General features: G+C 71.2%; 51 protein-coding genes and 2 pseudogenes (1 of these 53 cut by a window edge). 25 read left to right on the forward strand and 28 right to left on the reverse strand.

From position 1 onward, the window contains the following. Positions 1–42: 42 nt before the first annotated feature. The 8 genes from ACFWFI_RS00005 to ACFWFI_RS00040 form a co-directional block, all read right to left on the reverse strand. Entirely contained in the window at positions 43–1,335 is a 1,293-nt protein-coding gene (locus ACFWFI_RS00005) for an MFS transporter (RefSeq protein ID WP_387383654.1), read from the reverse strand. 55 nt (positions 1,336–1,390) lie between these two features. Further along, positions 1,391–3,709 carry a beta-glucosidase family protein gene (locus ACFWFI_RS00010; RefSeq protein ID WP_387383656.1) on the reverse strand — a complete coding sequence of 773 codons (2,319 nt, stop codon included), beginning with the start codon at positions 3,707–3,709 and terminating at the stop codon, positions 1,391–1,393. 267 nt (positions 3,710–3,976) lie between these two features. Further along, positions 3,977–4,657, reverse strand: a complete 681-nt coding sequence (locus ACFWFI_RS00015; protein WP_387383658.1) for a GntR family transcriptional regulator — start codon at positions 4,655–4,657, stop codon at positions 3,977–3,979. 88 nt (positions 4,658–4,745) lie between these two features. Then, positions 4,746–5,669, reverse strand: a complete 924-nt coding sequence (locus tag ACFWFI_RS00020; protein ID WP_387383660.1) for an NAD(P)-dependent oxidoreductase — start codon at positions 5,667–5,669, stop codon at positions 4,746–4,748. 114 nt (positions 5,670–5,783) lie between these two features. Beyond that, the gene (locus tag ACFWFI_RS00025) at positions 5,784–7,208 is read right to left on the reverse strand and encodes a GntT/GntP/DsdX family permease (protein ID WP_387383662.1); all 1,425 of its coding nucleotides are present in this window, start codon (positions 7,206–7,208) and stop codon (positions 5,784–5,786) included. Between the two features lie 81 nt (positions 7,209–7,289). Then, positions 7,290–7,805, reverse strand: coding sequence for a ribose-5-phosphate isomerase (locus ACFWFI_RS00030; protein ID WP_387383663.1), 516 nt, complete (start codon positions 7,803–7,805; stop codon positions 7,290–7,292). Positions 7,806–7,868: 63 nt separating this feature from the next. Beyond that, entirely contained in the window at positions 7,869–9,581 is a 1,713-nt protein-coding gene (locus tag ACFWFI_RS00035) for a dihydroxyacetone kinase family protein (RefSeq protein ID WP_387383665.1), read from the reverse strand. A 171-nt stretch (positions 9,582–9,752) separates the two neighbouring features. After that, complete coding sequence (locus ACFWFI_RS00040; protein WP_387383667.1) at positions 9,753–10,688, reverse strand: sugar phosphate isomerase/epimerase family protein; 936 nt, start codon at positions 10,686–10,688, stop codon at positions 9,753–9,755. A 194-nt stretch (positions 10,689–10,882) separates the two neighbouring features. Here ACFWFI_RS00040 and ACFWFI_RS00045 point away from each other — a divergent pair, with 194 nt between their 5' ends. Continuing rightward, positions 10,883–13,018, forward strand: a complete 2,136-nt coding sequence (locus ACFWFI_RS00045) for a SpoIIE family protein phosphatase (protein ID WP_387383669.1) — start codon at positions 10,883–10,885, stop codon at positions 13,016–13,018. A gap of 139 nt (positions 13,019–13,157) precedes the next feature. Here ACFWFI_RS00045 and ACFWFI_RS00050 read toward each other — a convergent pair whose 3' ends face one another. After that, positions 13,158–14,516, reverse strand: coding sequence for a glycoside hydrolase family 5 protein (locus ACFWFI_RS00050; protein WP_387383671.1), 1,359 nt, complete (start codon positions 14,514–14,516; stop codon positions 13,158–13,160). A gap of 283 nt (positions 14,517–14,799) precedes the next feature. Between ACFWFI_RS00050 and ACFWFI_RS00055 the strand changes: the two genes are divergently transcribed. After that, entirely contained in the window at positions 14,800–17,157 is a 2,358-nt protein-coding gene (locus tag ACFWFI_RS00055; protein WP_387383673.1) for a galactose-binding domain-containing protein, read from the forward strand. A 70-nt stretch (positions 17,158–17,227) separates the two neighbouring features. Here ACFWFI_RS00055 and ACFWFI_RS00060 read toward each other — a convergent pair whose 3' ends face one another. The 5 genes from ACFWFI_RS00060 to ACFWFI_RS00080 are packed head-to-tail and all read right to left on the reverse strand — an operon-like array spanning position 17,228 to position 22,058. Further along, a complete protein-coding gene (locus ACFWFI_RS00060; protein WP_387383675.1) occupies positions 17,228–18,481 on the reverse strand; it encodes an ABC transporter substrate-binding protein in 1,254 nt (417 codons plus the stop codon). Further along, positions 18,478–19,608 carry a branched-chain amino acid ABC transporter permease gene (locus ACFWFI_RS00065; protein ID WP_387383677.1) on the reverse strand — a complete coding sequence of 377 codons (1,131 nt, stop codon included), beginning with the start codon at positions 19,606–19,608 and terminating at the stop codon, positions 18,478–18,480. Before ACFWFI_RS00065 ends, ACFWFI_RS00060 begins: the two co-directional genes overlap by 4 nt. Further along, positions 19,601–20,491, reverse strand: a complete 891-nt coding sequence (locus ACFWFI_RS00070; protein WP_387383679.1) for a branched-chain amino acid ABC transporter permease — start codon at positions 20,489–20,491, stop codon at positions 19,601–19,603. Before ACFWFI_RS00070 ends, ACFWFI_RS00065 begins: the two co-directional genes overlap by 8 nt. Continuing rightward, positions 20,488–21,264 carry an ABC transporter ATP-binding protein gene (locus tag ACFWFI_RS00075; protein WP_387383681.1) on the reverse strand — a complete coding sequence of 259 codons (777 nt, stop codon included), beginning with the start codon at positions 21,262–21,264 and terminating at the stop codon, positions 20,488–20,490. Before ACFWFI_RS00075 ends, ACFWFI_RS00070 begins: the two co-directional genes overlap by 4 nt. After that, positions 21,261–22,058: an ABC transporter ATP-binding protein gene (locus ACFWFI_RS00080; protein ID WP_387383683.1), complete on the reverse strand. Its 798-nt coding sequence runs from the start codon at positions 22,056–22,058 to the stop codon at positions 21,261–21,263. Before ACFWFI_RS00080 ends, ACFWFI_RS00075 begins: the two co-directional genes overlap by 4 nt. A 216-nt stretch (positions 22,059–22,274) precedes the next feature. On the opposite strand from ACFWFI_RS00080, the gene ACFWFI_RS00085 reads away from it, so the two are divergent. Next, entirely contained in the window at positions 22,275–22,997 is a 723-nt protein-coding gene (locus ACFWFI_RS00085) for a helix-turn-helix domain-containing protein (protein ID WP_387383685.1), read from the forward strand. Between the two features lie 116 nt (positions 22,998–23,113). Here the strand turns inward: ACFWFI_RS00085 and ACFWFI_RS00090 are convergent, their stop codons facing one another. Beyond that, complete coding sequence (locus ACFWFI_RS00090) at positions 23,114–24,229, reverse strand: glycerate kinase (protein WP_387383687.1); 1,116 nt, start codon at positions 24,227–24,229, stop codon at positions 23,114–23,116. A 130-nt stretch (positions 24,230–24,359) separates the two neighbouring features. Here ACFWFI_RS00090 and ACFWFI_RS00095 point away from each other — a divergent pair, with 130 nt between their 5' ends. Further along, positions 24,360–24,854: an NUDIX domain-containing protein gene (locus ACFWFI_RS00095; RefSeq protein ID WP_387383689.1), complete on the forward strand. Its 495-nt coding sequence runs from the start codon at positions 24,360–24,362 to the stop codon at positions 24,852–24,854. Positions 24,855–24,858: 4 nt separating this feature from the next. Here ACFWFI_RS00095 and ACFWFI_RS00100 read toward each other — a convergent pair. Continuing rightward, positions 24,859–25,058 (reverse strand): annotated as a pseudogene (locus ACFWFI_RS00100) (DUF2191 domain-containing protein). 70 nt (positions 25,059–25,128) lie between these two features. On the opposite strand from ACFWFI_RS00100, the gene ACFWFI_RS00105 reads away from it, so the two are divergent. After that, positions 25,129–25,854 (forward strand): SIR2 family NAD-dependent protein deacylase, encoded by a 726-nt coding sequence (locus ACFWFI_RS00105; RefSeq protein ID WP_387383691.1) that lies wholly within the window; start codon positions 25,129–25,131, stop codon positions 25,852–25,854. Between the two features lie 10 nt (positions 25,855–25,864). Then, a complete protein-coding gene (locus ACFWFI_RS00110) occupies positions 25,865–25,996 on the forward strand; it encodes a hypothetical protein (RefSeq protein WP_387383692.1) in 132 nt (43 codons plus the stop codon). A 114-nt stretch (positions 25,997–26,110) separates the two neighbouring features. On the opposite strand, the pseudogene ACFWFI_RS00115 reads toward ACFWFI_RS00110, so the two are convergent. After that, a pseudogene (locus ACFWFI_RS00115) lies at positions 26,111–26,263 on the reverse strand (transposase); the annotation flags it as partial. Between the two features lie 173 nt (positions 26,264–26,436). Here ACFWFI_RS00115 and ACFWFI_RS00120 point away from each other — a divergent pair. After that, positions 26,437–27,936: an MFS transporter gene (locus tag ACFWFI_RS00120; RefSeq protein WP_387383694.1), complete on the forward strand. Its 1,500-nt coding sequence runs from the start codon at positions 26,437–26,439 to the stop codon at positions 27,934–27,936. 21 nt (positions 27,937–27,957) lie between these two features. Next, a complete protein-coding gene (locus tag ACFWFI_RS00125; RefSeq protein ID WP_387383696.1) occupies positions 27,958–28,506 on the forward strand; it encodes a TetR/AcrR family transcriptional regulator in 549 nt (182 codons plus the stop codon). Positions 28,507–28,575: 69 nt separating this feature from the next. Here ACFWFI_RS00125 and ACFWFI_RS00130 read toward each other — a convergent pair whose 3' ends face one another. Further along, positions 28,576–28,986, reverse strand: coding sequence for an NADH-quinone oxidoreductase subunit NuoE family protein (locus tag ACFWFI_RS00130; protein ID WP_387383698.1), 411 nt, complete (start codon positions 28,984–28,986; stop codon positions 28,576–28,578). A 317-nt stretch (positions 28,987–29,303) separates the two neighbouring features. On the opposite strand from ACFWFI_RS00130, the gene ACFWFI_RS00135 reads away from it, so the two are divergent. After that, positions 29,304–29,888, forward strand: a complete 585-nt coding sequence (locus ACFWFI_RS00135; protein ID WP_387383700.1) for a TMEM165/GDT1 family protein — start codon at positions 29,304–29,306, stop codon at positions 29,886–29,888. Positions 29,889–29,930: 42 nt separating this feature from the next. On the opposite strand, the gene ACFWFI_RS00140 is transcribed toward ACFWFI_RS00135, so the two are convergent. Continuing rightward, positions 29,931–30,449: a methylated-DNA--[protein]-cysteine S-methyltransferase gene (locus ACFWFI_RS00140; RefSeq protein ID WP_387383702.1), complete on the reverse strand. Its 519-nt coding sequence runs from the start codon at positions 30,447–30,449 to the stop codon at positions 29,931–29,933. A 17-nt stretch (positions 30,450–30,466) separates the two neighbouring features. Further along, positions 30,467–31,939 (reverse strand): AlkA N-terminal domain-containing protein, encoded by a 1,473-nt coding sequence (locus tag ACFWFI_RS00145; RefSeq protein ID WP_387383704.1) that lies wholly within the window; start codon positions 31,937–31,939, stop codon positions 30,467–30,469. 441 nt (positions 31,940–32,380) lie between these two features. Between ACFWFI_RS00145 and ACFWFI_RS00150 the strand changes: the two genes are divergently transcribed. The 3 genes from ACFWFI_RS00150 to ACFWFI_RS00160 all read left to right on the forward strand — a co-directional run bounded on the left by ACFWFI_RS00150 (position 32,381) and on the right by ACFWFI_RS00160 (position 35,501). Then, a complete protein-coding gene (locus tag ACFWFI_RS00150; RefSeq protein WP_387383706.1) occupies positions 32,381–33,601 on the forward strand; it encodes a right-handed parallel beta-helix repeat-containing protein in 1,221 nt (406 codons plus the stop codon). Positions 33,602–33,843: 242 nt separating this feature from the next. Then, positions 33,844–35,166, forward strand: a complete 1,323-nt coding sequence (locus tag ACFWFI_RS00155; RefSeq protein WP_387383708.1) for an ammonium transporter — start codon at positions 33,844–33,846, stop codon at positions 35,164–35,166. Next, the gene (locus ACFWFI_RS00160; protein WP_387383710.1) at positions 35,163–35,501 is read left to right on the forward strand and encodes a P-II family nitrogen regulator; all 339 of its coding nucleotides are present in this window, start codon (positions 35,163–35,165) and stop codon (positions 35,499–35,501) included. Before ACFWFI_RS00155 ends, ACFWFI_RS00160 begins: the two co-directional genes overlap by 4 nt. 183 nt (positions 35,502–35,684) lie before the next feature. Here ACFWFI_RS00160 and ACFWFI_RS00165 read toward each other — a convergent pair whose 3' ends face one another. Continuing rightward, entirely contained in the window at positions 35,685–36,038 is a 354-nt protein-coding gene (locus ACFWFI_RS00165; protein WP_387383712.1) for an antibiotic biosynthesis monooxygenase family protein, read from the reverse strand. Positions 36,039–36,223: 185 nt separating this feature from the next. Here ACFWFI_RS00165 and ACFWFI_RS00170 point away from each other — a divergent pair, with 185 nt between their 5' ends. Then, the gene (locus ACFWFI_RS00170) at positions 36,224–37,042 is read left to right on the forward strand and encodes a helix-turn-helix domain-containing protein (protein WP_387383830.1); all 819 of its coding nucleotides are present in this window, start codon (positions 36,224–36,226) and stop codon (positions 37,040–37,042) included. Between the two features lie 9 nt (positions 37,043–37,051). On the opposite strand, the gene ACFWFI_RS00175 is transcribed toward ACFWFI_RS00170, so the two are convergent. Beyond that, a complete protein-coding gene (locus tag ACFWFI_RS00175) occupies positions 37,052–37,420 on the reverse strand; it encodes a nuclear transport factor 2 family protein (RefSeq protein ID WP_387383713.1) in 369 nt (122 codons plus the stop codon). 296 nt (positions 37,421–37,716) lie between these two features. On the opposite strand from ACFWFI_RS00175, the gene ACFWFI_RS00180 reads away from it, so the two are divergent. Further along, on the forward strand, positions 37,717–38,496 hold the full coding sequence (locus tag ACFWFI_RS00180; protein ID WP_387383714.1) for a Type 1 glutamine amidotransferase-like domain-containing protein: 780 nt from the start codon (positions 37,717–37,719) through the stop codon (positions 38,494–38,496). A 16-nt stretch (positions 38,497–38,512) separates the two neighbouring features. Here ACFWFI_RS00180 and ACFWFI_RS00185 read toward each other — a convergent pair whose 3' ends face one another. Then, a complete protein-coding gene (locus ACFWFI_RS00185) occupies positions 38,513–39,022 on the reverse strand; it encodes a cupin domain-containing protein (RefSeq protein ID WP_387383716.1) in 510 nt (169 codons plus the stop codon). Between the two features lie 153 nt (positions 39,023–39,175). On the opposite strand from ACFWFI_RS00185, the gene ACFWFI_RS00190 reads away from it, so the two are divergent. The 10 genes from ACFWFI_RS00190 to ssuE all read left to right on the forward strand — a co-directional run bounded on the left by ACFWFI_RS00190 (position 39,176) and on the right by ssuE (position 49,164). Next, positions 39,176–39,610: an RrF2 family transcriptional regulator gene (locus tag ACFWFI_RS00190; protein WP_387383718.1), complete on the forward strand. Its 435-nt coding sequence runs from the start codon at positions 39,176–39,178 to the stop codon at positions 39,608–39,610. Positions 39,611–39,660: 50 nt separating this feature from the next. After that, complete coding sequence (locus ACFWFI_RS00195; protein WP_387383832.1) at positions 39,661–40,524, forward strand: DsbA family oxidoreductase; 864 nt, start codon at positions 39,661–39,663, stop codon at positions 40,522–40,524. Positions 40,525–41,001: 477 nt separating this feature from the next. Next, complete coding sequence (locus tag ACFWFI_RS00200) at positions 41,002–42,570, forward strand: ABC transporter substrate-binding protein (RefSeq protein WP_387383720.1); 1,569 nt, start codon at positions 41,002–41,004, stop codon at positions 42,568–42,570. A gap of 32 nt (positions 42,571–42,602) precedes the next feature. Continuing rightward, complete coding sequence (locus ACFWFI_RS00205) at positions 42,603–43,628, forward strand: ABC transporter permease (RefSeq protein WP_387383722.1); 1,026 nt, start codon at positions 42,603–42,605, stop codon at positions 43,626–43,628. Positions 43,629–43,630: 2 nt separating this feature from the next. After that, a complete protein-coding gene (locus tag ACFWFI_RS00210; protein WP_387383724.1) occupies positions 43,631–44,518 on the forward strand; it encodes an ABC transporter permease in 888 nt (295 codons plus the stop codon). Beyond that, complete coding sequence (locus ACFWFI_RS00215; RefSeq protein ID WP_387383726.1) at positions 44,515–45,450, forward strand: ABC transporter ATP-binding protein; 936 nt, start codon at positions 44,515–44,517, stop codon at positions 45,448–45,450. Before ACFWFI_RS00210 ends, ACFWFI_RS00215 begins: the two co-directional genes overlap by 4 nt. After that, a complete protein-coding gene (locus ACFWFI_RS00220) occupies positions 45,447–46,319 on the forward strand; it encodes an ABC transporter ATP-binding protein (RefSeq protein WP_387383728.1) in 873 nt (290 codons plus the stop codon). Before ACFWFI_RS00215 ends, ACFWFI_RS00220 begins: the two co-directional genes overlap by 4 nt. 55 nt (positions 46,320–46,374) lie before the next feature. Then, positions 46,375–47,715: an NtaA/DmoA family FMN-dependent monooxygenase gene (locus ACFWFI_RS00225; protein ID WP_387383730.1), complete on the forward strand. Its 1,341-nt coding sequence runs from the start codon at positions 46,375–46,377 to the stop codon at positions 47,713–47,715. A gap of 54 nt (positions 47,716–47,769) precedes the next feature. After that, on the forward strand, positions 47,770–48,540 hold the full coding sequence (locus ACFWFI_RS00230; protein ID WP_387383731.1) for an alpha/beta hydrolase: 771 nt from the start codon (positions 47,770–47,772) through the stop codon (positions 48,538–48,540). Between the two features lie 66 nt (positions 48,541–48,606). Then, positions 48,607–49,164: an NADPH-dependent FMN reductase gene (ssuE, locus tag ACFWFI_RS00235; protein ID WP_387383733.1), complete on the forward strand. Its 558-nt coding sequence runs from the start codon at positions 48,607–48,609 to the stop codon at positions 49,162–49,164. A 4-nt stretch (positions 49,165–49,168) separates the two neighbouring features. Here the strand turns inward: ssuE and ACFWFI_RS00240 are convergent, their stop codons facing one another. Next, entirely contained in the window at positions 49,169–50,584 is a 1,416-nt protein-coding gene (locus ACFWFI_RS00240; RefSeq protein ID WP_387383735.1) for a phytoene desaturase family protein, read from the reverse strand. Between the two features lie 86 nt (positions 50,585–50,670). Here ACFWFI_RS00240 and ACFWFI_RS00245 point away from each other — a divergent pair, with 86 nt between their 5' ends. Further along, complete coding sequence (locus ACFWFI_RS00245; RefSeq protein ID WP_387383737.1) at positions 50,671–51,507, forward strand: nucleotidyltransferase domain-containing protein; 837 nt, start codon at positions 50,671–50,673, stop codon at positions 51,505–51,507. A gap of 121 nt (positions 51,508–51,628) precedes the next feature. Here ACFWFI_RS00245 and ACFWFI_RS00250 read toward each other — a convergent pair whose 3' ends face one another. The 4 genes from ACFWFI_RS00250 to ACFWFI_RS00265 form a co-directional block, all read right to left on the reverse strand. Continuing rightward, entirely contained in the window at positions 51,629–52,483 is an 855-nt protein-coding gene (locus tag ACFWFI_RS00250; RefSeq protein ID WP_387383740.1) for an alpha/beta fold hydrolase, read from the reverse strand. Positions 52,484–52,753: 270 nt separating this feature from the next. Next, positions 52,754–53,605 carry an inositol monophosphatase family protein gene (locus ACFWFI_RS00255; protein WP_387383742.1) on the reverse strand — a complete coding sequence of 284 codons (852 nt, stop codon included), beginning with the start codon at positions 53,603–53,605 and terminating at the stop codon, positions 52,754–52,756. 45 nt (positions 53,606–53,650) lie between these two features. Beyond that, on the reverse strand, positions 53,651–55,456 hold the full coding sequence (locus ACFWFI_RS00260; RefSeq protein WP_387383744.1) for a gamma-glutamyltransferase family protein: 1,806 nt from the start codon (positions 55,454–55,456) through the stop codon (positions 53,651–53,653). Between the two features lie 83 nt (positions 55,457–55,539). After that, a protein-coding gene (locus ACFWFI_RS00265) for an ABC transporter ATP-binding protein (protein WP_387383834.1) crosses the window boundary here: on the reverse strand, positions 55,540–56,467 show its 3' portion. The gene runs 38 nt beyond the window's last position; 928 of the gene's 966 nt are visible here — the last part of the coding sequence; its start codon lies off the right edge, out of view — the gene reads right to left on this strand; the stop codon is at positions 55,540–55,542.

A 56,467-nucleotide genomic window follows, 5' to 3' on the forward strand; every position in this document is an offset into this window, starting at 1 on the left:
CTCCCCAGCATCCGGGCCCTCGTGCGTGCGGCGGCCCCGGACTCAGCGCACCTTGCGCACCGGCAGGATCGCCAGGGCGCCGCCGAGGCACACCAGTGAAGCCGTGACCAGCAGTATCGAGTAGTTGTGACCGCCTCCGACAGAGATGAGCAGCGCCCCGAGCGCGGGGGCGAAGATCTGCGGGGCCGACATCGCGATGTTGAAGATCCCGAGGTCCTTGGAGGGGTTCTCCGGGTCCGGCAGCACATCGATGACCAGGGCGAGGTCGACACCGAGGTACGTGCCGAAGCCGAGGCCCAGGACGATCTCCGCGCAGTAGAACAGGGCGATGGTGTCGGAGCGGCTGAGGATCAGCATGCCGACTCCGAAGAGCACCGCGGCGACGGCGATGAACGGTTTGCGGCGGCCGAAGCGGTCCGAGAGCCATCCCGCGGCCTGCGCGGAGCACATCACGCACAGTCCGTAGACGAGGACACCGGTGGCCAGCGTCTCGGTCGCCTCGGCTGCGGTGAGCCGCATCTCGTGCTGGAGGTAGATGAGGCGGAAGGTGGTGAACATCCAGTTGGCGAGGGTCAGCAGGAATCGCGAGAGCCAGGCCCAGGCGAAGTCCGGGTGCTGCCGGGGGCTGACCCAGTAGGTGTGCAGGACGGCCTTGAAGCCCTCCCGCGCCGGCTTCTCCTCCAGCGGTTCGTCCGGCAGCACCATGACGTAGCCGATCACCAGGAGGACGCCTATGACGCTGGGGACCAGGAACAGCAGCAGCATCTGATCGGTGAAGTACCTGGCGATCCAGGTGCCCGCGGTGGGCGCCAGATTCTGCATGATGCCGAGCAGCCCGCTGATCTTGCCGCGCCTGTGCTCCGGGACGTTGTCGGCGACGGTCGCGACGAAGGCCGCCAGCGCCGCGTTGGCTGACGCGGAGGCGATGACGAAACCGACCGTGACGACGGCGACGCTGCTCGCCGTCGCGATGATCATCAGGCCGAGGAGCAGGCCGAGCATGCCGAGGACGAGCCATGGCCTACGGCGGCCGAAGCGGCTGGTGGTGCGGTCGCTGAGGCGCCCGAAGAACGGGTTCGCCAGCATCGCGGCCACCGAGCCCGTCGTGGTGATGATGCCGAGCGAGGTCACCTGGTCGTCCTCGGGGACGATCGACTGCACCTTGAGCTGCAGGCTGACCAGGATGGGCGTCAGCAGGGCCAGGAACAGGCCGAGCTGGCCTGCCGCCATGCCGACGACGAGCCGGGGCCGGGGGACCTGGAGAGCCCGCTCGGGGGCGGTGGGCCCGCCGGGCGGGGGCGCGCCGCCGGTGCTGCCGAGGGTGTCCGTGGTCACGGTGAGGACTGCTTCCTGTCGAGGGGGCAGGGCATGAGCGGATGTGCGGGGCGGGTTACGAGTGGCTGAGGTGGCGTTCCGAGCCGACCCGGCGCAGGGGGCCCGTCAGCTCGATGCCGGCGCTCAGCCTGATGTCGCCGCTGGAGGAACCGAGCATGAGGCGGAGGGCACCGGGCTCGACGATGCGCTGCCCGTCGCCCGAGGCGTCCTTCGTGTACGAGGTCTGGTCGGCGTGCACCCGGAAGGAGACCCGGGCCGTCGCGCCGGGCTCGAGGTCGACGGTGCCGAAGGCCGCCAGCTGCTGCGTGGGCCGGGCCACCTGCGCGACCGGGTCGTCGTAGTACAGCTGGACGGTCTCCCGGCCCGCGCACCCGCCCGTGTTGCGCACGAGGCAGGAGACCTCGATGAACCCGTCGGTCGGGACGCGCCCGTCGTGGGCGACACGCAGGTCCTCGTAGCCGAAGGTGGTGTAGGAGATGCCGTGCCCGAAGGGGTAGAGCGGTGTGTTGTCCAGGACGCTGATGCCGTCGCTGTGGCGGCCGAGGGGCGGGTTGAGGTAGGTGCCCGGGCTGCTCCCCGGGGTGGCCGGTATCTGGACGGGCAGCTTGCCGCTCGGGGTGGCCCGGCCCGACAGGACTCGGGCCAGCGCGGGGCCGCCCTCCTCTCCGGGCATGAACGACTGGACGACGCCCGCACAGCGCTCGGCGAGTCCTCCGAGCGCGTAGGGGCGGCCGGAGACGACGAGCAGGACGACCGGGACTCCGGTGGCGAGCACCTCCTCGACCAGCTGTACCTGCACCCCGGGCAGCTCGAGGTCGGGGGCGTCGCACCCCTCCCCCGAGGTGCCGTTCCCGAACATCCCGGAACGGTCGCCGACGACGACCAGGGCGAGGTCCGCCGAGCGGGCGGCACGGACGGCTGCGGGCAGGCCGGAGCGGTCTTCGCCGCTGACCGCGCAGCCCTGCTCGTAGGTGAAGGTGATGTCCGGCAGCTCGGCGGTGAGCGCCTCGCGCAGGCTGGGCAGGGCGAGGCCCGCCGGGTGGCCGGGGTGCTTGGGCAGGACGTGGTTGGGGAAGGAGTAGCAGCCCAGGAAGGTGCCGGAGTCGTCCGCGCCGGGGCCGACGAGGGCGATGCCGGGTGTACGGGCGCCGTCCAGGGGCAGAGCGGCACCGTCGTTGGCCAGCAGGACGACGGAACGCTCGGCGACGGCGCGGGCCAGTGCCCGGTTGGCCGGGGAGTCGAGGTCGACGGGAGTACCGGCCCCGGCGTCCGCCTCAGGGCTGTAGCCGGCGTCCAGGAGGCCGAGCCGGAGCTTGTGGCGCAGGACGCGTTCGACAGCACGGTCCAGGAGCTCGGGCGCCACCTGCCCCGCGTCGAGCTGCCGGGCGAGAGGGTCGCCGTAGCAGCGGGTGTTGGGCAGCTCGACGTCCATGCCGGCGCTCAGCGCGACGCGGGCCGCGTCCGCCTCGTCGGCGGCCACCCGGTGCATGGTGTGGAGAAAGGCGATCGACCCGTAGTCGGAGACGACGGTGCCGGTGAACCCCCACTGCTCGCGCAGCACTGTCGTCAGGAGGTGCTCGTCGGCGCAGGCGGGGACTCCGTCCTGGTCGGTGTAGGTGTTCATCACCGAACCCACCGCACCCTCGCGCACGGCCATCTCGAACGGCGGCAGGATGACGTCGGCCATCTCGCGGGCGCCGATGGAGACGGGCGCGTGGTTGCGGGCGCCCCGCGAGGCCGCGTGGCCGGCGAAGTGCTTGAGCGTGGCGATGACGCCCTGGGACTGCACGCCGCGCACATAGGCGGTGCCGATGAGCCCGGTCAGATACGGGTCCTCGCCGAGGGTCTCCTCGACGCGGCCCCAGCGGTAGTCCCGTACGACGTCCAGGACCGGGGCGAGCCCTTGGTGGACGCCGACGGACGCCATGTCGCGGCCGATCGCGGCGCCCATCCGCTCGATCAGTTCGGTGTCGAAGGTCGCGGCCCAGGCCAGGGGCGTGGGGTAGACGGTGGCACCGAACGCGGCGAAGCCGGTGAGGCACTCCTCGTGCGCGATGGCGGGGATTCCCAGCCGGGTGGTGTCGGTCAGCAGCCGTTGCACACGCACGAGTTCGGCGCGGCCCTCTTCGGGGGTGAGCGGGCGGGTGCCGTAGGGACGGGTGAGGTGGCCGATGCCGTGGGCGAGGGCCTCGGACTCGCCGGACCGAGCGGCGAGGGCCTCCTCGATCGGCGCGACCCGGGCGTCGCCGCTGCCGACGTTGGCCTTGGCCCAGTAGCTGCCCAGCTGGGCGAGCTTCTCGGTCCGCGTCATCTCGGCCATGAGTGCCTCGATGCGCTCGTCGGCGCCGAGCGACGGGTCGTTCCAGTGGTTCATGGGTCTCCTGCTCCCGGCCCGTGGTGCCGTACGCCGCGTCGGGAGCCGGGCAGGCGGGCCGGATAAATTCACACCATTGACAAAAAGGTGCGTGCAGCATGCACAGGAGGAAAGTTCCAGGTCAAGGGGTTGCGCACGTCATTCTCAGCTATTCGGAACGAATGATTCCGGGCATGCCGAAGAGCGGCTGCAGCCCCGCTCGGGGCAGTATGCAGCCGCTTCGGGCCCCAGGGCGCCAGGGAGGAACAGCCGTGCGGAACGCGGGCGTCAGTGACCGAACGCCCGGTGCGCCACACCTTCCAGGTGCGTACGCATCGCGGTCTCGCAGCCCTCCGCGTCCTGCGCCTCGAACGCGCCCAGGACCGCGGCGTGTTCGGCGAGAGCCTCCTCCGTGTCACTGACCCGGCCACCGGTGAAGCGGCGGAAGCGCTGGATGTGGGCGCCCAGCGGGTCGATCGCGGCACTGAGGAAGCGATTGCCCGCGGCACGGGCGATCGTGGCGTGGAAGGCCGAGTCCGCCTGGAGGTAGGCACGGAAGTCGTCCGCCACGCGCTGCACCGCCGCCGCTTCCATCAGCCGGTGGCTCTCGGCCAGCGCGCGCGCCGTCCCGACCGCGTCCCGCTCGCACGCCTGACGGGCGCTGTACGGCTCGATCAGCAGCCGGGCACCCATCAGCTCACGGAACCCGCCGTCGTCCAGAAGCGGTGCGACCGTGTACCCACGGTGCGGGACTCGGACGACCAGGCCGGTGTTCTCCAGCTTGGCTAGGGCCTCACGCAGCGGCGTCGGCGAGACGCCCCAGTCCTTGGCGATGGTGTCGATGCGCAGGGGTGTGCCCGGTTCCAGGCCCTCGTCGAGGATCAGGGCGAGCAACGCGTCGTACGCCTCGTCCATGAGGACGGTCCTGCCGAGCCCGGCCGGACGTACCTGTCTGCCGGCTGGTCCCATCGTTGACTCTCCCTGTGACATGCCGGACGCTACCGGCTGACCGTCTTCAGCCTAGTCGGAACGGCTGCCCCTGCCCCGACGGGCCCGTTCAGCGCGGGGACAGCAGGGTGACCAGCGCGGAGTCGTCCTCGGCTGCCAGTCCCTGGCTGACGGCGAGCTGGTAGAGCTGGTCGGCCGCGGCGGCCACGGAGGTGGCGACACCGGCCTTCTTGGCCAGGGAGACCACGATGTTCATGTCCTTGCGGATGATGTCCAGCCGGGAGCGCAGCTCCGGCCCGCCGGTGCCGTCCTCCTTCACCTCGTACTGCTGGGCCATGCGCGGGCCGCGGTCGGCCAGCATGAAGGACGCGGCGGCTCCCTGGCCGAGGACGTCGACGGCGCGGTCCAGGTCGATGCCGAGGGCGCGGGCCAGCGCGAGTGACTCGGCGGCGGCCGCGGTGTGGATGCCGCACAGCAGCTGATTGACCGTCTTCATGACCTGCCCGTCCCCGATGCGCGGTCCGACGACGTGCAGCGTGGAGCCGAGCCGGGAGAGGACGGCCCCGGCGGCCTCCAGGGCGGCGTCGTCCGCGCCGGCCATGATGAGCAGGTCGCCCGTCCCGGCGCGTACGGCGCCACCGCTGACGGGCGCGTCGACCAGGCCCACCCCCTGTTCGGCGAGGCGCGCCGCGACGGCCTGGACGGCGTCGACGCCGACGGTCGAGGTGACCACGACGACCGCACCGCCGCGCAGCGACTCGGCGGCGCCGTGCTCGACGGTCCCGCCCCCGAACAGACAGGACTCCAGCTGTTCCTGGTCCCGTACGGCGATGACCACGACATCGGCGCCCTCCACGGCCTCGGCCGGGGTGGCGGCGGGCGTGGCACCGCCCTGCGCGGCAAGGGCGCGCCGCTCCTCGAAGACGTCGAAGGCCCGGACCGGGAAGACGCCGGCGAGGCGGTTGGCCATGGGCAGGCCCATGGCTCCGAGGCCCAGGACGGCGGTGGTGGGGGTGGAGGTCTCAGCGGACATCGGATGCTTCTTCCTTGCGGGGTACGGCCGTGAGGGCCGCGTGGACAGATTCTCTCGTCGGGCCGGATCGCTCGGACCGCGCCGGTTCCCGGCGGGCCGCGTCGCTGCGCGCCGTCAGACGAGGACCGCGTACATGAGCAGGGACATGCCCAGGCCCATCACGGCGACGATCGTCGAAAGGGCCGACCAGGTCTTGATGTTCTGGGAGACGCTCATCCCGAAGTACTCCTTCGCCAGCCAGAAACCGGCGTCGTTGACATGCGAGAAGAAGAGCGATCCCGCCCCCACCGCGAGTGCGATCAGGGAGGCCTCCACCGGTGGGGTGCCCGCCACCATCGGAGCCATGATGCCCGCCGCCGCCGTCGTGGCGACGGTGGCCGAGCCGGTGGCCAGCCGGATCAGCACGGCGAGCAGCCAGCCGAGGACGAGCAGCGGCATGTCCGCCTCTGCGGCGAACTTGCCGATGGCGTCGGCCACGCCGGTGTCCACGATGATCTGCTTGAAGCCTCCGCCGGCCCCGACGATGAGCAGGATGCCGGCGACGGCCGGCAAGCCCGCGGTCACGACGGTGCGGACCTCGGCGCGGGTGCGGCCGAGCCGGAAACCGAAGACGACCATGGCGACGAGGACGGCGACGAACATCGCGATGAGCGGTGTGCCGAGGAAGTCCAGCAGGCGGTTGTACCAGGCGTCGCCGGGGAACGCGATGTCGACGACCGACTTGGCGAGCATCAGCACGACGGGCAGGGCGACCGCGCCGACGGAGGTGGCGAAGCTCGGCAGACGACGGGCCGGGCCCGTGCCCCGCGTCCGTTCGGCCTCCTCGACGAGGGAGGCGACGAGCTCTGCCGGGGCCTCGCTGCGCACATGGCGCGCGATGAACCTCCCGTACAGCGGGCCCGCGATGATCACGGTGGGAACGGCGGCGAGCAGGCCGAGTCCGAGCGTGGTGCCGACGTCGGCGCTCAGCGCGCTGACGGCGACCAGCGGTCCTGGGTGCGGCGGCACGAAGGCGTGCATGGTGCCGAGGCCCGCGAGGGCGGGCACGGCGAGCAGGACCAGCGGGGTGTTCGTCCGCCTGGCCATGACCACGATGATCGGCACAAGCAGGACGAGACCCACCTCGAAGAACATCGGCAGGCCGATGACCGCGGCTATGAGCGCCATCGACCAGGGCAGCAGACGCGGTCCGGAGCGCGAGCCGATGGTGTCGACGATGCGGTCGACGCCTCCTGAGTCGGCCAGGAGCTTGCCGAGGATCGCTCCGAGCGCGATGAGGCCGCCGGTGGAACCGAGCGTGGATCCCATTCCGGCACCGAACGATTCGACGACCTCGGCCAGTTCGGTGCCGGAGCCTGTGCCGAGGACGACGGAGCCGCCGATGAGGGCGATGAACGGGTGGAAGTCGAGCAGCGCGATCAGCGAGATGATCACGCCGATGGCGAGGGCGACCATGACGATGAGCCGGGTGTCGTGCCCGGTCCAGGGCGAGGTCGCCGCCGCCAGGATGTCGGTCCGGGGCAGGACGGATGGAGACATGCGGGGGCGCGTCCTTACGTCGTTGTAAGTGGTGGCAGGGGGTGTGCCGACGCCACGGGCGTGCGGGTGCCGGGTGAGGCGTCAGCAGCCGGCGGTGGGCTCGTCCCCGGGTCCGGAGGCCTCGGCCGTGTCGTAGGCGTCGAGGACGTCGACCTTCCCGCTCGAGGGCGAGGACGCGTCGAAGCGGTAGCCGAGCCACTCGCGCACCAGCCGGCGGGCGAGTTCGAGGCCGATGACGCGCTGGCCCATGGTCAGTACCTGGGCGTTGTTGCTGAGCACCGCGCGCTCGACGGAGAAGCTGTCATGGGCGGTGACGGCGCGGATGCCGCGCACCTTGTTGGCGCTGATCGCGACACCGAGCCCGGTGCCGCACAACAGGAGGGCGCGGTCGGCCTGCTTGCCGGCGACCACACGGGCGGCGGCCACACCGATGTGCGGGTAGGCCGTGTGCTCGTCGGCGCTCACCCCGATGTCGAGGACGGACGCGACGCGCGGGTCGGCCTCCAGATCGGCCTTGAGGGCTTCCTTGTACTCGTATCCGGCGTCGTCGCAGCCGATGACTATGCGGAGCGGAGCGGGGTGCTGCTGATGTGTCATGTCGGATGTCCTGAGGTGGTGGGTGTCGGACCGTGGTTGCCGGGCCTGGTACGCCGCTGCCGCTCAGCCGTGGCCGAGCGCTGCCGCGACGGTGCGGGCGCACAGGGCCAGGGAGAGGGCCCCGGCGTCGGGGGTGCCGACGCTGCGTTCGGCCAGAGGGCGGGCGCGGCCGAGCCGCGGTGTGAGGGCGGCGGTGGACTCGGCCGCCCCGGTGGCCGCGACCGCGGCGTCCGCGAAGGCGGTTCGGGGGGCGCCGCCACGCGCGACCCCGGCGGTGAAGGTGTCGACGAGGGGGGCGAGGGCGTCGACGAGGGTCTTGTCCCCGGGCTTCGCCCCGCCGAGCGAGGTCACGGCGTCCAGAGCGGCACGGGCGCCCGCCGCGGCGCGTACGCCGTCGGCCCGGCCGGTGTCTCCGAGCTCCTGGGCGAGGGCCCGCAGGGCGACGCCCCACAGCACGCCGGAGGTGCCCCCGGCCTCGTCGGCCCAGGCGTCGGCGGCGGCACTCAGGAGCGAACGCGCGCCCGCCTTCCGGGAGTCCGCCTCCTCGGCGGCGCGCACTGCCGCGTCGATCCCCTTGCTCATGCCGCGACCGTGGTCGCCGTCCCCGGCGACCGCGTCGACGCGGCCGAGTTCCGGGGCGGCCTCGTGCAGCGCGGTGCGCAGGGCGCGCAGGGCGGCCAGGACGTCGGCCGAGGCGGCGCGCGACTCGGCGTCCCCCTCCGTGACCTGGGCCTCCGGCCGCGCTCCGGGCAGGACGTGGGCCCGTTCCGAGGGCTCGGGCAGGGGCAGACGGCGGAAGCCGGGGGCGTCGGCGGCTGCGCACCACCAGCGCTCCAGGTCCGTGTCGAGCCACATCAGGGTGAGTGAGCAGGCGGCCATGTCGAGGCTGGTGACGAGTTCGCCGACCTCGGGCCGCACGACGGTCAGTCCGGCCTCGGCCAGGGCGTCGGAGACATGGCCCCACAGCAGGAACAGTTCCTCGTACTTGGTGGCGCCCAGTCCGTTGAGGATCACGGCGACACGCGGCCCCGCGCCTTCGGGGCGCTCGGCGAGCAGGCGTTCGACGAGGGTGCGGGCGATGGCGGGGGCACCGGCCATGTCGGCGTCACGCACGCCGGGTTCACCGTGGATTCCGAGGCCGATGGCCATCTTGCCCTCGGGGACCGTGAACAGCGGCGTGTCGGCGCCGGGCATGGTGCAGCCGTCGAAGGCTATGCCGAAGGAGTACGTACGGTCGTTGGCGTGGCGGGCCGCTGCTTCCACGCCGTCCAGGCCGAGTCCTTCCTCGGCGGCCGCCCCGGCGACCTTGAAGACGGTGAAGTCGCCTGCGATGCCACGGCGTTCGTCGCGTCGCCCGGCGGGGGCGCTGGCCACGTCGTCGGTGACCGTGACGGTCCGGGTGTCGATACCCGCTTCGCGCAGGCGCGCCTGGGCCATGCCGAAGTTCATGCGGTCGCCCGCGTAGTTGCCGAACGAGAAGAGGACTCCGCCACCGGTGTCGGCGGCCCGCGCGACGGACTCGGCCTGCCGTGCGGAGGGCGAGGTGAAGATGTTGCCGACCACGGCACCCGACGCGAGCCCTTCGCCCACCAGCCCGCTGAACGCGGGGTAGTGCCCGGAACCTCCGCCGACGACGACCGCGACCCGGCCCGCACCCGGCCTCCGGGTACGGACGACACCCCCGGGCACCACGGTGACGTGCTCCGGATAGGCCGCGGCGAAGCCCCTCAGCTGGTCCTCGCTGAAGCGGTCGGGGTCGTCGAATAGCCGGGTCATGACAGGTGGGCTCCTTGTCGGAGAGGTACGGGCGGGTGCGGGAGTACGTCGTCCGGCCGGGGCCGCGACGCGTGGAGTGGACGGCCGGCGGCGCGGCCGGCCCCGCCGACGCTGCACGGAGGTGTCGCGGCGCCGGGGCCGTAAGGGATCTCGGGGACCGCGGTCCGTCTGTCAGGCGCCGGCGCGGCGGGGCAGGATGCGCCTGAGGTAGTCGCGGTTGGAGGCGGCCACGCTGAGGCCGTCGCCGCCGTAGTGCTCCACGCAGAACGCGCCGGTGTAGCCGTGCGCGAGCGCGATCCGGACTGCCTGGCGGTAGCTGACGAAGCCGGACTCCATGGGGGCCGGGGAGGTCAGCACGGTCCCCGTGGCGGGGTCCTCGACGCGGTAGTAGCTCTTCACATGCCAGTAGTTGGCGTGCGGAAGCGTCTTGGTGACCATCGACTCCCAGGACTCGATGGGGCGCTGCATCCGGATGAGGTTGCCGAGGTCCGGATTGAGGCCCACGTTGTCACGGCCGATGTCGGTGAGCAGCGCGACGGAGGAGTCGGCGGTGCCGAGGTAGGTGTCCTCGTACATCTCCAGAGACAGCTCCACGCCCACCGACGCCGCGTGGTCTGCGAGTTCACGCAGGCGGGTGACGGCCTTGTCCCAGGTCTCACGGTCACCGACCGGGTCCTGAGGGCCCGGCACCGTCCAGAACCAGAGCACGGCCTGCTGTTCGGGGGTGAGCGGCCGGTGCAGGCCGACCGAGACCAGTGGGACTCCGAGGGCGGCGGCCGCATCGATGGTGCGGTGCGAATAGGCGAGGTTGGCATCGCCGTCCACGGGGTCGATGACACTGCGGCGGATGGCGGAGATGGCCGGTGCCGTCAGACCGATCGCGGAGAGCGTCTTCCTCAGTTCCTCAAGGCGGGCGGGGGCGAGGTCACCCGGCCGCAGCCAGCCGTCAGTGAGATCGACCTCGGTGAACCCGGCGTCCACGACGTCCTGGAGGCTCTCCGCCCACTGCTGGGCGGTCTGCTCCTGGGTGGAGACGCCGTCTGCCCCCACATTCGGGAACTGCAGGAGGGCGGCGGCGATCGGCCAGGTTTCTGCGGTGTGAGTCATCTCGGCTCCCTTTCTCTATTTCATATAGGATCTAGAATCCTGAAGGCTGTCAATGTGACCCACCCCACACACCTCCTGGCCGCCGGGCACGGACCGCGCCCGCTCACCGGTGGCGTGTCGTGCCGGCGCGGCCCCGTGCGCGCCGCGTCCGCCACCGGGTGCGCAGCCGCTTGTCACGGGGGACGCTTGAAGGCGTGCAGGACCATGCCGCCTCTGTCGCCACCACAGGTTCGGGCACGGAGCTGCTGGACAGCGCCGTCGCCCACGTCGTGCGCGAGACCGGAGCGTCCGTCGTGATGCTGTACCTGCTGCCGCCGGACGACACCACGCTGCACCTGGCCGTGCTCGCGGGGGTGCCCGGTCAGCTGGCCACCCCGTGGACCCGGGTTCCGCTGTCGGCTCCGATACCGGTGGCCGACTCCGTACGCCTGCGGTGCATGATCTGGCTCGGCAGCCAGGAGGAGCTGGCTCGCCGCTATCCGCGCCCGGCGCTCGTCCTGCCGTACCAGTTCGCACTGGGCGCCGCCCCCATCCGTACCGGCGACACCGACCGGGGCGGACTCGCGCTGCTGTGGCCCGGGTCCCACCCCCCGCAGCTGACACCCGACGAGCGCGATGCCGTCATCAGGGGCTGCCACGGCATCGGCATGCTCCTGCAGCAGGCCGAGAGCAGCGGCTACCCGATCCTGCCCGGACCCCAGCCACGGGTACTCGCCCCGCCGGAGCCGACCCCTCCCGGCCCGGCCGAGGCCACGGCCGTCGCGGAGTTCGTCCGCCGGCTGCCCGGCGGCAGCTGCTCGCTGGCGATCGACGGGACGGTCATCTTCCTCAACGACGCCGCCGCGGCCCTCCTGGGCACCCCGGCCGAGGACGTGCTGGGCACGCTGCCGTGGGAGTCACTCCCCTGGCTCGACAACCCTGCCGTCGAGGACCACTACCGGGCGGCCGTCATCAGCCGTCAGCAGACGTCCTTCACCGTGATGCGGCCACCGGACCGGTGGCTGTCCTTCCACCTGTTCCCGAACGCCACCGGCATCAGCGTCCGGATCGTGCCCACCTCGCAGCCCGGCCCACGCGACGTCCCCGCGCCCGCGCTGCCCACCACAACCGCGGTACCCAGCCGGGCCACCGCCCTGTACCACCTGATGCATCTGGCGGCGACGCTCACCGAGGCGGTCGGCACCCAGGACGTCATCGAGCTGACCGCCGACCAGCTGATGCCGGCCTTCCGGATACAGACGCTCGTCGTGATGACGTCGGCGGAGGGCCGGCTGCGGGTCGAGGGCGGCCGCGGCAGCCATCCCGCGCTCATGGATCGTTTCGACGGTGCCCCCCTGACCTCCGCCACGCCCGCCGCGCACGTACTGATGACGGGAATTCCCGACTTCTACCCCACCTTCACCGAACTGCAGCGCGCCTACCCCTCGGCGGGTCTCCGCAACGCCGTGGCCGCCTGCGCCTTCCTGCCCCTGATCGTCTCCGGGCGTCCCATCGGCTCACTGGTCCTCGCCTACGACCGGCCACACTCCTTCGAGCCCGAGGAACGCGCCCTGCTGACCTCGATCACGGGACTGCTCGCCCAAGCGCTGGACCGCGCCCGCCTCTACGACACCAAGGACCGGCTCGCACACAGCCTGCAGGCCCACCTCCTGCCCCAGACCCTGCCCGAGATCGCCGGCCTGGACGTGGCGGCACGCTACCTCCCGTCGACCCGGGGCATGGGCATCGGCGGGGACTTCTACGACCTGATCCGGCTGGACGGCACCACGGCCGCCGCCGCCATCGGCGACGTACAGGGCCACAACGAGAACGCCGCCGCGCTCATGGGGCAGGTCCGCACAGCCGTGCACGCCTCCGCCGGCGCGCCGCCCGACGAGGTCCTGGCACGGACGAACCGGCTGCTCACGGACCTCGATCCCGGCCTCTTCACCAGTTGCCTCTACATCCACCTCGACCTCGCGGGGCACAGCGCCCGCATGGCCACCGCCGGCCACCCCCCGCCGCTGCTGAGGCAGCCGGACGGGCAGACCGAGGTCCTCGACCTGCCGCCCGGCCTCCTCCTCGGCATCGACCCCGCGTCCCGCTACCCGACGGCCGAGGTCCCACTGCTTCCCGGAGCGGCGCTCGCCCTGTTCACGGACGGACTCGTCGAGGCACCGGGCGTCGCCTTCGACGATGCCACCGCGGATCTGGCCGCGCACTTCGCCCTCGCCCTGGACCAGGACATGGAGTCCGTCGCCGACACGCTCGTGCGGTACGCGAAGCGTGCCACGCCAGGCACCGACGACATCGCCCTGCTGCTCATCAACGCCCTGCGACAGGAGGGCTGACGCCCTCCGGATCCGCGCGATCGGCCGATGTGCGGCCTTCAGGTGTGCGGGTGTGGAGAGCCCTGGGGCGCCGAGGCGGTGGGGTTCATCGGCGCCCCAGGACGTTCAGCGGGGTGGTGCCGCGGGCTCGGGGCCGGGTTCAGCCACCGTAGAGGTCGCCCAGACTGATGCCGGTGGTGCTGGCCGCGCCGCCGAGCCTGACCTCGTGGTCGAGGCTGACGAACTTCCCGCCCGACTGCCACAGGGCGGGCTTGAGCAGCGCGTACTTGGCCTCGTCCCAGGTCGCCCAGTCGTAACCCAGCAGACCGCCGGTGTCGCCGGAGTTGGGGTTGATGCACCAGAAGGTCTGGTGGATGCCGTTCTCCACGATCAGATCGCGCAGGGCGGTCATCCACTTCTGGTTCGGGCCGTTGTCGAGGTGGCCGCCCCACTCACCGATGAACAGCGGTGCGGTGCCGTTCTTGTGCAGGTAGAGCCAGTTGGGGTCCCAGACGTCCCGCTCCAGCGTGGTGCGGCTCCACTCGCCCTGGAACCAGGGCTGCTGGTACACGAGAGGTCCGTAGTCGTGCGGGGAGTAGACCAACTGGTCCTGCTGGGAGCCGAGGTCGACCGGGTGGTCCTTCGCCCCGCGCAGGTTTCCACCCCACCACATGCCGTGGTAGTCGGTCGCCGAGGTGGAGGACCAGCTCACGCCGTCCTTGGGGTAGACCTCGATGCCTTCGCACATGACGAGGACATGGGGGTTGATCGCGAGGATCCGCTTGCCGGCCGTCTGGCAGGCGTACTTGAAGTTGTCCTGGTCGGTGGAGCCGTCCCACTTCGCCCGGGGGCTGTCGGACTGCTTGCCGTGCGGCTCGTTCTTGACGTCCATCGCCACGAGCGTGTCGTTGTCCTTGTAGCGGGCGGTCACCCACTCCCAGGCGGAGTAGAACTGCTCGGTGGTCACGGCCCCCTTCCACCACACGGGGTACACATGGCCGGAGTTGTCGGCCTCCGCGCTGTGGACGTCCAGCATCACCTTGATGCCGTACTTCTCCGCGACCCCCAGGAAGGCGTCGAACACCTGCAGGGTCGTCTTGTCCTTGAGCTCGGGATTGGCCCAGGTGTTGACCGCGCTGGATGTCGCGGCCTGACCGTTCTTCCACTCCAGCAGGAGCTGGGTGGAGATCGGGACGCGGAGGATGTTGATGCCGCGCTCCGCCATCTGACGGGTGATCGTGTCCAGATTGGCCGACCAGAGCCCGTGGAACACGCGCTCCGTGGCGTTGAAGCCGAACCAGTTGGCACCGGTGAGCCAGACCTCGTTGCCCTGCTCGTCGACGATCCGGTTGCCCTCGGTGTGCAGCCAGTCCGTCCCGGCACCGGCCGCGGGCAGGACTGCCGGAGCGGCGGTCGCAGGCTGCGCGGCGACCTGCCCGGACAGCGTCATCAGCAGAGCGGTCGCGGTCACGGCCGCGGCAAGCGCCGTACCCAGCGGCTTTCTCGTCCATGGCTTCATCCGTTGTCGCCTTTCATGGGGGTGAGGCGGGCAGCACGAATGGGAGCGCTCCCATTCCGTTGCTCACATGAAGCCAGCGCGACGGAACTGCTGTCAATGGACATGACAAGACTTCACTTCTTGAAGACACATGCCCATTGCGTCCGTTCGGTATTCCCGCGTCGAGTCACTTATTTGAGCGATGAAGACGAAATCTTGCGCAGCACCGTGGACTTCTTTACTCGGGTGCTCCTAGCCTGTGGGGCGTCCGAAGAGCCCCACGAGCCGCAAGGACGACCCACACGTGACCCCACCACCCGCTGGACCACGTCTGTTCAGACGCTCCCTGTCCGCCTCCCTCTCCCTCGCACTCGCCGCCGCGGGCACCGCCGCGGCGGTCGTACTGGCCGGCGCTCCCCCCGCACAGGCCGCAGCGGTCCCCGCACCGTCACCCGTCGGGATATCCGGCCGGGGCGCCACCGTCCCGTTCAAGGAACAGGAAGCCGAGTACGCCGCCACCAACGGCTCCCTGATCGGCCCCGACCGCCTTTACGGCTCCCTGCCGTCCGAGGCGTCGGGCCGGCAGGCCGTCACGCTCGACGCCGCCGGTGAGTACGTCGAGTTCACGCTCACCGCCCCCGCGAACGCGATGACCTTCCGCTACTCGCTGCCGGACAACGCGGCCGGGACGGGCCGGGACTCCTCACTGGACCTGCGGGTCAACGGCTCCTCGCTCAAGAGCGTGCCGGTGACGTCGAAGTACGGCTGGTACTACGGGGGTTACCCCTTCAACAACAACCCGGGCGACACCAACCCGCACCACTTCTACGACGAGACCCGGACCATGTTCGGGTCCACCCTGGCAGCCGGTACGAAGGTCCGGCTCCAGGTGACCTCCACCGCCGCGTCACCGTCGTTCACCATCGACCTGGCGGACTTCGAGCAGGTCGGCGCTCCGGTCGGCAAGCCGTCCGGAGCACTGGACGTGGTGAGCGACTTCGGCGCCGACCCGACGGGTGGCTCCGACTCCACCGCGAAGATCCAGGCCGCGGTCGACGCGGGCCGCACCCAGGGCAAGGAGGTGTACATCCCGCAGGGCACCTTCCAGGTCCAGGACCACATCGTCGTCGACAAGGTGACCCTGCGCGGCGCGGGTCCGTGGTACAGCGTGCTGACCGGCCGTCACCCCACGGACCGCGGCAAGGCGGTCGGTGTCTACGGGAAGTACTCGGCGCAGGGTGGCAGCAGCAACGTCACCCTCAAGGACTTCGCCATCATCGGCGACATCCGTGAGCGGGTGGACAACGACCAGGTCAACGCCATCGGCGGGGCCATGTCCAACTCGGTCGTCGACAACGTCTGGATGCAGCACACCAAGTGCGGCGCCTGGATGGACGGCCCGATGGACAACTTCACCATCAGGAACAGCCGGATCCTGGACCAGACCGCCGACGGGGTGAACTTCCACTACGGCGTCACGAACTCCACTGTGACCAACACCTTCGTCCGCAACACCGGCGACGACGGTCTGGCCATGTGGGCGGAGAACGTCCCGAACGTGAAGAACAAGTTCACGTTCAACACGGTGATCCTCCCGATCCTCGCCAACAACATCGTCACGTACGGCGGCAAGGACATCACGATCTCCGACAACGTCATGTCGGACACCATCAGCAACGGTGGCGGGCTGCACATCGCCAACCGCTATCCGGGTGTGAACTCGGGCCAGGGGACAGCCGTTTCCGGCACCCACACCGCTGCTCGCAACACCCTGATCCGCACCGGGAACAACGATTTCAACTGGCACTTCGGCGTCGGTGCGATCTGGTTCAGCGGTCTCAACGAACCCATCGCCAATGCCACCATCAACATCACCGACAGCGAGATCCTGGACAGTTCCTACGCCGCGATCCACCTGATCGAGGGCGCGAGCAACGGGCTGCACTTCGACAACATCAAGATCGACGGGGCCGGTACGTACGCGCTGCAGATCCAGTCTCCGGGCACGGCCTCGTTCAACAAGGTCGTCGCCACGCACATCGCCCAGTCCAACCCGATCCACAACTGTGTCGGCAGCGGCTTCCAGATCACCCAGGGCACCGGCAACTCGGGCTGGTACGCGAACCCGCCCGCCTGCACGGGTGTCTGGCCCGCCCCTGTGTGGACCAACGGCGGTGTCCCCGGGGGCGGCGGGCCCACGGACCCGACCGATCCCACTGACCCGACGGACCCGCCCGAGGAGACGGGCAACCTCGCCCAGGGACGCCCCGTCACGGAGTCCGGTCACGCCGACGTCTACGGCGCCTCCAACGCGGTCGACGGCAACGCCAACAGCTACTGGGAGAGCCGCAACAACGCCTTCCCGCAGTCCGTCACCGTGGACCTCGGTGCCGCGAAGGCGGTCAAGCGGCTGGTGCTGAAGCTTCCTCCGGCCGCGGCCTGGGCGACGCGCACGCAGACGATCGGCGTCACGGGCAGCACCGACAACTCCGCCTACAACTCGCTGAAGGCGCCGACGGGCTACACGTTCAACCCGTCGGGCGGTAACACCGCGACGGTGACGCTCGCCGGGACACCGGTCCGCTATCTGCGGCTGACGTTCACCGCGAACACCGGCTGGCCGGCAGGCCAGCTGTCCGAAGTGGAGGCCTACACCAGCTGACCGCACACGGACGGGCCCGGCCTGTGCGGCCGGGCCCGTCGCTGTGCGGGGAGGATCGAGAGGCCCTGGGTCAGGACTTGGGCGCGAAGGACTCGGCGGCCGGGGCAACCTCGGCGGGGCGCACCACCTTGAGGCCGCCGGGGGTCTTGGCGTCGGGCTTCATGACGACGGTCTGCCGGGTGGAGGGCGCCGACGGGTCGGTGAAGTCGTGCGAGATCCCGAAGTCACCGCCGAAGTCCTTGATGGTGAGCAGGGCCTTGTCGACACCCTCGCGGGTCAGGTCCTTCGACTCGCATGCCTTCTTCAGCGCCTCGCCGAAGACGGATGCCGCGTTGTATCCGGCGATGACGCCGTTGTCGAGGCCGTCCTTGGGGTACTGGGCCGCGTACGCCTTGGAGAGCTTCGCCGGGCCGGCGCCGGCGTCACCGATGGGCAGGGTGGAGGCGCCGATGTAGTAGTCCTTCTGCAGGGCGGCGCCCGCCTGGGTGGCCAGCAGCTGCGGGGCGTACGCCGAGTTGTTGCCGACGACCGGGACGTTGAAGCCGGTGGCCGCGGCGACACCGACCAGGGAGGCCGCCTGGCGCGGTCCGGCGCTGACGATGATCGCCTTCACACCGGCCTGCTTGAGCGCGGAGACCTGGGCGGTCATGTCGTTGTCGGTCGGCTTGATCTTCTGCTCGACGACGGTGAGGCCCGCTTCCTGGGCCGCGTGCTTGGAGCCGGCCAGGGCGTTCTCGCCGTAGTCGCCCTCGAAGTAGACGTGACCGATCTTGTCGCCCTTGGCGATGCGCTTCTCGTCGAGCAGGAAGTCGATCAGGTTGATCGTCTCGACGTCGTACGTGGCGCCGATGACGCGGACGTACTTGGATCCGACCAGGTTCGCCGACCATGCCTGGGGCAGGACGATGCCCTTGTCCTGGCCGTCGATGCGCGACTCGACGGCGGAGACGAACGGGGAGCCGATGAACTGGGTGAAGCCCAGCACGTCCGGTTCGAGCTCGGTGTAGGCGCCGATCGCCTTCTGCGGGTCGTATCCGTGGTCGCGGACGGTCAGTTCGATCTGCCGGTCGCAGATTCCGCCCGCCTTGTTGGTCTCCTTCACCCAGAGCTGCTGGGCCTGGGTGACGCTCTTGCCCAGCGAGGCGTACACCCCGGTCATGTCGGTCAGGGCCCCGAGGGTGATCTTCGAGTCGGTGACGCCCTCCCCGGTCTTCACACCGTTCTTGTCCGCGGCGCCGTCGTCCGAGGACTTCGCCTTCTCGCTGCATCCCGCGAGGGTGAGGGTGAGAGCCGCGACAACGGCTCCGACAACACGTAGCTTCATTTCTTCTTCTCCCCTGGAGTCTTCAGACGCGCAATGCCGCCGGGCAGGAACAGGACGACCGCGACGACCGCGGCGCCGTACAGATAGCGGGACGCCTCGCCCGGTGCGATGCCGCCCGTACCAGGGGCGGACACCAGGGGCAGGGAGTCGCTGTAGTGGGTGAGCACCTGCGGGAGCAGCGACACGAACGCGGCGCCGATGACGGCTCCCGCGACGCTGCCGAGTCCGCCGATGACGATCATGGCGAGGTATTCGAGGGACAGGATCATGCCGAAGTACTCCGGCACGGTCCGCTGGAAGACCAGCGCGAGCAGGACGCCCGCGAGGCCCGCGTACATCGAGGACAGGACGAAGACACCGGCCCTGTACCTGGCCACCGGAACCCCCATCACGCCGGCGGCGATCCGGTGGTCCCGGATGGCGTTGAGCGCCCGGCCGGGCCTGCCCCGCAGCACCCCGCGGGCGAAGAGCCCGCTGGCCAGAAGGGCAGCCAGCCCCAGGTACCAGAGCTTCTCGGACGACTGGAAGGGCACTGCGGCGACGACCACTTCGGCGTCGTCGAAGGTGAACCCGAAGAGCGAGAGGGGCGGCACGGGACGGCCGTTGAAGCCGCCGGTGAGTGAGCCCGCGTTGAACAGCACGTGCTGGCCGATGAAGATCAGCGCGAGCGTCGCGATACCGAGGTAGGCGCCGCTCAGCCGCCCCGCGATGGGGCTGAAGAGCCCGCCCGCGGCGCCCGCCAGGAGCACGGCCAGGACGGCCGCGAGCCAGGTCGGCAGGCCGAGGCCGGTGAGGGTGTGCCCGTTCTCCGTGCTGCTCTCCCCGGCCAGGATGCAGTAGCCGTACGCGCCCACCGCGAGGAAGAAGGCGTGCCCCATGGAGAGCTGGCCGGTGGAGCCGGTGAGCAGGTTGAGCCCGATCGCCCCGATCGCGGCGGCCATCGCGAACAGTCCGGCCTGGAGCCAGAAGCGGTCCAGGTAGAACGGGAACAGGAGGAGCAGGACCGAGCCGGCGAGCCAGAGGTACGGGGCGGGCCGGCGCAGCCGGTCGGTGATCGGCGCCCCCGCGGCGGTGGTGGCCCCGGCAGGGGCGGCCGGCGCGGCGGCGTCCTTGGTGGCTTCAGACACGGGACAGCTCCTTCGTACCGAAGAGTCCCGCCGGCCGGACGAGCAGGACGACCACCATCACCAGATACGGCGCGAGATCACCGATGCCGCGTCCGAGGAAGGAGAGGTCGCTCTGGTAGCCCGTGGCGAGTGACTCGGTGACTCCGACGACGAGCCCTCCGACGAGTGCCCCGGTCGTCGAGTCGAGGCCGCCGAGGATCGCGGCGGGGAACGCCTTGAGCGCGGCGAGTGAGGTGGCCCGTTCCAGGCCGGGGGTCGGGAACACGGTCAGGAAGAGCGCGGCGACGGCGGCGAGGGCTCCGGCGACCGCCCAGGCGGAGAGCGAGACCCGGCCGAGCCGGATACCCATCAGTGCGGCGGTCTGCGGGTTCTCGGCGGCGGCCCGCATGGAGACGCCCCACGAGGTGAAGCGGAAGGCGAGCAGGAACACCGTGATCAGCAGCCCCGCGACGAGGAACGCGGCGATGCGTGTCTCGGCGAGGGTGACGCCCCCGATGGTGACGACGTCGTCGCCCCACGGGTCGCCCAGCGACATGACGTCCGTCCCCATGCGCCGGGTGAGTTCGGTGGTGAGGAGGATGTCGACGCCGATGGTGACGATGGCCAGGACGCTCTGGTCGCTCCCCCGGTAGCGGCGCATCACGAAGAACTCGACCGCCGACCCGACGACCGCCGCACCGGCGATCCCGACGCCGAGCGCCGGCCAGAAGCCGATGTCGTCGTGGAGTACGGCGGTGACGTAGCCGCCCGCCAGGAGCAGCGAGGCGTGCGCGAAGTTGACGACCTCGGTCGCCTTGAAGATGACGACGAAGCCCAGCGCGATCAGTGCGTATACCGATCCTATGGACAGGCCGCCGAGGAGGAGTTCGATGAAGGTGGTCATTCCTGTGCCCCCAGGTAGGCCTGCACGACGGCCGGGTCGTTCTGCACCTCGGCGGGCGTGCCACCCGCGATCCTGCGTCCGAAGTCGAGTACGGTCACGGCGTCCGCGAGCCGCATCACCACTCCCATGTCGTGTTCGACCATGACGATCGAGATGCCGAGGCTGTCGCGCACACCGGCGACGACGGCCGCTGTGCGGCGGCGTTCATCGGCGGTCATGCCCGCGATGGGCTCGTCCAGGAGCAGGACCTCGGGCTCCATGCACAGGGCGCGGCCGAGCTCGACGAGCTTCTGCTTCCCGTACGGGAGGGCGGCGGCCGGGAAGTCGAGTTCCTTCTCCAGACCGATGAATTCGGCGATCTCACGCACCCGTTCGAGATGCCGGTGGGCCTCCCGGGTCGCGGAGGGCAGCCTCAGTCCGGAGGCCACGAACCCGGCGCGGGTGAGCCGGTGCCGGCCGAGCATGAGGCTTTCGGCGACGGTGGCGTGCGGGGGCAGGGCCAGGTTCTGGAAGGTGCGGGCCACGCCGAGGTCTGCGATCTTGTGCGGGGCCAGCCCGGTGAGTTCGGTGTCACCGAGGTGCACACTGCCCGAGGTGGCGCGGTAGACGCCGGAGAGCACGTTGAAGGTGGTGGACTTGCCCGCTCCGTTGGGTCCGATGACGGCGTGCACACTGCCCGGCTCGACGGTGAAGGACACCGCGTCGAGGGCGGTGAGTCCGGCGAAGCGTACGGTCACGTCGCGCACGGCGAGGGGGGCCGGGGAGGTCGTCACGCCGACCACCTGCTCAGGGAGCGGGTGACGCCTACCGCCTGTGCGGCGTCCTCGGCGGCCGTCTCGTCGACGACTCCGAGATAGCGGCGGCGTACCTCGTCGGAGGCGGCGAGCTCGTCGGCCGGGCCGTCGAGTGCGACTTCGCCGACGTCCAGGACGTACGCCGTGGAGGCGAGCCGCAGCGCGATGGCCGCGTTCTGCTCGACGAGCATGACGGAGGTGCCGCCCGCGTTGATCTCCTGGATCGTCTCGGCGATCCTGGCCGCCATCAGTGGGGCGAGGCCGAGGGACGGCTCGTCCAGCAGCAGCAGGCGGGGCCCGGCCATCAGGGCACGGCCCATCGCCAGCATCTGCTGCTCGCCCCCGGACAGGAGACCGGCCCGCTGGTGCGCGCGCTCGGCGAGCACGGGGAACAGTTCGTGTACGCGGTGGAGGGCGGCGGCCGCTGCTTTGCGCCCACCGCGTGCCCCGAGTGCGCCCGCCCGCAGATTGTCCGCCACCGTCATCCGGGCGAACACCTGTCGCCCTTCCGGTACCTGGATCACTCCCGCCGCCACCACCTGGGCGGGGCGGAGCCCGTCAAGGGGGCGGCCGTCGAAGCGGATGGTGCCCGTGCCCGTGCCGCGGTGGAAGCCGAGGGTCCGCGATACGGCCCGCAGCAGCGTGGTCTTGCCGGCGCCGTTGCCACCGAGTACAGCGGTGATCGCGCCGGCCGGCACGTCGACGGAGACGTCGCGCAGTGCCCGTACCGGGCCGTAGCCCACGGACAGTTCGCGGATCTCGAGCGTTGCCATGCGTCCTCCTCCTTCCGACTGGTCGTTGTGGTGCCACAGACCAGCAGCGGGCGCGGCGCGCGTCCACGGCCACGGGCGCAATCGCTGCGGGTGACCAGTCTTCGAAGGGCCCGGTTGTGCGGGTGCACAGAGGGAGGTGCCGGGCCGTCGTCCCCGGCGCGGCCGGTGGCATCCTCACCAGCCATGAGCGGCTCGCCTGCGGAACGGAGCGAAGACATGCGGCGGCGCAGTGACGAGCGGGGCCGGGCGCTGCTCGACGCCCTGTTGGAGGGCCGGTCGGAGCCGGGCCTCGCGGCGCGCGCGGCGAGCGGTCTGGACCTGCCGGAGCGGGGCCGTTACGCGGTGGCGGTGCTGCGGGCGGGCGGGGGCGGGCCGGCGGGTGTGGCGATGGAGGCGGACGGGCTGCGGTTCTTCCGGCGGAAGCGGGCGGACCGCGAGTTCCTCGTCGTCGCGCTGGGTGACCGGGATCCGGCGGCGCTCGTCGCCCTGCTGGTGCGGTGCTGCCCGGGTCCCGGCGGAGTCGGCCCGGTGGCCGACGGTCTGGCAGGGCTGGAGGCCGCGCGGAGGCTGGCCGAGGTGGCGTTCCTGACCTGTCCGCCGGGCACCACGGAGATCGTACGGCTGGAGGAGCGGCTGCCCGCGGCACTGGTGGTGAGCCAGCCGGAGCTGTCGGCCCGACTGGTCGCGGACGTCTTCGGCCCGCTGCTGGCGCTGGACCCGGCGGACCGGGCGCTGCTGGTGCGGACGCTGGAGGCGTGGCTGGAGTGCGGGGGGTCGGCGGGGAGGGCGGCGGGGCGGTTGTACTGCCACCGCAACACCGTGCTCAACCGGTTGCGGCGGCTGGAGCGACTCACCTCGCGGTCGCTGTCACGGCCCCGCGAACTGATCGAGATGATGCTGGCGCTGGACGCGTTCAGGCTCACGGCACCGCACCCGTGAGAGTGCGCCGCGTCTTCGGACGGGGCACCGCGCCCGTGCGGGGTGGGCGCCGCGTCTTCGGGGGCGGGGCGCCCACCCGTGAGGGAAGCCCGGTGGGCTCCCCTCACGGCGGTGTGTCAGGACAGGAAGTCGCGGGCGATCGCCTCGGCCGCGCGTTCCAGCAGGGGGCCGGCCTGCGCCATGCAGACGGCGGGGTCCGGCTCCAGGTCCGTCAGGGCGTAGGCCCGGCGGATGCCCGCCCGGCCCAGCGCCTCCGGCGGCAGGGCGAGGCGTCCGCACACGGCGACGGCCTCCACGCCGGCGGAGCGAGCCGCGGCGGCGACGCCCGCCGGGGCCTTGCCGTGCAGCGTCTGCTCGTCGAGCGAGCCCTCCCCGGTGACGACGAGCGTGGCGCGGGCCAGCGCGGGGGCGAAGCCGAGGACGTCGAGCATGACCTCGATGCCGGGCCTGAAGCGTGCGCCCAGCGCGACCAGTGCCCCGTATCCGATGCCTCCGGCCGCGCCTGCTCCGGGCAGCTCGGCGGTCTCGGGTCCCAGCACGGACGCGTAGTGGACGAGCGCCGCGTCGAGGACCGCGATGTCGTCCTCGGTGGCCCCCTTCTGCCGCCCGTAGACCTCGGGGGCGCCCTTCGGGCCGGTCAACGGGTTGTCCACGTCGCTGGCCAGGATCAGGTCGATGTCCGCGAGCCGGGGGTCGAGCCCCGACAGGTCGGCCTCCGCCAGCTCGGCGAGTGCGCCGCCGCCGGGGCCGACGGGCTTGCCGTCGCCGTCCAGGAAGCGCGCCCCGAGCGCGGAGAGCATGCCCGCGCCGCCGTCCGTCGTGGCGCTGCCGCCGACGCCGAACACGATCGTCCGCGCGCCCGCGTCGAGCGCGGCCGCCAGCAGTTCCCCCGAGCCGTACGTCGTCGCCGTGAGCGGGGCGAACTCCCCCGCGGGCAGATGCTGGAGGCCCGAGGCCTCCGCCATCTCCACCACGGCGGTGGTGTCGCGCACCGCGTACGCCGCCGTGACCGGGGTCCCCAGCGGCCCGGTAACCCGCGCCTCGCGGCGCTCGAATCCGGCTGCCACCGCCGCCGCGACCGTACCGTCGCCGCCGTCCGCGACGGGCAGGGTCTCGACCCGCACCCCGGGTACGACGCGCCGCAGCCCGGCCGTCACCCGCTCCGCGACCTGTACGGCCGTCAGCGAGCCCTTGAACTTGTCCGCCGCCACGAGCACGTGGGGGGTCTCCATCACTGCTCCGTCCGTCACCTTGTATCCCTTGCTTTCGAACAGGCAGTCGCGCCGCCCCGACCATATCCGGACCACCCCTGATCTGCCCATGGCTGTCCGAAACCACGTGGCCGGCCCCTACGCTGCCCCCGTGACCACCTCTGACTACGCCACTTACATCGCAGGGCTCCCCCGTGTACTGGCCGGAGCCGCCACCCTCTTCCGAGACGGGCGGGGACGGGTCCTGCTCGTCGAGCCGAACTACCGGGAGGGCTGGGCGCTGCCCGGCGGCACCATCGAGTCGGGCGACGGCGAGAGTCCCCGGCAGGCCGCCCGCCGCGAGACGGCGGAGGAGATCGGTCTCGACCTCGCGCCCGGCCGGCTGCTCGCGGTGGACTGGGCACGCGGCGTGGGCCGTCCTCCGATCGTCGCGTACGTCTACGACGGCGGTGTGCTGGCGCAGGAGCAGCTCGACGCGATCCGGATCCAGGAGGACGAACTCGTCTCCTGGCGGCTGGTGGACCGCGCCGACCTCGCCGGTCACCTGCCCGGCCGGCTGGGGCGGCGTATCGGGGCGGCGCTGGAGGTACTGGACTCCGGCGCGGGCGCGGCCGAACTGGAGGACGGCGTACGGGTCCCGGTGTGAGGGGTCAGCCCCGGGGGTCCTGCGGCCTGGCGCCGGCCTCCCTCCGCGCGCCGTCCTGCGCGGCGGCGCGCGCCTCGGTGCGGTGGCCGCGCGCGATGTAGTCGCCCACGACCAACTCGACGGCGTCCTGCGGATTTCCGACGCCCGCGAGCACCATGACTTCCACGACGGGTCCGCGTCCGGACCGACGTCGGCCTCGGCCATGGCCCGGACCTTATGGGGTGGCCGCGGAAATGCCATCGCGGCGGGACAACCGCGTCCCTAGGCTCTGGCCATGACTCTCGTCGCGATCCTCAGCGGCGCCGGCGTCTCCACGGACTCCGGCATCCCCGACTACCGCGGTCCGCAGGGCCTCTGGCGGAAGGACCCGGAGGCGGAGAAGCTCGTCACGTACGACTTCTACATGTCCGATCCGGACATCCGGCGCCGCTCCTGGCTGATGCGCCGCGACGCCGCGGCGTGGAACGCCGAGCCGAACGCCGCCCATCGTGCGGTTGCCGCGCTCGAACGGTCGGGCACTCCGGTCCGGGTGATCACGCAGAACGTCGACGGACTGCACCAGAGGGCGGGGCTGTCCGCCCGTAAGGTCGTCGAACTCCACGGCACGGCACGCGAGGTGGTCTGCACCCGCTGCCACGCACGGTCGGCCATGGAGGAGGCACTGGCCCGGGTCGAGGCGGGTGAGCCGGATCCGCCCTGCTCGGTCTGCGGCGGCATCCTGAAGTCGGCGACGGTGATGTTCGGCGAGCGTCTCGATCCGCAGGTGCTGGCGGAGGCGATGGCGATCACCAAGGCGAGCCAGGTGTTCATCGCGGTGGGCACGACGCTCCAGGTGCAGCCCGCAGCCTCGCTGGCGGGGATCGCGGTGGAGCACGGGGCCCGGCTCATCGTGGTGAACGCCGAGCCGACCCCCTACGACGAGCTGGCCGAGGAGACGGTGCGCGAACCCATCGGGACGGCGCTGCCCGCGCTGCTGGAGCGGCTGTCCGTACGCGGTTGAAAGGAGCAGCATGCCCAGTGCCCGGTTCTTCCTCGACGCGGGATCAGGCGGCGTCCTGTGGACCACGACGCCCGGGGACCGCGGTGTCCGGGGGTACCCGGTCGCCCCGGGCCGGCTGCCGGTCGGCCGGGATCCCCGCTAGGAACTGGAGATCCTGGTGGCGCGGTACGAGCGTCGAGGGCGATGGAATCGTTGACGTTGCCGGGCGTGACGACGACGGCCAGGGGTAGACCCCGGAACTGGTTCCGTTCGGGCAAGCGGGCCCAGGTACCGTCCGTCTCCCAGCGGGCGAACCGGTCATGGGCGGTTTGCCACGGCCCGTAGCGTTCCGGCAGGTCACGCCACGGAGCACCGGTCCGCAACCGCCACGACACCCCGTTGATCACCGCCGGTGATCCCGCCACGGCCGCCGGCCGATACCGCTCGGAGGTCGCCGACGGACCGGGGTGCGTGCCCGCGTGGCGCGGGTCGCCGGTGCGAGGCGCGACGTGCGGTCACACGCCACCCCCCGACGTCATAACTGCACCTTTCGAAAGGTACAGTTATGAGGTGACGACGGTGCTGGACGAGAGGTGTGCAGGGATGGTTCCGAGTACGCGGCGGCGTTGGCTGCTGCTGGCGGTGGTGAGCGCAGGGCTTTTGTTGATCACGCTGGACAACTCGATCCTGTACGCGGCCCTGCCGACTCTGGTGGAGGAGCTCGGTGCGAGCGGTTCCGAGAGCTTGTGGATCATCAACGCCTATCCGGTGGTGATGGCCGGGCTGCTGCTTGGCAGCGGCACCCTGGGCGACCGGGTGGGGCACCGGAAGATGTTCCTGATCGGCCTGGTGGTCTTCGGCGCCGCCTCGCTCGCCGCCGCGTTCTCCCCGACACCGGAGACCCTGATCGCGGCACGGGCATTCCTGGCCGTCGGCGCGGCGGCGATGATGCCCGCGACACTCGCGCTGATCCGCATCACGTTCGAGGACGAGCGCGAGCGCAACGTGGCCATCGCCATCTGGGGCACCCTGGCGATCGTGGGCAGTGCACTGGGCCCCATCATCAGCGGGCTTCTGCTGCAGAGCTTCTGGTGGGGGTCGGTCTTCCTGATCAACGTTCCCGTCGTCATCGTCGCCCTGGCTGCCACGCTGCTCCTCGCACCGCCCAACGACGCGGACCCCACCAAGCGGTGGGACCTGCCCTCCTCGCTTCTCGCGCTCGTCGCCCTGGTCGGCCTCGTGATCGCGATCAAGGAAACCGCCAAGCCGGAACCCGCACCCCTGTTCATCGCCGTCGCCGTCCTCGCCGCCGTCGCCGGAGGCTGGGCGTTCGCCCGGAGGCAGTGCCGTCTGCCGTACCCCTTGCTGGACTTCGCGATCTTCCGCAACCGGGCCTTCCTCGCCGGAGTCCTGGCCGCCGGGTTCTCCATGTTCGCGATCGCCGGTATCCAGCTGGTCACCACGCAGCGGTTCCAGCTCGTGGAGGGCTTCACCCCCCTGCGCGCCGGGCTTCTGGTCGCCGCCGTCGCTGCGGGAGCACTGCCGACAGCCGTGGCAGGCGGCGCAAGCCTGCACAAGGTCGGTCTGCTGCCCCTTGTCGCCGGTGGTCTGGCCCTCAGCACGGTCGGCTCCGTGCTGGTCCTGCTGCACTTCGACTCCAGCATGGGACTGCTCATCACCGGGCTGCTCATCACGGGCGCCGGTCTAGGAGCGGCCATGTCCGTCGCCTCCAGCGCGATCATGGGTAACGTCCCGGCCCGCCGGGCGGGCATGGCGTCATCCGTGGAGGAGGTGTCCTACGAGTTCGGAAGCCTCATCGCGGTCGCACTGCTCGGCAGTCTCCTGACCGCTGTCTACAGCGCGACCATCGACCTGCCCTCCGGAGCCCCGGACTCCGCGCGCGACAGCCTCGACACCGCCCTCGCGCTGGCCGGAGACGGCAACCCGTCGTTGATCACGGCCGCATCCGAGGCCTTCGACGGGGCCTACTTCACCGTCATGATCGTGGTCACCGCCGTCATCGCCGTCGGCGCGATCACCACCGGTCTCCTCCTGCGCCACCACGGCCCCGGATCAGCCCTGTCCGCCCCCACACACCACTGACACCCCGCCCCGGGAGCTTCCATGCGGACCAGCAAACGAACCCAGATCCTCGAAGCGGCCGCCCGCGTCGTGGAGCGCGAAGGCGTCAAGAGCGTCACCTTCGACTCCGTCGCCGCCGAGGCCGGCTTGACCAAGGGCGGACTCCTCTACCACTTCGCCTCGCGCGACGACCTCGTCCAGGCCATCCACCAGCACCTCGCCGACCAATGGGAGGCGCAAATCGCCGCGGCGGCGGGAAAACCGGCCCACGAGGCAACCCCCACCGAAAGGCTCACCGCCTACACCCGCGTCGCCACCCAGAGCGCCACACGGGCCGAGCTCCTCTTCATGCTCGAAGGAACCACAACTCCCGGACACGCGGCCCCCTGGGACGCCGTCATGGAGCGATGGGCCCCACCCCTGACCACCACCGACGCCGACGACCCGGACGCGCTCGACCAGTTCATCGCCCGCCTCGCCGCCGACGGCCTGTGGCTGTACGAATCCCTCACCGCCGCGCGGCTGACCCCCCAACTGCGCCGCGCCGTCGCCGAACGCATCGCCGGCACCCTCAACCACGACGACACCTGAGCCCGCCGCCCCGCAATCTCCCGACCGCTGGATCCTTGCTCACTGCGGTGGTCATCTGTCAGAGGGGGCCTACGACCCCTCGTCCTCCAGCCCGGCCCGGATCCGGCGCGAAGGGCTGAACCCGTACAGGTCCAGGATCTCCGGCGGGTCCGCGAGGCCGGGCCCGCCCTCCCCCGCCCATGCGGCGATGTCGGCGACGGCGTGCGGATCGTTGACCAGCCCGAGCCAGACGGGGCGGCCGCCCGCGCGGCGGCCCTCGGACGAGGGCTGCACGACGATGACGTTGCCGTGCTCGCACGCGTCCAGGCACTCCACCGCCCGCACGGTGGCGGCCCCGTCGAGGGCCTGCCGCAGCTGCGCGAGCTGACCGGGGTGGTCCACGCCGGGAATCTTCGGGGTTCCGCAGCAGCAGCCCCGGCAGACACTCACGGTGGGCCTGGACGGCCCCGTTCCGGCGGGCTTGCGGGGACGGCGGCTCATTCGGGGACGCTCCGGTGTGCGGCGGGGATGATCACGGCAGGACTGTACCGACCTGCTCCGCCGCAGCTCCGGTGAGGTAGTGTTGACGGCTGCGAAGGGGAGTAGCCCCGCAAACCGGTCGTCGACACACTGGAGCCTTCGGGTTCCCGGTGGCCGGGCTCGTAGATCCTTACGGGTGGGCGAGACCTTCGGTCAGGTATGACACGCCCGCGCCCTGCGGGCGCTGCGGTCATGCCGGGCCGAGTGGTCCTCCGAAAAAGCCCGAGTGGCACTTCGCGGAAGACCCGGGGCCCGGCTCTCACAGAAAGCCACCCGGAATGCATCTCGACCCCCTGGCGATCCTCACCGCCTTCGGGCTGATCTTCCTCGCGGAGCTCCCCGACAAGACGATGTTCGCCTCGCTGGCCATGGGCACCCGTATGCGCCCGCTCTACGTCTGGTTCGGCACCTCGTCCGCCTTCATCGTGCACGTCGCCATCGCGGTCGGGGCGGGTGGGCTGATCGGCCTGCTGCCCGACTGGATCGTCAAGCTCGTCTCCGCCGCCCTCTTCGCGTTCGGCGCCTTCATGCTGCTGCGCAGTGGTGGCGGTGACGACGACGAGGACGAGGAGATCAAGACCGTCACGGGTTTCTGGCCGGTCTACTCGACCGCCTTCATGGCGGTGTTCATCAGCGAGTGGGGCGACCTGACCCAGATCACCACCGCGAACCTCGCCGCGAGCAACGGTGCCTGGTCCACGGCCATCGGGTCGGCGATCGCCCTCATGTCGGTGTCCGCCCTGGCACTGCTCGCCGGTCGGTTCATCGCCAAGCGGGTGCCGCTGAAGACCGTGCAGCGCATCGGCGGTCTGTGCATGCTCGGCCTGGCGATCTGGTCGGTCGTCGAGATCTTCACGGGCTGAGCGTGCGGCGCAGGGCCGGACTGACCGGCCCTGCCGCCCCGCTCAGAAAAGGGCCGGCACCTCGCCGTCCGCGCCCCGTTCGAAGGCGAGAAGCCGCTGCTTGCGGTCCAGCCCGCCGCCGTATCCGGTCAGGCTCCCCGACGCTCCGATGACACGGTGGCAGGGAACGATGATCCCGACCGGGTTCTTGCCGTTGGCGAGGCCCACCGCGCGGGAGGCGCCGGGCTTGCCGAGGTATTCGGCCAGTTCCCCGTAGGAGCGGGTCTCACCGTACGGAATCCGTACGAGTTCGGCCCAGACGCTCCGCTGGAACGGGGTACCCGCCAGATTCATCGGGAGGTCGAACTCCGTCAGTTCACCCGCGAAGTAGGCGTCCAGCTGACGGACGGTCTCGCCGAAGGGTTGTGGGTCCGGTACGCCGAAGGTCTCCTCGTGCGGCCGGTGCCGCTGTCCGGTCATGTACAGACCGGACAGCACGCCGTCGGTCGCGACCAGGGTGAGCGGACCGTACGGGCTGTCGACGACGGTGTGCTGCCGGGTCGTCGTGGGTGTGGTGGTCACGGTTCGTCCTCACGCCCTCAGGCGGGCAGATGGTTGATGGGGTGGTCGTCGACGGTCCACAGATACTGCACGGCGTACGCCCGCCAGGGGCGCCACCGCGCGGCGCGTGCGGTCAGGGCCGCCGGGGTCGACGGGAGGCCTAGCTGTTCGGCCGCCCTGCGGATACCGAGGTCGGTGGGGAGGAAGGCGTCCGGGTCCCCCAGGGCTCGCATGGCGATGACCTCGACCGTCCAGGGGCCGAAGCCGGGCAGCGCGGCCAGTTCCGCGCGCGCCTTCTCCCAGTCGGTGCCCTCCCCCAGATGCAGCGATCCGTCGGCGAGGGCGGCCACGAGGGTGGTGAGCGTGACGCGGCGGCTGCGCGGCAGGGCGAGCGCCTCGGGGTCGAGGCCGGCCAGTGCGTCGGAGGTCGGGAAGAGATGGGTCAGCCCGCCTTCGGGGTCCTCCACCGGGGTCCCGTGGGCGCGGACCAGACGGGCCGCGTGGGTGCGGGCGGCGGCTGTGGAGACCTGCTGGCCGAGCACCGCGCGCACGGCGAACTCCGCCGCGTCGACCGTACGCGGCACCCGGCGTCCCGGTGCCGCGTCGACCAACGGGGCGAGCAGCGGATCCGAGCGCAACTGGTCGTCGACGGCGACCGGATCGGCGTCCAGGTCGAGCAGTCTGCGGCAGCGGCTGATGGCCTGGGTGAGGTCGCGGGGGTCGGTGAGGGAGAGCCGGCAGTCGATGTGGCCGGGCTGCGGGGACATCGCCACGATGCCGTGCCCGTGCGGAAGGGTGAGCGTGCGGCGGTAGGCGCCGTCGCGCCATTCCTCCACGCCGGGGACGGCGGTCGCGGCGAGGTGCCCGAAGAGGTTGCCGGGGTTGAGCGGGGCGCGGAACGGCAGCCGAAGGGCGATGACCCCGGGGCTCCCCGGCGTGCGGCGCCCTCGTGCCGCACGGGTGCGCAGGTCTCCCGGGGCGAGCGCGAAGACCTCCCGCACGGTGTCGTTGAACGTACGGATCGACGAGAATCCGGCCGCGAACGCGACCTCGGCCAGGGGAAGCCCGGTCGTCTCGATGAGCACCCGGGCGGTCTGGGCACGCTGGGACCTGGCCAGCGCGAGGGGTCCCGCGCCGAGTTCGGCGAGGAGCTGGCGCTCGACCTGCCGGGCGGAGTAACCGAGGCGGGCGGCGAGCCCCGGTACGCCTTCCCGGTCGACGACTCCGTCCTGGATGAGGCGCATGGCCCGGGCGACGGAGTCGGCGCGGGCATTCCACTCCGGGGAGCCGGGGCTGGTGTCGGGCCGGCACCGCTTGCAGGCCCGGAATCCGGCTTGCTGACACGCGGCCGCGCTGGGGTAGAAGGTCATGTTCCGGGCTTTCGGCGCCACGACCGGGCAGCTGGGCCGGCAGTAGATCCGGGTGGTCAGGACCGCGGTGAAGAACCATCCGTCGAAGCGGGCGTCCTTCGACTGTACGGCCCGCACGCAGCGCTCGGTGTCGGTGTGCATGCTCCAAGCATCGGGCACGGAGGGGCCGAGGGCTGGCGGAAATCCGACATCGACCTCGCGCGGCAATCCGACACGGGGTCGCGGGTCTCCCGGCCGTCATCGTCCGGCGCCGGGAGGAGTACGCACCCCACCTCGCGTTCAGGTCACTGAACTTCAATCACGTACAAGTGTATTGACGTGCCCACGACAGGCGTTTACGGTCCGAGAAAGCGCTTGCCCCCCACTCAGTATGGCGTCGGCCGCACCATCTGTTCAGAAACCCGAACAGACCGCGATGCCGCACCCCGAGCCGCGACAGGAAGGGCCACCCCCATGTGCCGACTCGGTCCCACCCGCTCCGGTCGCTCCCGCACCGGACCCGGCTTTCCCGCCGAGGAGTTACCGGACTCGCCGCTCCGACGCCCACTGGTCAGTGGAACCAACCCGACCTGGAGACGAACGATGCAGAAGAAGAAGCCCGTCATCGCGTGTATCGGCCTGCTGGCCGGTTCACTCGTCGCACTGTCCGGCACCATGGCGCAGGCCACCTCCACTCCCGCAGGCACGGGCGCGGTCAGCGCCCCGGCCGCGGTGGCCGCCGACGCCCTTTATGCGGCGCCGGGCGGCAGCGACGACGCGGCCGGCACGGAGTCGGACCCGACGACTCTTTCCTCGGCGATCAGCCGCGTCACCTCCGGCGGGACGATCTATCTGCGCGGCGGAACGTACGCGTACTCCGAGACGGTGACCATCCCGCCGGGCAACGACGGCACCCCGAGCGCCCGCACCACACTCGCCGCCTACCCGGACGAGATCCCGGTGCTGAACTTCGGCGCCATGAGCGAGGACCCGGCGAACCGCGGCCTCGCCGTGAACGGCGCGTACTGGCACATCGACGGCATCGTCGTCGAGCACGCCGGCGACAACGGGATCTTCGTGGGCGGGAGCAACAACGTCATCGAACATGTCGTGACGCGCTTCAACCACGACTCGGGCCTGCAGATCTCACGGATCGCCTCCGACACCCCCGACGACGAGTGGCCCGCCGACAACCTCATCCTGAGCTCGGAGTCGCACGACAACGCCGACTCCGACGGTGAGGACGCCGACGGCTTCGCCTCGAAGCTCACCTCGGGCCCCGGGAACGTGTTCCGCTACACCGTGTCCCACAACAACATCGACGACGGCTGGGACCTCTACACCAAGTCGGAGACGGGCCCCATCGGCCCCGTGACCATCGAGGACTCCCTCTCGTACGAGAACGGCACCCTCTCCGACGGAACCGTGAACTCCGACGGCGACCGCAACGGCTACAAGCTCGGCGGCGACGACATCGAGGTCGACCACATCGTCCGGCGCAACATCGCCTACAACAACGGCCACCACGGATTCACCTACAACAGCAACCCCGGCTCGATGACGGTGTCGGACAACGTCAGCATCGACAACGCCGAGCGCAACTTCTCCTTCGACAAGGGCACTTCGGTGTTCCGCGACAACGTCTCCTGCCGCAGCGACGACGGTTCCAACGACAAGACCGTGGGCGACGCCGACAGTTCCAACCAGTTCTGGGCCGGCTCGAACGGGTCGGCGTGCTCCGCGTACTCCGGCGCGATGGACTGGTCCTTCGCGGCCGACGGCTCGCTCGTCGTGACCTTCGGCGGCGACAGGGTGACGCCGTAGCCGTAGCCACGGACGCACGCACGCCTGCCTGTAGTCACCCACACCTGTTGCCGCTCACGCCCTGCCGGTCCGTCCGCCCTACCCGGACGGACCGGCAGGGCGCGCGGCTCTGTCCGCGGTGAGGTTTCGGTCACCTTCACGCAATGAAACATGCCGGAAACGCGAAGGCGTCCTCCGCGAAACGCACAGCCGCGACTCTCTCTGGGCCGGACCCCACGCCGCCCCGAGGAGGGACCCCTCTCTTGACCCCCGTGACCCTGGCCTCGGCAGGCCTCGACACAGGCGACACCGCCTGGCTCCTCGCCGCCACCGCTCTCGTCCTGCTGATGACGCCGGGCCTCGCCCTGTTCTACGGCGGAATGGTCCGCACGAAGAGCGTCCTCAACATGCTGATGATGAGCTTCGTGTCGATCGCGCTGGTCACGGTCGTCTGGCTGCTCGCGGGCTATTCGCTGGCGTTCGGCGACGACACGTTCGCGGGACTCATCGGCGGCCTCGGCCACGTGGGCATGGTCGGCATCGGTCCCGACGACCTCACGGGCAGCGTCCCCACCCTGTTGTTCACCACGTTCCAGCTCACCTTCGCGATCCTCACCGCGGCGCTGATCAGCGGAGCGATCGCGGACCGCATGAAGTTCGCGGCCTGGCTGGTCTTCGTGCCGGTGTGGACCCTGCTCGTATACGTTCCCGTCGCCCACTGGGTATGGGGGCCCGGCGGGTGGATCGCGGACTCGCTCGGCGCACTGGACTTCGCCGGCGGCCTCGTCGTGGAGATCACGTGCGGGGCATCGGGTCTGGCCCTCGCGCTGGTGATCGGACCGCGCATCGGCTTCAAGAAGGACGCGATGCGGCCGCACAACCTGCCGATGGTGATGCTCGGTGCGGGCCTGCTCTGGTTCGGCTGGCTCGGGTTCAACGGCGGCTCGGCGCTCGGCGCCAACGGTCTGGCCGCCGCATCCGTCCTCAACACCCTCGTCGCCGGATGCACCGGCCTGCTCGGCTGGCTCTTCGTCGAGCAGCGGCGCGACGGCCACCCGACCACCTTCGGCGCCGCGTCCGGCGTCGTCGCCGGCCTGGTGGCGATCACTCCCGCGTGCGGGACCGTCGGCGTCCTCGGCGCCACCGTCGTCGGACTCGTGGCCGGAGTCGTCTGCTCGTACGCCGTCGCCTGGAAGTTCCGGTTCGACTACGACGACTCCCTGGACGTGGTCGGCGTGCACTTCGTGGGAGGCGTCGTCGGCACGCTGCTCATAGGGCTGTTCGCGACGGCCACGATGACCGGCGGCGCGGACGGTCTCCTCTACGGCGGCGGAGCGGGCCAGCTCGCCCGGCAGGCCGTCGCCGTGCTCGCCGTGGCCGCGTACACCTTCCTCATGACGTACGGGATCGGCAAGGCGATCGACCGGCTGATGGGTGTGCGGGCCACCGAGGAGGAAGAACTCACGGGCCTGGACCAGACAGTGCACGCGGAGAGCGCCTACGATCACGGCGGCCTGGGTCATGCCGCCGCGCAGACCCCGGGCCACTCCGCACTTCATTTCCAGGACAGGAGCACCGCCCCATGAAGCTCATCACCGCCGTCGTGAAGCCGCACCGCCTCGACGAGGTGAAGACCGCTCTGCAGGACCTCGGCGTGAACGGGATGACGGTCACGGAGGCCAGCGGTTACGGGCGCCAGCACGGCCACACCGAGGTCTACCGGGGCGCCGAGTACAGGGTGGACCTGGTGCCCAAGATCCGTATAGAGGTGCTCGTCGAGGACGCCGACGCGGAGCCGGTCCTCGAAGCGGTGGTCCGTGCCGCCCGCACCGGCAAGATCGGCGACGGCAAGGTGTGGGCGCTGCCCGTGGAGACCGCGGTGCGGGTCCGCACGGGCGAGCGGGGGCCGGAGGCCATTTAGTGCCGCATCAGGCGACGTTCGCCCTGTCGGCCACCTCGTGGAGGACGTTCGCCCTGTCGGCCACCTCGTGGAGCTGTTCGTCGACGGCAGGTCCGGTCCGCCGGTGACGCAGCGGCGGACCGTGCCGCCCCTGCCCCTTGCGGCCGGCACGACCGGTGCCGGCCGATGCCGGGCTCTGCGGGACTACGCCCGCGTGAACCCGTGGCTCCGCTCCACTTTCGCCACATGCAGCGTGTAGCTCTGGTACCACTCGGCTTGCCCACGCTCTTGAGCGGCGCGGTGCTCGGCGTTGCACCGCCACTCCGCGAGCGCGTCGGCGTCGCGGAAGTACCCGACGGTGATACCCAGCCCGCCAGGAGTCTGCGCGTGGTCCATCCCCAGGTACCCGGGGACGTCCTTCACCAGGTCTTCCATGCGTGCGCTGGTCTCGCTGTAGCCGCTCTGGTTCTGGGTTCGCACCGTTGTGAAGACAGCTACGTAGTAGGGGGTTTCATAGGCCTCGACGGGCGCGACAGGCGCTTCCGAGTGATCGCTCATGGCGCCACCGTAAGGCGGGATGCGCCCGCCGATCCAGCGTCTTTCCCTAACGGGACGCATAAGGGATCCATCTCTTGACCAAAGCGGTCCGAGCTCTCCCCCGGCCCCCGGAAACGGCTTGCCACCGCGCACTCGTGCCCATCGGGATTTCCTGATCGGATACCGTCCTGGCCATGACGACTGCCATGACCAGGACGGTCGATGACGTGAACGTCGGGAGCCTGCTGCGGGGCTGGCGCAAGCTGCGGGGTGTCACCCAGCTCGAACTGGCTCTGAAGGCCGACAGTTCCGCGCGCCACATCAGCTTCATCGAAACCGGCCGGTCCACGCCGAGCCGGTCCATGGTGCTGCATCTCGCCGATCAGCTCGACGTTCCCGTGCGGGACCGCAACTCGCTGCTGATGGCCGCCGGTTACGCTCCCTCGTATCCGGAGACGTCGCTGACCGCGCCGGCTATGGCAACGCTCCGGGCAGGGCTGGATCAGCTGCTGACCGCCTACGAACCGCTCCCCGCCCTGGTGATGGACGGGATGTACGACGTGGTGGCCGCGAACAAGGGCGTGCAGATACTGCTCGACGGGGTGTCCGGTCACCTGCTGCAGTCACCCATGAACGCTATGCGCCTGACGCTGCACCCGCAGGGCCTGGCCCCGCGGATCCGCAATCTGGGCGAGTGGCGTGCCCACCTGCTGGAGCGGATGGAGCGGCAGGCCGCGCTGCGTTCCTCGGATGCGCTGCGCAGCCTGTACGAGGAGGTCGCCGCCTACCCTGCGCCGCCCGGCAGCACCCACGCCGGTCCGGACGAGCGCACGGACGGGCACGGCCCGGATGTCCACCCGTACGCGCTGCCGCTCCGGATCGAGGCGGGCGGCCGCGTGCTGTCGTTCATCTCGACGGCCACGACGTTCAACACACCGATGGATGTGACCGTCTCCGAACTGGCGGTCGAGACGTTCCTGCCCGCGGACAAGGAGACGGCCGCTGCCCTTAGAGCCGCAGGCTGAGGGAAGGAGTCACGCCCCCGGCAGGCGGTCCAGAAAGCCGGCGACGCTGGTGATCCGGCCGTCGTCGGCCAGCGTGATCACGTCGAAGCCCGCGGCCGGAGCGGACCCGTCGGCGGCGGAGACCAGGTCCCAGGTGAAACGCACCAGGTTGTGATGCGCGTCCGGCGTGCCGGTGAGCTCGAACGCGAATCCGGGGAATTGCCGCTGGACACCGGCGACGGCCGCCGCGATCCCGTCGTGGCCCTTCGCCTCACCCAACGGGTCGGTGTAGGTGCCGTCCTCGGTGAACGCCGAGGCAACCGCCTTGGCCAGTTCCTCGGGGGTGGCAGCGTTCCAAGCGGTGAAGTAGCGCTCGACAGCGTCCTCGTGCATGGTCACAGCGGTGTCCCTTCGTCGGTACGGCCGCACCCGAACGGCGCGTGTGCCGCAGGGCCGCGTGCCGCCCTGCCCTGCATACCCACAGCGTGCCGCTCCCGTCGCGGGGGGTCGATTACCGCTGAGGTAATCTCCGGGCCCGCGTCGAGCCGACCGGGCTCCCTCCGCCGCGGCGCGACGAGGGCGCAGGCGTGCCGTCAGCACTCCGCACCCCCCGGTGGGCGGATCCGGGGCAGCCGAGCACAGGGGGCGGCGCACTCACCGGCACTGTTCGGTTGCGGAAGGATGCGTGGCCCGGCATGGTTCGTCGCGTCTCCTCCTGTCCGCCCGCCTGCCGAAGGGACCTTCCCGTGGCCGTCGTTCCGGCTCGCCGTGTCGCGCTGCTCGGAGGAGGTTTCTCCATGGATGAGGACGGGCTCCTGGACGACTGGCTGCTGTCGCACGCGCGCACCAGCCGGCCCAAGGTGTGCTTCGTCCCCACGGCGAGCGGGGACGCCCCCGCCTACGTCGAGCAGTTCCTGGGCGCCTTCCGGCCGCGCCACTGCGAGCCTTCCGTCCTGCCGCTGTTCAGGCGGGAGCTCGACGACGAGGCTCTGCGGACGTTCCTGTTCTCCCAGGACGTGGTGTACGTCGGTGGCGGCAACACCGCGAACCTGCTCGCGGTCTGGCGCGTGCACGAGGTGGACCGGCTGCTGCGGGAGGCCGCCGGCCGTGGGACGCTGCTGTGCGGGATCAGCGCCGGCGCCAACTGCTGGGCCGAGGGGTCGCACACCGACTCGTTCGGTCCGTTGACGTACCTGCGGGACGGGCTCGGCCTCCTGCCGGGCTCGGTGTGCCCCCACTACGACAGCGAACCCGGCCGCCGGCCCTCGTACAGGGACGCCGTGGCCACCGGCATGCTGCCTGCCGGGTGGGCGCTGGACGACGGCGTGGGCGTCCTCTTCACGGACGGGCACCCGCAGGAGGTGGTGACCAGATCCTCGGACGCGCGTCTGTACCGGGTGGAGCCCGACGGGGACGGCGGTGCGGGCGAACGGGCGTTGTCGTGCCGCTCGCTCGACGCACGGTGGCCCGGCTGACGGGACGCAGCACCGGTCAGTCGGTCGCGTCGGGCTCCAGGGCGTACAGACGTGGCAGGTTGACCACGATCGCCTCCTGAGTGCTGCGGGCGATGACGACCACGGCCTCCTCGGTGGGGTCCGGGTTCTCCTCGCGGTGCGGGACGAACGGCGGGACGAAGATGTAGTCGCCCGGCGAGGTGCGCAGCCGCACTTCCTCCGGCTCGTCCCCCGAATCGTCCAGGAAGACGAACTCCGGGTGTCCGCTGACCACATGGATGGCGGTCTCCGACTCGCCGTGGTGGTGGTCGGAGGACGAGGTCGAGGGGGCCACGTGGGTCTGGCCCATCCACAGCTTCTCGGAACCGACGGTCTTCCCGCTCACCGCGCTGAACCTGCGCATGCCGCCGGTCTGCGCCGTGTCGCCGTCCAGTGCGTCCGCGCGGATGTGGTGCAGACGGGTACGCAGGGGTGCCGCGGGGCGGCCCGGGGTTTCATGGAGATGAGGGTGGAACCCTTCTCCGGGGGTCGTCAACGGCTCGCTCATACCGGGGACGTTAGGTCGGCGGCGAAAAGGATGTCAAGAGGTGTCCTTTCCCCTTCACCTGCGGCAATGTTCCCGCAATGTAGGACGTGGACGCAGGAGCGGAACGGCCGGAAGAGCCTCGCCTGCGGCCCGACGCCGGGGCATGATGTGAGCATGCATATCTCCGCGAAGGCGGACTACGCCACGCGCGCCCTTCTGGAGCTCGCGAGTGATCCCGGCCGTCCGCTCTCCTGTGAAGCCATCGCCTCCTCGCAGGAGATTCCGTTCAGGTTCCTGAAATCCGTGGTGGGCGAACTCCGCAAAGCCGGTCTGGTGCGCAGCCAGCGTGGCTGTGAGGGCGGTTACTGGCTCGGCAGACCGGCCGGGGAGATCGCCCTGCTGGATGTCGTACGCGCCGTCGACGGCGAACTGATCACCCTGCGGGGCGAGTCGCTGAGCGGGCTCGACTACCCCGGCCCGGCTGTGGGCCTGCCCGGGGTGTGGAGGCGGGTCGAGTCGGACGCCGCGGCGGTCCTCGGCGGGCTCACCCTGGCTGCCCTGCTGCCTGCCGGCGCACGCGAACAGCCGTCCGCGATCGGTGCCGCGTGAGTGGCGGCCCGGATGCGCCACCGGTGGAGGTGGTGGAGTACACCGACCCGATGTGCCCCTGGGCCTGGGGGTCGGAACCGGCCTTCCGCAGGCTCCGGACCGCGCTGGCCGGCCGGGTCCGCTGGCGGCGGGCGTACGCGGTCCTCTTCGACGACGAGGACGACCCGGCACCCGACCCGGCGGCCGAAACCGCCTACTACGCGGGCTACGTCGAGAGGATCGGCGCGCACACCGGTGCGCCACGGGCCGTTCGGCTGAGCCGGGTCGCGGCCAGCTCCTGGCCCTCGTCGCTCGTGGCCGGGGCCGCCGAGCTCCAGGGGGCCGACGTGGCCGAACGGGTCCTGCGCCGGCTGCGGGAGACCGTCTTCGTACTGGGCGAACCGGCGGACACCCCGGAGGCCGCGCTGGCCGCCACGCGCGGCGTCCCGGGCCTGGACCCGGTGCGGCTCAGGTCGGACGCGGCTTCGCCCGGGGTGCTGGAGCGGGTGCGTGCCGACCGCGCGGAGGCACGGCGGCCGGTCCCCGAAGTCCTGTCCGTGCACAGCGGATCGCCGCACCCGGGCACGGCGAAGGAGACGTTCGAGGGCGGGCACCGCTACGCGTTGCCGACGCTCCTGCTGCGCGCCCCGTCGGGATATCGCGCGATCCCCGGCTGGCGGCCGTACGCGACCTATGCGGAGGCTGTCGACGAACTCTGCCCGGGGCTCCTGGACTCCTCCGCGATGCTCTCCCCCTCCGAGGCGCTGCAGCGCCACGGGAGCCTGACCGAACCGGAGCGTCACCTGCTGGCGGAGGGTGCGTGGCCCCCTCCGGGGGCGGTCCCGCTGGGGACCGGAAACGGCCCTCTGTGGCTGCATCCTGACGAGGCGTCAGTCCATCCGGCCATGCCCTCCGGACCTCCCGCAGCGCCCTGAGCTGCGGTTGAGCCCCGTCCCGCTGAATGAGACACCAATGGGTGTCCATTGACAGGCGCGGACGGCTGCCGCCAGGATATGCCCATGCTCACGACGCACCCCGGTGTGGTGTGCCGCTACGTGGACCTGCGGCGCACCTCCAGCGCACTCTGTCGCTGACCGCCCACCACCCCCGTTCCACAGGCGCTGCCTGACCTCTGTCGGCAGCACCGGCTCTCCGCCGGTCCGCTGATCCGCGCCTGTCCCCCGCGTCGGCTCTCCGCCTTCCGTCGCGCCTTCTCCGTCGTATCCCCGTACGGGGTCGTGAGTTCCTCGACACCCCGCCCGGGACCGCTCCTGCCCAGCCGTGCGCCGCCGCCTCGACGACGCATGCCCGCATACGCGACGACGGTTCCGTGCGAGTGCCGCGCCGCCCTTCCCGCACTCCCCCGCCTTCTCCTGCCCTGCTCCAGGTCGGGACTCATCAGAGAGAACGAGATGTCCGCACGACTCACGATCCGCCACCGACCGGACGTCCGGTCGGCCCGACAGGCGGGCGGCCTGAGGGTCGCTGCCCTCGGAACCGCTTTTGTCGCCCTGCTCGTCCCGGCTCTGAGCGCTTGCGGCGGCAGTGCCTCGTCGTCGGCCGGCAGCGCCACCCTGAAATGGGCCTCGTCCTATTTCCCGGGCCACTGGGATCCGGTGGTGTCGGGAAGCGGCGCGCAGTTCCGTGAACTCGCGCTCGTCTACTCCTCGTTGACCCGCACCGACGAGGAGGGCAAGGCCGTTCCGGACCTCGCCGAGAGCTGGGAGTACAACGAGAAGGGTGACCGGATCACCTTCCATGTACGTCCCGGGCTGAAGTTCAGCGACGGCGAACCGGTCGACGGCGCAGCCGTGAAGGCCGCCATCGAGCGTGCGCAGAAGCAGAAGAACTCCGCGCTCTTCGGTGACCTGACGTCGATCGGATCGGTGGAGGCCGACGGCCTGGACGCCACGCTCCACCTCACCCAGGTCGACTACCAGATACCGCAGTTGCTCGGGGAGCGCGTCCTGCAGATCGCCAGCCCGAAGGCCGCCGGGAACCCCACGAAGCTGGACCAGAACCCCATCGGTGCCGGACCGTTCGTCATCGACCAGCTGATCCCGGGCACCAAGGCGGTCCTGCGGAAGAACCCCGATTACTGGGACGCGAAGAACATCCACATCGACAACGTCGAGCTGGTGTCCGCCCCCGATGCCTCCACCGTCGTCTCGGGACTCCAGACCGGGGTCTACAACTTCGCCGACCTCGACCCGAGCCAGGCCGCTGCCGCCGACAAGGCGGGCCTGGACGTGTTCTCCCAGCCCGGCTTCAACGCCTCCAACATCAGCCTGAACGTCAACAAGGCGCCGTTCGACGACGACAGGGTCGTCGATGCTCTCCGTTACGCGGTCAACCGCAAGGAGTTCGTCGACAAGCTGACGTTCGGTCACGGCGAGGCGACCGACCAGCCGTTCCCCAAGGGTTACGTGGCCTACGACTCCGAGTCGGAGAACGCCTACCCCTACGACCCGAAGAAGTCGAAGAAGCTCCTCGCCGAGGCGGGTCACAAGCCCGGCGACATCAAGCTGAACCTGGTCATCCCGGCGGAGGATCCGCAGGCAGAGATCGTCCAGTCGCAGCTGGCCGCCGTGGGCGTCAAGGTCACCATCAAGATCGACAAGAACTGGGCCACGCCGTTCTTCGCCAAGGACCTGGCCTTCTCCCTGTACTCGACGACGGGCCGCGACTCCGCGGTACAGACCCTCACCGCCCATTTCGGCCCCAACGGCCCGCTGAACCTCAGCACCCCCTATGAGCCGGACGGCTTCAAGGAGGCCGTCGCAAAGGTCCGTCAGACGCCCCTGGACGCACCCGACTACGCGCAGGTCCTCCAGGCGGCGACGCGTGCGGGCCTCGGGAGCAAGGCGCTGATCTTCACCTTCTCCTCGCCCAACCTCTTCGCCAAGAGCAAGGCCCTGTCGGATCTGCCGAAGAACCCCGCCCACATCGACTGGACCGGCGTGAAGATCGCCGGCTCCTGACCATCCATCCACTGCAGAGAGGGGGCAGCCCCATGACGACGACCACGCCAGAGGTCACTCCTGAGCGCCGCCGGGTCGCCACGGCAAGAGCGCGGCATGCGGCGGGGCGGGTGGCGGCCGTCCTCGGCCGGTCGGTCGCGATCTTCGTGCCGGTGTTCCTGGTGGCGACCTTCGTGACGTTCGCGCTGCGGTCCATGAGCGGGCTCAGCCCGGCGCGGATCCAGCTGGGCGAGGAGGCGACCCCCGAGGCGATCCAGCGCATCGAGGCCGAGTGGGGGCTCGACAAGCCCTTCCTGACCCAGTACTGGGACTGGTTCACCGATGTCCTGCACGGACAGCTCGGCACCAGCTGGGTCAACGGGGCCGACATCTCCACGCTGATCGGCCTCGGCCTGGGGGTGAGCCTCTCGGTCGCGACCTTCGCGCTGGTCATCGGCGTGGTCGTCGGCTTCGCCCTCGGCACGGTGGCGGCGCTCCGGCGCACCACCCTCGTCGACCGGGCGATCACGGGATTCGTCACCGTGATCTCGGTGATGCCGGCCTTCGTCGTCGGCATCGTGCTGGTGGCGGTCCTCGCGGTGGGGCTCGATCTGTTCCCCTCGGCCGGATACATACCTGCCGAGCAGGGGGTCGGCCCCTGGATCGCCCACATCACGCTCCCCGCGCTCGCGCTGAGCTTCGACGTCATAGCCGACGTCGCCCGCCAGTTGCGGTCCAGCCTCATCGCGGCGTACGGGGAGAACTACGTGACGGGCGCGGTGGTCCGGGGCCTGAGCCCGCGGCGGATCTTCTTCACACACGTCCTGCGCAACGGCCTCGGGCCCGCCCTCGCCACGATCGGCCAGAAGTTCCCCGCGCTGGTCGGCGCCTCCGTTGTCACGGAGTGGATCTTCGGCCTCCAGGGCTTCGGCCGGTTCGCCAACGACTCGGCCCAGGCAGGCGACGTTCCTGCGGTGCAGGGCGTGCTCGTGGTGTCGATCGTGCTGGTCGTCTCCTTCAACCTGATCATCAACCTGGTGCTGGCGCGTGTGATGCCGGCATCCCAGCGGGGGGTATGACGATGGTGCGCCGCGTCCTCTCACTCACATCCGGCCGGATCGCCGTGGTCATCCTCGTGCTGATCGCCCTGCTCGCCGTCTGCGGGCCGTGGCTCGCCCCGCAGGATCCCCTGGCGACCAGCGACAACACGCTGGCGTCGGCCTCGGGCGCCCACTGGCTGGGGACGGACTACCTGGGCCGTGACGTGTTCAGCCGTCTCCTGGACGGCTCACGCGTCAGCGTGCTCGGATCGCTGGAGGTCGCGCTGATGGCCCTGGTCGTCGGCGCGATCCCCGGCATCCTGTCGGTCTACTCGGGCCGGGTCTTCGAATGGCTGACCCTCCGGCTGGCCGACACCCTGGTCGCCCTGCCGTTCCTGCTGTTCGCCATCGCCGTGATCGCGCTGCTCGGCAACGGCATCACCCAGGCCATGCTCGTCACGGGCGCCCTGGTCTCACCGCTCTTCTACCGGGTGTCCCGTGCGGCCACGCTGGCCGTGGCCCGCTCGCCGTACGTGGAGGCCGCCATCGTCTCCGGCGCCTCGATCGGCTGGGTCGTACGCCGCCATGTCTGGGTCAAGGTGCTCCCGCCGATCGCGGTCGCGCTCGCCCAGACCATCGGCGTGGGCTTCGTCATCGTCTCGAGCCTGACCTTCCTCGGTATCGGCGTCCAGCCCCCGGCTCCCACCTGGGGCGGTCTGCTCGCCTCCGACCTGGGCTACCTCAGCCACCAGCCCTGGGCCCCGGTGGCGCCCGCCCTGCTGATCATGGTCACCGTCTGGGCGTGCAATCTGCTCGCCGACGCCATCCGCGACGTCTCCGGTGAAGCGGGCCGCGCGTTGGTCAACCGGCGCAAGGCCCGGGCCCGCACCGGTACATCCGCCCCCGTCACCGTGGGAGGTTCCCGATGAGGACCCTGTCCCAGAACACCGCCCTCGACCGCACCGAGGAGCCCGCGGAAACCGGGACCGCCGCTGTGGCCGCTCCGACCGCTCCGCCGGTGATCGCCGTCCGCGACGTGCACATCAGCGACCGCGTCACCGACCGGGAGATCGTCCACGGCGTCGGCTTCGAGCTCACACCGGGCAAGGCGGTCGGCATCGTCGGCGAGTCCGGCAGCGGCAAGACCCTCACCTGCCGTGCCGTGCTCGGCATCCTGCCCCCGCACTTCGAGGTCTCCGGCGGATCCGTCGAGATCGACGGAACCGACATCGCCACCCTGACACCCCGTCAGTGGACGGCCCTGCGGGGCACCACGGTCGGCGCCGTCTTCCAGGACCCGGCGTCCTACCTCAACCCGTCGATCCGTGTGGGCGCCCAGATTGCCGAGGTCATCCGGGTCAAGAAGGGCGTGAAGCGGCGCGAGGCGCGCCGGCAGGCACTCGAACTCCTCCGTGCGGTACGGCTGCGGGACCCGGAGCTGGTCTACGGCCAGTACACCTACGAGCTGTCGGGGGGCATGCTCCAGCGCGTCCTGATCGCGGCTGCGATCGCCGTCGAGCCTCGCGCGCTCATCGCCGACGAGGCCACAACGGCACTCGACGTCACGGTCCAGGCCGAGATCCTCGACCTGCTGGCCGAACTGCGGGAGCGCACCGGCCTGGCGCTCGTCGTCGTCTCCCACGACCTGGCCGTCGTCGCCCAGTTGTGCGACGAGGTCCTGGTCATGCGGCAGGGGGAGGTGGTGGAGCAGGGCCCGACGCGGTCCGTGCTGCACGACCCGCAGCACGAGTACACCCGGCTGCTCATGGCCGAGCACGAGCAGTACGGCCTGGACAAGTTCCTCACCCCGGAGGACCCGAAGGACCCCGAGGACCCCGAGGACCCCAAGGAGGCGTCATGACCACCGCGTCACCGGAGGCGAAGACCGCCGGCCGGGAGGAGGGAACCCCCTCCCCCGTCCTGGCCGTCGAGGGCCTGGAGGTCCGTTACGGCCGGGGACGCCGGGGACGCAGCGCCCTGCGAGGGGTCTCGCTGAGCATCGCACCCGGGGAGACCGTCGGCGTCATCGGCGAGACGGGCTCCGGGAAGTCCACGCTGGCCCGCGCCGTGCTCGGCCTCGTGCGTCCCTCGGCCGGCTCGATCCGGGTCGGCGGCGAAGACGTCACAGGCTTCGGCAACCGCCAGTGGCGTGGCCTGCGCCGACGGGGCATCGTCCAGTACGTCTTCCAGGACCCGCTGCGCAGCCTCGACCCGGATCTCACCATCGAGGACTCCCTGACCGAACCGCTCCTCATCCAGGGGGTACCGCGCAAGGAGGCGGCCGAACGGGCCCGTGCGTTCCTCGACCGGGTCCACCTGTCCGGGGAACTGCTCGGCCGGCTGCCCGGAGAGCTGTCCGGCGGCCAGCGCCAGCGGGTCGCCGTGGCCCGCGCCCTGGTCACGGAGCCCTCCCTGGTCATCCTCGACGAGCCGGTCAGTGCCCTGGACTCCGCCAACCGCGTGCAGGTCCTGGAGATCCTCAAGGAGCTCCGCGACTCCGGCACGTCCCTCGTCTTCATCTCCCACGACCTCGGTTCCATCGCCGGGACCGCCGACCGCATCGCCGTGCTCTACAGGGGTGAGCTCGTCGAGGTGGGAGCGGCCCGTGACGTGATCAACCATCCGCGGCACGTGTACACGCGCCTGCTCGTCGGCTCCGCGCCGACGCTGCACACGCCGACCGCCGACCGGACCGAGCGCGAGGCCCTGCGCGCGCAGCTGAGCGGCTGACCGCGGAGCGTCCGGACCCTTTCGCATCCCCCGCACCACTGAGAGGAACACCCACATGTCCCGCAGGATCCATCTCGCACTGCACCCGTACGGCGTCGGCGGCCCCGGCCAGCACGGCCTCTGGAAGGACCCGGGCGTCGCGAAGAACGCCAGCATCGACATCAACTACTACATCCAGCAGGCCCAGGCCGCCGAACACGCCCTCTTCGACGCGCTGTTCGTCGTCGACAGCCAGTTCATCAACGCCACCTACCCCTCGCACTACCTGAACCGGCTGGAGCCGCTCACCCTGCTCTCCGCCGTCGCCACCCACACGAGGAACATCGGCCTGGTCGGCACGGCTAGCTCGACGTACAACTCGCCCTTCAACCTCGCCCGCCGGTTCGCCTCCCTCGACCACATCAGCGGCGGCCGCGCCGGCTGGAACGTGGTGACCAGCTTCGACACCGGTACGTCGAAGAACTTCGGGCTCGACGAACACCTCGACTACGCGACGCGGTACGGCCGCGCCCTGGAATTCGTGCAGGTCGCCCGTGGTCTGTGGGACTCCTACGAGGACGACGCCTTCCCGGCCGACGTGGCGCGCGACGTCTTCCTCGACCCGTCCAGGCTGCACGCGCTGGACCACGTCGGGGAGCACTTCAAGGTCGCCGGGCCGCTCAACATCTCCCGCTCCCCGCAGGGGCAGCCCGTCATCTTCCAGGCGGGGGTCTCCGCCGAGGGCCGCGACCTCGCCGCGCGCGTCGCCGAGGGCATCTACGCACCGGGCGGCACGCTGGAGCAGGCGCGGGAGTACTACGCCGACATCAAGAAGCGCACCGCGGCCTACGGGCGTGACCCCGAGCACATCAAGGTCTTCATCCACGGTGGTCCCATCGTCGGATCGACCGACGAGGAGGCCCGGCGCCGGGAGCGGGAGATCTTCGAGGAGGACAACGACTTCGCGAGCAACCTCGCACTCCTGGGCCGCTCCTTCGGCGCGTACGACTTCAGCGTGCACGACCTGGACGCGCCGTTCCCGGACGTCGCCCATCTCGCGGAGAAGGGGGGCCGGACGGGCGCCGGGAAGATCATCGAGCGCGCGAAGGCGGAGAACCTCTCCCTGCGTCAGGTCGCCGAGTCCGTCAACGCGTTCCGCCCCTCGCCGTTCGTCGGGTCCCCGGAGACCGTCGCCGACACCATCGAGCGGTGGTCCGACGCGGGCACCCTGGACGGCATCAACCTGGCCTTCCGGAACAACGACGACCTCAACCGCTTCGTGGACGGTGTGGTGCCGCTCCTGCAGAAGCGCGGCCTGTTCCGGACCGAGTACGAGGCCGACACCCTGCGCGGCAACCTCGGGCTGCCCCTCCCGGCCAACCGCCACACCTCCGAGCGCGAGCTCGTGAACGACTGACGCGGTCCGCGAATCCCCTGAGCAGGCACGCACACGCACACGCAGGAGTCTGAGATGACCGAGTACAACGACTACTACGCCCCCGAGGGCCTTCGCACACGCGGCACCGTCGTCGTGGTGCCCGGCCGCGGCGAGACCCGGGCGACCTACACCCGGCTCGGCAAGCGACTGGCCGCCGACGCCTACCGTGTCCGTGTCGTCGACGCCCCTGACCTCGACGAGGGTGACCTCGCGGGCTCACTGACCCGCTTCGGTGAACAACTCGCCGCCGCCGCCCAGGACTCGGCCGCCGGACAGGACGGTGTCGTACGCCCCCTCGTGCTGGTGGGGTCGGACAGAGGAGCCGTGGCCGTGGCGGCGCTCCTCGGCCGGGACGGCGTACCGTCCGCCGGACGACCTGACGCCGTCGTCCTCGCGGGGATCCCGGGCGGCGGGGCGTCCGCCGTCGGCGGCTGGGAGGACGAGCTCGACGTGCGCACCGCCTGCCCCGCCCATCGGGGGGCGCTCACCGAGGACACCGGGATCCGGCGCGGCGCGCTCGACGAGGCGGTTCCGGAGGCGCTGCTCGCGGCCGCGTACGACAGCGTCCTCGGCGTCCCCGCACTGCTCCTCGTCGGTGACGCCGATCCGCTCGCGGACCGCGAGGCACTCGTCCGTACGGCCAAGTCGCTTCCGCGTGCCCGCCTGTCGGTGGTGCGGGACGCCCACCACGACGTCCTGAACGACATGCAGCACCGCTCGGTGGCCGCGGAGGTCGTCACCTTCCTGGAGACCTTGCGCAACGAGCTGGTGCCGGTCGTCACGGTCGATTCGAGTGCCTGGTGAGCGCTGCCGCGTCCGGCCTCATCCGGCACCGCCGGTATTTCTGACCCGTAGAGAAAGGTCCTCCCAATGGCAACCATCCTGTCCGTCTCCGGAAGTCCCTCCGCCACCTCCCGCACCGCACGGCTCCTGCGCCACCTGGACGACCGGCTCCGGGAGCAGGGCCACGACGTGACGCCGCTGGACGTGCGCACCCTGCCCGCCGAGGCGCTGCTCGGCGCCGACTTCCGGCACCCGGCCGTCGTCGGGGCCACCGCGCTGTTCGAGGAGGCGGACGGGGTGGTCATAGGAACGCCCGTCTACAAGGCCGCGTACTCGGGGCTGTTGAAGACGCTGCTCGACCTACTCCCCCAGTACGCGCTGACCGGCAAGACCGTGCTGCCGCTGGCCACCGGCGGCAGCACGGCCCATGTGCTGGCCATCGACTACGCGCTGCGCCCGGTGCTCAGCTCCATGGGTGCGGCGCACATCGTCCCGGGCTGGTTCACGCTCGACAAGGACATCACCTCGGGCGAGGACGGCACGCTGACCGTCGCACCCGGTACGGCCGAGGCCCTCGCCCAGGTCACCGACACCTTCTCCCGGGTGCTGGGCGGGCGTACGGCGGTGCTGGCACCCACAGGCTGACCACTCACGCCGCTCTCAGACGCCGCCATACCGCCTTCGCCGCGTGGTGTCCCGACATGCCGTGCACACCGGGGCCGGGCGGGGTGGCCGACGAGCAGAGGAAGACCGCGGGATGCGCGGTGGCGTACGGCACGCGGGCGAGCTTGGGCCGGATCACCGTCTGGAGCCCGGCGAACGCGCCGGTGGCGATGTCGCCGCCGACGTAATTGGCGTTGCGTACCGCGAGTTGGGGCGGTCCGGCGACGGCGCGGGCGAGGACCAGGTCCCGGAACCCGGGGGCGAACCGCTCCAGTTGCCGCTCGATGACCTCGGTGGCGTCGCCCTCCCAGCCTGCCGGGACGTGCCCGTACACCCAGAAGACATGGCGGCCCTCGGGTGCGCGGGTCGGGTCGACGACGCCGGGCTGCGCAGCGATGAGGAAGGGGACGCTCGGAGCGCGGCCCGCCACGGCGGCACGCAGGGCCGCGTCGATCTCGGCGGCGGAGGGACCGACATGGACCGTGCCGGCACGCCTGGCCTCCTCGGCCGTCCAGGGCACCGGGCCCGAGAGCGCGTAATCGATCTTGAAGCAGGAGGGCCCGTAGCGGTAGTGGTCGTAGGCACCGCCGAGACCCGCGATCCGGGCCAGCGCGGTCGGCGAGGTGTCGAAGACGTACGCGCGGGCGGGTGGGAGTTCGTCGAGGCGTTTGACCTCGATGCCCGTGCGGATGACGCCGCCCTGCTCACGCAGGAAGGAGGCGAGGGCGTCGGAGATCGCCTGTGAGCCGCCGCGGGGCACCGGCCAGCCGTTCTCGTGCGCCGCTAGCGCGAAGAGCAGGGCGATCCCTGCGGTCGCGAGGCCGCCGGCGGGCGCGATGGCATGCCCGGCGAGGCCCGCGATCAGAGCGCGCGCCTTCTCTCCCCGGAAACGCCGCGACAGCAGCGTGGCCGGCTGGATCGCGTCCAGTCCGAAGCGCGCCCAGCGGTACGGATCCCGGGGCAGGCCGTCCCACGGGGTGCGCAGGAAGTCCTCGGCGAGGGTGTCCCAGTGGCCTGTGAAGGGTGCGACCAGCCTGCGGTAGGCACCGGCGTCCTCGGCGCCCAGCGACATGGCGCTCTCCCCGACGGATCTGGTGAGCACCGCGGCGGAGCCGTCGGGGAAGGGGTGGGCGAGCGACAGCGGCGCCTGGAGCCATTCGAGGCCGTGCCGGGCGAGCGGCATCGCCTTGAAGGCAGGCGATCCGATGCCCAGCGGGTGCACGGCGGAACACGGGTCGTGGCGGAAGCCGGGAAGGGTCAGCTCCTCGGTCCGGGCACCGCCCCCGACGGTCTCCCCGGCCTCGAACACCTCCACGGCGAAGCCGCGGCGGGCCAGCTCGACCGCGGCCGTCAGCCCGTTCGGGCCCGCCCCCACGACGACGGCATCCAGCATCGATGGCACCTTCGGACTCCTTTGTCAGCCGGTGGCCAGGGAACCCAGGATATTCGGGCGCGCCGACAACGGACCCCCGGGTAGCCTCCCACCCGATGAACGCATGCGTACCCTCCCCCGCAGTCAGCGCGATGGCCTCCCGCCTCACCCGGCTGCCCGGTGTCGAGGCGGTCACCCTGGGCGGAAGCCGGGCCCGCGGCACCCACCGCCCCGATTCCGACTGGGATCTGGGCGTCTACTACCGGGGCACCCCGGACCTGGCCGCCCTCACCGCGCTGGCGTCCGAGGCCCAGGGGACGCCGGCCGACGTCGCGGGACCCGGCGGATGGGGCCCCTGGGTGAACGGCGGGGCGTGGCTGACGGTGGACGGCGTCGCCGTCGACTGGATCCTGCGCGATCTGGACCGGGTGGAGTCGGTCTGGTCGGACTGCCGGGCGGGCCGCTTCGAGGTGGGGATCCAGCCCGGCCACCCGCTGGGTTTCTGGTCACCCTGCTACGTGGGAGAGGTCGCCCTCGGCCGGGTGCTCGAGGACCCGGGCGGCGAGCTGACGGCCCTTCAGGAGGCCACGCACACCTACCCCGAGCCGCTGCGCCGGGCGCTGACCGGTGCGGTCTGGGAGGCGGAATTCTCCGTGGCGTCCGCGCGCAAGTCCTCCCCGGCCGGGGACACGCTCCATGTCGCGCTCTGCCTCTCGAAGGCCTTCGGGATCCTCGCCCAGGCCCTGCACGCCCATCACCGCGTCTGGTGCCTCAACGAGAAGGGCGCGCTCGCTACCGCCGCCGCGCTGCCGGACACCCCGACGGACTTCGCGGACCGCGTGTCGGCGTCTTTGCGCGGCCTGGACCCGGCGGCGGTGGATCTCGCGGCCGACGTCGTGCGCGAGGTACGGGGCGTGCTGGACGGGGACTCCTCAGCCGGTGCCGAGGGCTGAGGCCCCCACCGGGAAGGACGCGTGGAAGCCGAAGGAGCACCTTCGTCCACCCGGCCTCAGGGAAGACGCGAAGACTTGCGGCACCGCCCCCGCGGCGACCCCCCGATCACCTGGTGGAATGTCAGCGCGCTGCGAGGTCTGCCAGCAGCTCGGCGGTGGGCTTGGGGTGGACGAGCCAGCGCAGGTGACTCCCCTCGAGTGTCCGGACGTCGAAGGGGTTGTCGGGTGTGAGCGCGTCGGCTTCGCGAATCATGCGGTCCTGCACGGCAGGCGGAAGGCTGGCATCGGCGGCCAGGCGCACATAGGTTCGCGGAATCCGGCCCCAGGTCGTGGCCTGTGCCCGGTCGGCGGACGTACCGGCGTCGAGGTTCTCGTCGGGCTGGAAGGTGTTCAGGAAGGTCAAAAACTCGTCATCGGTGAGGTCGGCGGCGAACGCTCGCTTGAACGCGGCGAGCGCCGTCGGGTCGGCGGTGCGGAAGTTGGTCCGGAGCAGACCGAGTTCGGCCGGGTTCCCGACGAGTGTGGCAGCGAAGGCTCCCGCGTCGACGTCCGCCATCTCCGGCTGGGCGTAGTAGTCGCTCACGTCCAGATCGACGGGGCACCAGGCGGAGACGTAAACGATCCGGTCGATCAGCTCGGGCCGGGCGTTGGCGACGGCGGTGGTCGTGATGCCGCCCCGGCTGTGGGCGACGAGGATGGTGGGCCCGTTCCGCTTGGCCCGTTCGAGGACTTCGATCACACGGGCGGCGTTGTCGGCGAGCGTGACGCCCTTGATGCTCCCCGGTTCCGCGGCAAGTGCGTCGAGGTCCTGGGGAGCCTGGTACGTCGCGGGGAAGGTCGCCTCGAATCCGTGCCCCGGAAGGTCGACCGCGACCGAGCGGTGCCCGAGCAAGGCGAGCTCGGCCTGCAGTGGCGCGAACGAGAACGAATTCGCGAAGGCTCCATGAACAAGAACGAATGTCGGCAGATTCTGCATGTCTCAGCCTCCAACAGAACGATCTTCGAGGCAAGACCTGGGGTTCAGGAGGGCTTCCCCATGTCTGGCCGTGGTCTCGAAGGTGGTGCTGTTCATGTGCGGCCGGCGCATCGCAGGGGTGTCTGCAGCGGGAAGCGACCTGGGAATTCGGCGGTGGGCCGTCGACCGTCCTCGGACCCGGACCGTGTCATTCCACCGACCTGCACCGACCATGGGAGAGGCCAGGTCCCGCGGACAGGCTCACACCCGCACGAGACCCGCGATGTGCGGTCAGTCCTGCCGGCCGGTCCGCAGCGCCTGAAGGATCCGCTCCGCCGTCGCCCGGTCCCTGGCCGCGGTGAACGGCAGGTCGTTCCCGCCGGTGATGCGGTACGGGACACCGGAGAGCGTCGACTGGGCGCCGCCCGCCTCGGTGACGAGGAGCAGTCCCGCCGCGTGGTCCCAGGCGAACTCCCAGTTGAAGGCGACCGCGTCCTGCGCGCCGCAGGCCACAGCGAGGTATTCCAGCCCCGCCGATCCGCACGCACGGGCGTCGATGCCTTCGGTGCGCAGACCGAGCAGGGCGCGCTTCTGGGCGTCGGAGGTGTAGTCCGGGTGGGACATGGCCACCTTGAGCACCGCGCCGGGCGCGGGCGACCCGCTGTGCAGGGTCGTGCCGTTGAGTGTGGCACCACGGCCCCGCACGGCGACGGCCATCTCGTCGAGAACGGGGGCGTAGGTCCAGGAGGCGTACACCTCTCCGTGCACAGCGAGGGCCACCAGGGTGCAGAAGCCGGGTTCGCCGTGGACGAACTGCCGGGTGCCGTCGACCGGGTCGACGATCCACACGGGTGCGTCGCCGCCGAGCGCGTCGTAGACGGCGGGGTCGGCGTGGACGGCCTCCTCGCCGACGACGACCGAACCGGGCAGCAGCCGGGTCAGGGACGCGGTGAGGTGCTCCTCGGCAAGCCGGTCCGCGGCGGTGACCAGGTCGTGCGGGCCGCTCTTCTCGACGATCTCGTGTGCCGCCAGCTGCCGGTAGCGCGGCATGATCTCGGCGGCGGCCGCTGCCCGGACCGCCGCCTCCACCTCGGCCGTCGGCCCGGCGTGCCCGGCGGTCCCGTACAGAAAGTCATCGATCATGACTCCAGCTAAGCACGGTCCGCCGGGGCCACCCCGGGCAGGTGGTCAGCGGCCGACCGCGTACCCCTGCATCCCGCGGGGGTTGGCGGCGGCGGACAGGACGCCGGTCTCCGGGTCCCTGGCGACGGCGCACATGCGTCCCTCGGACCACGGGTCGCCGACCGTGACGTCATGGCCGCGACCGCGCAGTTCCGCGATGACCTCCGGGTCCATGCCCTCCTCGACGGTGACGCTGCCGGGGCGCATCCCGCGTGGGAAGAAGGAGCCGGGGAAGCTGTCGTTGTGCCAGTTCGGGGCGTCGATGGCGCCCTGGAGGTCGAGGCCGCCACGGACCCGGGCGCGCAGCGCCACGGCGAGGAAGAAGTGCAGCTGCCACTGGTCCTGCTGGTCACCGCCGGGTGTGCCGAACGCCATGACGGGGACTCCGTCGCGCAGGGCGAGGGACGGGGTCAGTGTGGTGCGCGGGCGGCGGCCGGGGGTCAGAGTGTTCGGCAGGCCCTCGTCGAGCCAGGCCATCTGCAGCCGGGTGCCGAGCGGGAAGCCCAGCTCGGGCACGACGGGGTTGGACTGGAGCCAGCCGCCGCTGGGTGTGGCGGCGACCATGTTCCCCCAGCGGTCGACGATGTCGAGGTGGCAGGTGTCCCCGCGGGTCGCACCGTCCTTGGCCACCGTCGGCTCGCCCGCTCCGGCCACCGATATGCCCATGGCGTCGAAACCGGACCCGCCGGAGGCTACGGCGTGGGCATGCGCACTGAGGACCGGGCTGCGGCCCCCGGGGCTGCCGGGGCGCAGTTCCAGGGACGCGGTGTCCTTGACCAGGGCGCGGCGCTCGTCGTTGTAGGGCGCGGAGAGCAGCGTGTCGAGCGGTACGTCGGTGGCGTCGCCGTACCAGGCCTCGCGGTCGGCCATCGCGAGCTTGCAGCCCTCGATGAGCAGGTGCACGTAGTCGGCGGAGCCGTAGGCCGGGAGCTCGGCCGGGAGGAGGGCGAGCTGCTGGAGGAAGGCGGGGCCCTGGCTCCAGCCGGCTGCCTTGGCGAGCGTCCAGCCGTTCCAGTCGTACGTGGCGGGCGCCTCGTACGTCGCGGACCAGCCCGCCAGGTCGTCGGCGGTGAGGGTGCCGGTGTGGCGGGTTCCGCTGGTGTCCATGGTGGGGACGCCGGCCTGGCGGACCAGCGCCTCGGCTATGAAGCCCGTGCGCCAGACCGCGCGGGCGGCGTCGATCTGCGCGATGCGGTCCTCGCCGCCCTTCTCCTCCGCCTCGGCGGTCACACGGCGCCAGGTGGCGGCGAGGGCCGGGTTGCGGAACAGCTTGCCGGGCTCGGGCGCCTTCCCGCCGGGGAGGTAGACCTCGGCGGAGGTCGGCCACTCGGTCTCGAAGAGTTCGCGGACGGTCTCCACGGTCTGGCCGACGCGCTCGACGGGGGCGTGGCCGTCCTCGGCGTATCCGATCGCGTAACGCAGGACCTCGGCGAGGGTCTTGGTCCCGTGGTCGCGCAGCAGCAGCATCCAGGCGTCGAAGGCGCCCGGCACTGCGGCGGCGAGCGGCCCGGTGCCGGGGACCAGGTCCAGGCCGAGCGAGCGGTAGTGCGCGGCCGACGCGCCCGCGGGGGCGGGGCCCTGGCCGCACAGCACCTGTACGTCGCCGTCCTTCGGCGCGAGGATCATGGGGACCTCGCCGGCCGGGCCGTTGAGGTGCGGTTCGACGACGTGCAGGACGAACCCTGCGGCGACGGCCGCGTCGTAGGCGTTGCCGCCGTCCTCCAGGACAGCCATCGCCGACTGCGAGGCGAGCCAGTGGGTGGAGGACACCATGCCGAAGGTGCCCTGGAGGGTGGGGCGGGTGGTGAACACGGGTGCGGCTCCTTGCTGCGGCGTGCGGGTTCTGTGGTGCTTCGCGGATCGTACGTACCCGGGAGGGGCCCCGGGCGGGGAGGTCAGGCGGCCGCGTCCGGGGCGGTGCCGTCGTCGCCGACGAGGTGGCAGGAGACCTGCCGGCCGCCGGGGATCTCGCGCAGGGCTGGGACCTCGGTACGGCACCGTTCGACGGCGAGCGGGCAGCGGGTGTTGAAGCGGCAGCCGGGCGGAGGGTCGAGCGGGCTCGGCAGTTCGCCGTGCAGCACGATGCGCTCGCGGGAGCGCTGGGCCACGGGGTCGGGTACCGGGGCGGCGGAGAGCAGTGCCTGGGTGTAGGGGTGCTTGGGAGCGGCGAACAGCTCGGCGGTCGGCGCCTGTTCGACGATCTGCCCGAGATACATCACGGCGATCCGGTCGGCGAGGTATTCGACGGCTGCCAGGTCGTGGGTGATGAACAGGCAGCCGAAGCCGCGGTCCCGCTGGAGGTCGGCCAGGAGGTTGAGTACGGACGCCTGGACCGAGACGTCGAGCGCCGAGGTGGGTTCGTCGGCGACGACCAGATCGGGGTCGCAGGACAGGGCCCGGGCGATCGAGATGCGCTGGCGCTGTCCGCCGGACAGCTCGTGGGGGTGCCGGTCGGCGTGCTCGGGACGCAGGCCGACCTGGCCGAGCAGCTGCTCGACCCGCTCCCGCACGGCCGCTCTGTTCGGTCGGCGGTCCCGGCGGTGCAGCCGGATGGGCTCGGCGATGATCTGGCCGACGGTCATCCGGGGGTCGAGCGAGGACGAGGGGTCCTGGAAGACCAGGTGGAAGTCCTTGCGCAGGGGGCGCAGCGCACGGCGGGAGAGGTGACTGACGTCGGTGCCGTTGATGTGGACGGTGCCGGCGGTGGGTTCGTCGAGGCGTACGGCGCACCGGCCGACGGTCGACTTGCCGCTGCCCGACTCGCCGACGAGGCCGACGACCTCGCCGCGGCCGATGGTGATCGAGACACCGTCGACGGCACGG

The sequence above is a fragment of the Streptomyces sp. NPDC060209 genome, from assembly GCF_042728155.1.
Lineage (GTDB): Bacteria > Actinomycetota > Actinomycetes > Streptomycetales > Streptomycetaceae > Streptomyces.

Bases quoted from the DNA above. Each gene is read 5' to 3' on its own strand.
- ACFWFI_RS00010 (WP_387383656.1), bottom strand. From the start codon at position 3,709: ATGAACCACTGGAACGACCCGTCGCTCGGCGCCGACGAGCGCATCGAG.
- ACFWFI_RS00015 (WP_387383658.1), bottom strand. From the start codon at position 4,657: ATGGGACCAGCCGGCAGACAGGTACGTCCGGCCGGGCTCGGCAGGACC.
- ACFWFI_RS00020 (WP_387383660.1), bottom strand. From the start codon at position 5,669: ATGTCCGCTGAGACCTCCACCCCCACCACCGCCGTCCTGGGCCTCGGA.
- ACFWFI_RS00025 (WP_387383662.1), bottom strand. From the start codon at position 7,208: ATGTCTCCATCCGTCCTGCCCCGGACCGACATCCTGGCGGCGGCGACC.
- ACFWFI_RS00030 (WP_387383663.1), bottom strand. From the start codon at position 7,805: ATGACACATCAGCAGCACCCCGCTCCGCTCCGCATAGTCATCGGCTGC.
- ACFWFI_RS00035 (WP_387383665.1), bottom strand. From the start codon at position 9,581: ATGACCCGGCTATTCGACGACCCCGACCGCTTCAGCGAGGACCAGCTG.
- ACFWFI_RS00040 (WP_387383667.1), bottom strand. From the start codon at position 10,688: ATGACTCACACCGCAGAAACCTGGCCGATCGCCGCCGCCCTCCTGCAG.
- ACFWFI_RS00050 (WP_387383671.1), bottom strand. From the start codon at position 14,516: ATGAAGCCATGGACGAGAAAGCCGCTGGGTACGGCGCTTGCCGCGGCC.
- ACFWFI_RS00060 (WP_387383675.1), bottom strand. From the start codon at position 18,481: ATGAAGCTACGTGTTGTCGGAGCCGTTGTCGCGGCTCTCACCCTCACC.
- ACFWFI_RS00070 (WP_387383679.1), bottom strand. From the start codon at position 20,491: ATGACCACCTTCATCGAACTCCTCCTCGGCGGCCTGTCCATAGGATCG.
- ACFWFI_RS00080 (WP_387383683.1), bottom strand. From the start codon at position 22,058: ATGGCAACGCTCGAGATCCGCGAACTGTCCGTGGGCTACGGCCCGGTA.
- ACFWFI_RS00085 (WP_387383685.1), top strand. From the start codon at position 22,275: ATGCGGCGGCGCAGTGACGAGCGGGGCCGGGCGCTGCTCGACGCCCTG.
- ACFWFI_RS00090 (WP_387383687.1), bottom strand. From the start codon at position 24,229: ATGGAGACCCCCCACGTGCTCGTGGCGGCGGACAAGTTCAAGGGCTCG.
- ACFWFI_RS00105 (WP_387383691.1), top strand. From the start codon at position 25,129: ATGACTCTCGTCGCGATCCTCAGCGGCGCCGGCGTCTCCACGGACTCC.
- ACFWFI_RS00110 (WP_387383692.1), top strand. From the start codon at position 25,865: ATGCCCAGTGCCCGGTTCTTCCTCGACGCGGGATCAGGCGGCGTCCTG.
- ACFWFI_RS00120 (WP_387383694.1), top strand. From the start codon at position 26,437: ATGGTTCCGAGTACGCGGCGGCGTTGGCTGCTGCTGGCGGTGGTGAGC.
- ACFWFI_RS00125 (WP_387383696.1), top strand. From the start codon at position 27,958: ATGCGGACCAGCAAACGAACCCAGATCCTCGAAGCGGCCGCCCGCGTC.
- ACFWFI_RS00130 (WP_387383698.1), bottom strand. From the start codon at position 28,986: ATGAGCCGCCGTCCCCGCAAGCCCGCCGGAACGGGGCCGTCCAGGCCC.
- ACFWFI_RS00135 (WP_387383700.1), top strand. From the start codon at position 29,304: ATGCATCTCGACCCCCTGGCGATCCTCACCGCCTTCGGGCTGATCTTC.
- ACFWFI_RS00145 (WP_387383704.1), bottom strand. From the start codon at position 31,939: ATGCACACCGACACCGAGCGCTGCGTGCGGGCCGTACAGTCGAAGGAC.
- ACFWFI_RS00150 (WP_387383706.1), top strand. From the start codon at position 32,381: ATGCAGAAGAAGAAGCCCGTCATCGCGTGTATCGGCCTGCTGGCCGGT.
- ACFWFI_RS00160 (WP_387383710.1), top strand. From the start codon at position 35,163: ATGAAGCTCATCACCGCCGTCGTGAAGCCGCACCGCCTCGACGAGGTG.
- ACFWFI_RS00165 (WP_387383712.1), bottom strand. From the start codon at position 36,038: ATGAGCGATCACTCGGAAGCGCCTGTCGCGCCCGTCGAGGCCTATGAA.
- ACFWFI_RS00170 (WP_387383830.1), top strand. From the start codon at position 36,224: ATGACCAGGACGGTCGATGACGTGAACGTCGGGAGCCTGCTGCGGGGC.
- ACFWFI_RS00180 (WP_387383714.1), top strand. From the start codon at position 37,717: ATGGTTCGTCGCGTCTCCTCCTGTCCGCCCGCCTGCCGAAGGGACCTT.
- ACFWFI_RS00185 (WP_387383716.1), bottom strand. From the start codon at position 39,022: ATGAGCGAGCCGTTGACGACCCCCGGAGAAGGGTTCCACCCTCATCTC.
- ACFWFI_RS00190 (WP_387383718.1), top strand. From the start codon at position 39,176: ATGCATATCTCCGCGAAGGCGGACTACGCCACGCGCGCCCTTCTGGAG.
- ACFWFI_RS00195 (WP_387383832.1), top strand. From the start codon at position 39,661: ATGTGCCCCTGGGCCTGGGGGTCGGAACCGGCCTTCCGCAGGCTCCGG.
- ACFWFI_RS00200 (WP_387383720.1), top strand. From the start codon at position 41,002: ATGTCCGCACGACTCACGATCCGCCACCGACCGGACGTCCGGTCGGCC.
- ACFWFI_RS00205 (WP_387383722.1), top strand. From the start codon at position 42,603: ATGACGACGACCACGCCAGAGGTCACTCCTGAGCGCCGCCGGGTCGCC.
- ACFWFI_RS00210 (WP_387383724.1), top strand. From the start codon at position 43,631: ATGGTGCGCCGCGTCCTCTCACTCACATCCGGCCGGATCGCCGTGGTC.
- ACFWFI_RS00215 (WP_387383726.1), top strand. From the start codon at position 44,515: ATGAGGACCCTGTCCCAGAACACCGCCCTCGACCGCACCGAGGAGCCC.
- ACFWFI_RS00220 (WP_387383728.1), top strand. From the start codon at position 45,447: ATGACCACCGCGTCACCGGAGGCGAAGACCGCCGGCCGGGAGGAGGGA.
- ACFWFI_RS00225 (WP_387383730.1), top strand. From the start codon at position 46,375: ATGTCCCGCAGGATCCATCTCGCACTGCACCCGTACGGCGTCGGCGGC.
- ACFWFI_RS00230 (WP_387383731.1), top strand. From the start codon at position 47,770: ATGACCGAGTACAACGACTACTACGCCCCCGAGGGCCTTCGCACACGC.
- ssuE (WP_387383733.1), top strand. From the start codon at position 48,607: ATGGCAACCATCCTGTCCGTCTCCGGAAGTCCCTCCGCCACCTCCCGC.
- ACFWFI_RS00245 (WP_387383737.1), top strand. From the start codon at position 50,671: ATGAACGCATGCGTACCCTCCCCCGCAGTCAGCGCGATGGCCTCCCGC.
- ACFWFI_RS00250 (WP_387383740.1), bottom strand. From the start codon at position 52,483: ATGCAGAATCTGCCGACATTCGTTCTTGTTCATGGAGCCTTCGCGAAT.
- ACFWFI_RS00255 (WP_387383742.1), bottom strand. From the start codon at position 53,605: ATGATCGATGACTTTCTGTACGGGACCGCCGGGCACGCCGGGCCGACG.